At 54.3% G+C, this 56,462-nt stretch carries 52 protein-coding genes, 1 tRNA gene and 1 pseudogene (1 of these 54 running past the window's edge); 32 read left to right on the top strand and 22 right to left on the bottom strand.

All coding sequences use genetic code 11. The annotated features are described in order from the left end of the window. Positions 1–243, top strand: a 243-nt coding sequence (locus OSC10802_RS47340) for a transposase (RefSeq protein WP_232731603.1), incomplete at its 5' end; no start/stop codon positions are given. A gap of 280 nt (positions 244–523) precedes the next feature. Then, on the top strand, positions 524–703 hold the full coding sequence (locus tag OSC10802_RS0102440) for a hypothetical protein (protein ID WP_026098100.1): 180 nt from the start codon (positions 524–526) through the stop codon (positions 701–703). Here the strand turns inward: OSC10802_RS0102440 and OSC10802_RS0102445 are convergent. From OSC10802_RS0102445 to OSC10802_RS0102465, 4 genes are all read right to left on the bottom strand, one after another. Then, positions 700–1,377, bottom strand: coding sequence for a TraB/TrbI/VirB10 family type IV secretion system protein (locus tag OSC10802_RS0102445; RefSeq protein ID WP_017715197.1), 678 nt, complete (start codon positions 1,375–1,377; stop codon positions 700–702). The genes OSC10802_RS0102440 and OSC10802_RS0102445 overlap by 4 nt on opposite strands. 61 nt (positions 1,378–1,438) lie before the next feature. Next, the gene (locus OSC10802_RS48645) at positions 1,439–1,759 is read right to left on the bottom strand and encodes a hypothetical protein (protein WP_026098101.1); all 321 of its coding nucleotides are present in this window, start codon (positions 1,757–1,759) and stop codon (positions 1,439–1,441) included. Between the two features lie 1,020 nt (positions 1,760–2,779). After that, positions 2,780–3,382, bottom strand: a complete 603-nt coding sequence (locus OSC10802_RS0102460) for a cyclic nucleotide-binding domain-containing protein (protein WP_017715199.1) — start codon at positions 3,380–3,382, stop codon at positions 2,780–2,782. Positions 3,383–3,549: 167 nt separating this feature from the next. Continuing rightward, positions 3,550–5,865: an NACHT domain-containing protein gene (locus OSC10802_RS0102465; RefSeq protein WP_017715200.1), complete on the bottom strand. Its 2,316-nt coding sequence runs from the start codon at positions 5,863–5,865 to the stop codon at positions 3,550–3,552. 158 nt (positions 5,866–6,023) lie between these two features. Here OSC10802_RS0102465 and OSC10802_RS45715 point away from each other — a divergent pair, with 158 nt between their 5' ends. The 4 genes from OSC10802_RS45715 to OSC10802_RS0102485 all read left to right on the top strand — a co-directional run bounded on the left by OSC10802_RS45715 (position 6,024) and on the right by OSC10802_RS0102485 (position 7,607). Further along, positions 6,024–6,236, top strand: a complete 213-nt coding sequence (locus OSC10802_RS45715) for an HNH endonuclease (RefSeq protein WP_071593263.1) — start codon at positions 6,024–6,026, stop codon at positions 6,234–6,236. Between the two features lie 17 nt (positions 6,237–6,253). Beyond that, entirely contained in the window at positions 6,254–6,733 is a 480-nt protein-coding gene (locus tag OSC10802_RS38390) for an NYN domain-containing protein (protein WP_017715202.1), read from the top strand. Positions 6,734–7,018: 285 nt separating this feature from the next. Beyond that, entirely contained in the window at positions 7,019–7,267 is a 249-nt protein-coding gene (locus OSC10802_RS0102480) for a hypothetical protein (RefSeq protein ID WP_017715203.1), read from the top strand. Next, positions 7,260–7,607 carry a type II toxin-antitoxin system PemK/MazF family toxin gene (locus OSC10802_RS0102485; RefSeq protein ID WP_017715204.1) on the top strand — a complete coding sequence of 116 codons (348 nt, stop codon included), beginning with the start codon at positions 7,260–7,262 and terminating at the stop codon, positions 7,605–7,607. Before OSC10802_RS0102480 ends, OSC10802_RS0102485 begins: the two co-directional genes overlap by 8 nt. 386 nt (positions 7,608–7,993) lie before the next feature. Here the strand turns inward: OSC10802_RS0102485 and OSC10802_RS0102495 are convergent, their stop codons facing one another. Both OSC10802_RS0102495 and OSC10802_RS55395 read right to left on the bottom strand, forming a co-directional pair. After that, entirely contained in the window at positions 7,994–8,857 is an 864-nt protein-coding gene (locus OSC10802_RS0102495) for a hypothetical protein (protein WP_017715205.1), read from the bottom strand. Beyond that, complete coding sequence (locus tag OSC10802_RS55395; RefSeq protein WP_255349111.1) at positions 8,832–8,963, bottom strand: hypothetical protein; 132 nt, start codon at positions 8,961–8,963, stop codon at positions 8,832–8,834. Before OSC10802_RS55395 ends, OSC10802_RS0102495 begins: the two co-directional genes overlap by 26 nt. A 658-nt stretch (positions 8,964–9,621) precedes the next feature. On the opposite strand from OSC10802_RS55395, the gene sbcC reads away from it, so the two are divergent. After that, the gene (sbcC, locus tag OSC10802_RS0102500; protein WP_017715206.1) at positions 9,622–12,660 is read left to right on the top strand and encodes an exonuclease subunit SbcC; all 3,039 of its coding nucleotides are present in this window, start codon (positions 9,622–9,624) and stop codon (positions 12,658–12,660) included. Between the two features lie 338 nt (positions 12,661–12,998). On the opposite strand, the gene OSC10802_RS52525 is transcribed toward sbcC, so the two are convergent. Continuing rightward, the gene (locus tag OSC10802_RS52525; protein WP_198525048.1) at positions 12,999–13,241 is read right to left on the bottom strand and encodes a hypothetical protein; all 243 of its coding nucleotides are present in this window, start codon (positions 13,239–13,241) and stop codon (positions 12,999–13,001) included. 214 nt (positions 13,242–13,455) lie between these two features. On the opposite strand from OSC10802_RS52525, the gene OSC10802_RS43855 reads away from it, so the two are divergent. Further along, on the top strand, positions 13,456–19,854 hold the full coding sequence (locus OSC10802_RS43855; protein WP_017715208.1) for a PAS domain S-box protein: 6,399 nt from the start codon (positions 13,456–13,458) through the stop codon (positions 19,852–19,854). 1,458 nt (positions 19,855–21,312) lie between these two features. Next, positions 21,313–21,432 (top strand): HNH endonuclease, encoded by a 120-nt coding sequence (locus tag OSC10802_RS48650; RefSeq protein ID WP_155967327.1) that lies wholly within the window; start codon positions 21,313–21,315, stop codon positions 21,430–21,432. Between the two features lie 157 nt (positions 21,433–21,589). Here OSC10802_RS48650 and OSC10802_RS0102520 read toward each other — a convergent pair whose 3' ends face one another. Beyond that, complete coding sequence (locus tag OSC10802_RS0102520) at positions 21,590–22,006, bottom strand: sll0565 family protein (RefSeq protein ID WP_017715209.1); 417 nt, start codon at positions 22,004–22,006, stop codon at positions 21,590–21,592. Between the two features lie 183 nt (positions 22,007–22,189). Here OSC10802_RS0102520 and OSC10802_RS38405 point away from each other — a divergent pair, with 183 nt between their 5' ends. Further along, positions 22,190–22,507, top strand: a complete 318-nt coding sequence (locus OSC10802_RS38405; RefSeq protein WP_017715210.1) for a DUF6439 family protein — start codon at positions 22,190–22,192, stop codon at positions 22,505–22,507. Positions 22,508–22,626: 119 nt separating this feature from the next. Here OSC10802_RS38405 and OSC10802_RS0102530 read toward each other — a convergent pair whose 3' ends face one another. From OSC10802_RS0102530 to OSC10802_RS0102540, 3 genes are all read right to left on the bottom strand, one after another. After that, complete coding sequence (locus OSC10802_RS0102530; protein WP_026098105.1) at positions 22,627–23,076, bottom strand: ATP-binding protein; 450 nt, start codon at positions 23,074–23,076, stop codon at positions 22,627–22,629. 316 nt (positions 23,077–23,392) lie between these two features. Beyond that, positions 23,393–23,782 (bottom strand): hypothetical protein, encoded by a 390-nt coding sequence (locus OSC10802_RS0102535; RefSeq protein ID WP_155967329.1) that lies wholly within the window; start codon positions 23,780–23,782, stop codon positions 23,393–23,395. Positions 23,783–24,225: 443 nt separating this feature from the next. Further along, positions 24,226–25,140, bottom strand: coding sequence for a tetratricopeptide repeat protein (locus tag OSC10802_RS0102540; RefSeq protein WP_017715213.1), 915 nt, complete (start codon positions 25,138–25,140; stop codon positions 24,226–24,228). 556 nt (positions 25,141–25,696) lie between these two features. On the opposite strand from OSC10802_RS0102540, the gene OSC10802_RS0102545 reads away from it, so the two are divergent. The 4 genes from OSC10802_RS0102545 to OSC10802_RS48655 all read left to right on the top strand — a co-directional run bounded on the left by OSC10802_RS0102545 (position 25,697) and on the right by OSC10802_RS48655 (position 30,978). After that, positions 25,697–27,772, top strand: a complete 2,076-nt coding sequence (locus OSC10802_RS0102545) for an elongation factor G (RefSeq protein WP_017715214.1) — start codon at positions 25,697–25,699, stop codon at positions 27,770–27,772. Between the two features lie 346 nt (positions 27,773–28,118). Further along, on the top strand, positions 28,119–30,257 hold the full coding sequence (locus OSC10802_RS0102550) for a WD40 repeat domain-containing serine/threonine-protein kinase (protein ID WP_017715215.1): 2,139 nt from the start codon (positions 28,119–28,121) through the stop codon (positions 30,255–30,257). Between the two features lie 60 nt (positions 30,258–30,317). Then, positions 30,318–30,446, top strand: a complete 129-nt coding sequence (locus OSC10802_RS55400; RefSeq protein WP_255349112.1) for a hypothetical protein — start codon at positions 30,318–30,320, stop codon at positions 30,444–30,446. Between the two features lie 295 nt (positions 30,447–30,741). After that, complete coding sequence (locus tag OSC10802_RS48655; protein ID WP_155967331.1) at positions 30,742–30,978, top strand: hypothetical protein; 237 nt, start codon at positions 30,742–30,744, stop codon at positions 30,976–30,978. A gap of 299 nt (positions 30,979–31,277) precedes the next feature. Here OSC10802_RS48655 and bluB read toward each other — a convergent pair whose 3' ends face one another. Further along, positions 31,278–32,015: a 5,6-dimethylbenzimidazole synthase gene (gene bluB / locus OSC10802_RS0102560; protein WP_044169933.1), complete on the bottom strand. Its 738-nt coding sequence runs from the start codon at positions 32,013–32,015 to the stop codon at positions 31,278–31,280. A gap of 267 nt (positions 32,016–32,282) precedes the next feature. On the opposite strand from bluB, the gene OSC10802_RS48660 reads away from it, so the two are divergent. Beyond that, positions 32,283–32,567, top strand: a complete 285-nt coding sequence (locus tag OSC10802_RS48660; protein WP_155967333.1) for a hypothetical protein — start codon at positions 32,283–32,285, stop codon at positions 32,565–32,567. Here OSC10802_RS48660 and OSC10802_RS0102565 read toward each other — a convergent pair. After that, a tRNA-Thr gene (locus OSC10802_RS0102565) sits at positions 32,568–32,640 on the bottom strand. A 399-nt stretch (positions 32,641–33,039) separates the two neighbouring features. Between OSC10802_RS0102565 and OSC10802_RS0102570 the strand changes: the two genes are divergently transcribed. Together OSC10802_RS0102570 and OSC10802_RS38415 are read left to right on the top strand one after the other, a co-directional pair. Continuing rightward, positions 33,040–33,582, top strand: coding sequence for a carboxymuconolactone decarboxylase family protein (locus OSC10802_RS0102570; RefSeq protein ID WP_017715218.1), 543 nt, complete (start codon positions 33,040–33,042; stop codon positions 33,580–33,582). Next, the gene (locus OSC10802_RS38415) at positions 33,579–34,958 is read left to right on the top strand and encodes an adenylate/guanylate cyclase domain-containing protein (protein ID WP_155967335.1); all 1,380 of its coding nucleotides are present in this window, start codon (positions 33,579–33,581) and stop codon (positions 34,956–34,958) included. The genes OSC10802_RS0102570 and OSC10802_RS38415 overlap by 4 nt, the downstream gene beginning before the upstream one ends. 371 nt (positions 34,959–35,329) lie before the next feature. On the opposite strand, the gene OSC10802_RS43860 is transcribed toward OSC10802_RS38415, so the two are convergent. From OSC10802_RS43860 to OSC10802_RS0102590, 3 genes and pseudogenes are all read right to left on the bottom strand, one after another. Then, positions 35,330–36,787 carry a glycine zipper domain-containing protein gene (locus OSC10802_RS43860; protein ID WP_017715220.1) on the bottom strand — a complete coding sequence of 486 codons (1,458 nt, stop codon included), beginning with the start codon at positions 36,785–36,787 and terminating at the stop codon, positions 35,330–35,332. A gap of 55 nt (positions 36,788–36,842) precedes the next feature. Next, a pseudogene (locus OSC10802_RS52530) lies at positions 36,843–36,956 on the bottom strand (RNA-guided endonuclease TnpB family protein); the annotation flags it as partial. Between the two features lie 970 nt (positions 36,957–37,926). Then, the gene (locus OSC10802_RS0102590) at positions 37,927–38,448 is read right to left on the bottom strand and encodes a pentapeptide repeat-containing protein (RefSeq protein ID WP_017715223.1); all 522 of its coding nucleotides are present in this window, start codon (positions 38,446–38,448) and stop codon (positions 37,927–37,929) included. 453 nt (positions 38,449–38,901) lie between these two features. Between OSC10802_RS0102590 and OSC10802_RS0102595 the strand changes: the two genes are divergently transcribed. After that, positions 38,902–40,023, top strand: coding sequence for a sulfate ABC transporter substrate-binding protein (locus OSC10802_RS0102595; RefSeq protein ID WP_017715224.1), 1,122 nt, complete (start codon positions 38,902–38,904; stop codon positions 40,021–40,023). Between the two features lie 231 nt (positions 40,024–40,254). On the opposite strand, the gene OSC10802_RS56295 is transcribed toward OSC10802_RS0102595, so the two are convergent. Next, positions 40,255–40,491, bottom strand: coding sequence for a hypothetical protein (locus OSC10802_RS56295; RefSeq protein ID WP_071593266.1), 237 nt, complete (start codon positions 40,489–40,491; stop codon positions 40,255–40,257). 209 nt (positions 40,492–40,700) lie between these two features. Here OSC10802_RS56295 and OSC10802_RS0102605 point away from each other — a divergent pair, with 209 nt between their 5' ends. The 6 genes from OSC10802_RS0102605 to OSC10802_RS0102630 all read left to right on the top strand — a co-directional run bounded on the left by OSC10802_RS0102605 (position 40,701) and on the right by OSC10802_RS0102630 (position 45,816). Next, positions 40,701–41,819 carry a sulfate ABC transporter substrate-binding protein gene (locus OSC10802_RS0102605; RefSeq protein ID WP_017715226.1) on the top strand — a complete coding sequence of 373 codons (1,119 nt, stop codon included), beginning with the start codon at positions 40,701–40,703 and terminating at the stop codon, positions 41,817–41,819. A 155-nt stretch (positions 41,820–41,974) separates the two neighbouring features. Continuing rightward, entirely contained in the window at positions 41,975–42,832 is an 858-nt protein-coding gene (cysT, locus tag OSC10802_RS0102610) for a sulfate ABC transporter permease subunit CysT (RefSeq protein ID WP_026098106.1), read from the top strand. Next, positions 42,822–43,694, top strand: coding sequence for a sulfate ABC transporter permease subunit CysW (gene cysW / locus OSC10802_RS0102615; protein ID WP_017715228.1), 873 nt, complete (start codon positions 42,822–42,824; stop codon positions 43,692–43,694). Before cysT ends, cysW begins: the two co-directional genes overlap by 11 nt. 109 nt (positions 43,695–43,803) lie before the next feature. Further along, complete coding sequence (locus OSC10802_RS0102620) at positions 43,804–44,067, top strand: NIL domain-containing protein (protein WP_017715229.1); 264 nt, start codon at positions 43,804–43,806, stop codon at positions 44,065–44,067. A 9-nt stretch (positions 44,068–44,076) separates the two neighbouring features. After that, positions 44,077–44,421, top strand: coding sequence for an NIL domain-containing protein (locus OSC10802_RS0102625; RefSeq protein WP_017715230.1), 345 nt, complete (start codon positions 44,077–44,079; stop codon positions 44,419–44,421). Positions 44,422–44,754: 333 nt separating this feature from the next. Beyond that, on the top strand, positions 44,755–45,816 hold the full coding sequence (locus OSC10802_RS0102630; RefSeq protein WP_017715231.1) for a photosystem II reaction center subunit D1: 1,062 nt from the start codon (positions 44,755–44,757) through the stop codon (positions 45,814–45,816). Positions 45,817–45,932: 116 nt separating this feature from the next. On the opposite strand, the gene OSC10802_RS0102635 is transcribed toward OSC10802_RS0102630, so the two are convergent. Then, the gene (locus OSC10802_RS0102635) at positions 45,933–46,913 is read right to left on the bottom strand and encodes an aldo/keto reductase (protein ID WP_017715232.1); all 981 of its coding nucleotides are present in this window, start codon (positions 46,911–46,913) and stop codon (positions 45,933–45,935) included. A gap of 109 nt (positions 46,914–47,022) precedes the next feature. Continuing rightward, on the bottom strand, positions 47,023–47,865 hold the full coding sequence (locus OSC10802_RS0102640) for a hypothetical protein (protein ID WP_198525049.1): 843 nt from the start codon (positions 47,863–47,865) through the stop codon (positions 47,023–47,025). Between the two features lie 179 nt (positions 47,866–48,044). Between OSC10802_RS0102640 and OSC10802_RS45745 the strand changes: the two genes are divergently transcribed. Next, the gene (locus tag OSC10802_RS45745) at positions 48,045–48,155 is read left to right on the top strand and encodes a UPF0175 family protein (RefSeq protein ID WP_232731799.1); all 111 of its coding nucleotides are present in this window, start codon (positions 48,045–48,047) and stop codon (positions 48,153–48,155) included. An 85-nt stretch (positions 48,156–48,240) separates the two neighbouring features. Here the strand turns inward: OSC10802_RS45745 and OSC10802_RS0102650 are convergent, their stop codons facing one another. Next, entirely contained in the window at positions 48,241–48,618 is a 378-nt protein-coding gene (locus OSC10802_RS0102650; RefSeq protein WP_017715235.1) for a hypothetical protein, read from the bottom strand. Then, on the bottom strand, positions 48,590–49,177 hold the full coding sequence (locus OSC10802_RS0102655; protein WP_017715236.1) for a Panacea domain-containing protein: 588 nt from the start codon (positions 49,175–49,177) through the stop codon (positions 48,590–48,592). Before OSC10802_RS0102655 ends, OSC10802_RS0102650 begins: the two co-directional genes overlap by 29 nt. 321 nt (positions 49,178–49,498) lie before the next feature. Here OSC10802_RS0102655 and OSC10802_RS0102660 point away from each other — a divergent pair, with 321 nt between their 5' ends. The 5 genes from OSC10802_RS0102660 (at position 49,499) to ilvA (ending at position 52,390) form a co-directional block, all read left to right on the top strand. Next, positions 49,499–49,798: a hypothetical protein gene (locus OSC10802_RS0102660; protein WP_017715237.1), complete on the top strand. Its 300-nt coding sequence runs from the start codon at positions 49,499–49,501 to the stop codon at positions 49,796–49,798. 179 nt (positions 49,799–49,977) lie between these two features. After that, positions 49,978–50,157, top strand: a complete 180-nt coding sequence (locus OSC10802_RS38425) for a hypothetical protein (protein WP_017715238.1) — start codon at positions 49,978–49,980, stop codon at positions 50,155–50,157. 83 nt (positions 50,158–50,240) lie between these two features. Continuing rightward, a complete protein-coding gene (locus tag OSC10802_RS0102670; protein WP_017715239.1) occupies positions 50,241–50,477 on the top strand; it encodes a hypothetical protein in 237 nt (78 codons plus the stop codon). Between the two features lie 2 nt (positions 50,478–50,479). Further along, positions 50,480–50,713, top strand: coding sequence for a hypothetical protein (locus OSC10802_RS0102675; RefSeq protein ID WP_017715240.1), 234 nt, complete (start codon positions 50,480–50,482; stop codon positions 50,711–50,713). A gap of 165 nt (positions 50,714–50,878) precedes the next feature. Beyond that, the gene (ilvA, locus tag OSC10802_RS0102685) at positions 50,879–52,390 is read left to right on the top strand and encodes a threonine ammonia-lyase, biosynthetic (protein ID WP_026098107.1); all 1,512 of its coding nucleotides are present in this window, start codon (positions 50,879–50,881) and stop codon (positions 52,388–52,390) included. Positions 52,391–52,563: 173 nt separating this feature from the next. Here the strand turns inward: ilvA and OSC10802_RS0102690 are convergent, their stop codons facing one another. Next, a complete protein-coding gene (locus OSC10802_RS0102690) occupies positions 52,564–53,775 on the bottom strand; it encodes a DUF4336 domain-containing protein (RefSeq protein ID WP_017715242.1) in 1,212 nt (403 codons plus the stop codon). Between the two features lie 187 nt (positions 53,776–53,962). Between OSC10802_RS0102690 and OSC10802_RS0102695 the strand changes: the two genes are divergently transcribed. Together OSC10802_RS0102695 and OSC10802_RS0102700 are read left to right on the top strand one after the other, a co-directional pair. After that, entirely contained in the window at positions 53,963–54,550 is a 588-nt protein-coding gene (locus OSC10802_RS0102695; RefSeq protein WP_017715243.1) for a LemA family protein, read from the top strand. 36 nt (positions 54,551–54,586) lie between these two features. Then, a protein-coding gene (locus OSC10802_RS0102700; protein WP_017715244.1) for a M48 family metallopeptidase crosses the window boundary here: on the top strand, positions 54,587–56,462 show its 5' portion. The gene runs 59 nt beyond the window's last position; the window shows 1,876 of its 1,935 coding nt (coding positions 1–1,876); it begins with the start codon at positions 54,587–54,589; its stop codon lies off the right edge, out of view.

A 56,462-nucleotide genomic window follows, 5' to 3' on the forward strand; every position in this document is an offset into this window, starting at 1 on the left:
ATAACTTTCCCCCTAATTTTTGAAGTGTACAAGCCGAGAAAGCGCCTCCAACCAGGAAATGTTTACAAAAGTAAGCCAGAAATAGCTGTTGAATTGCTCCATCAGTGCCGAGAGATGGGATTTGAAATAGAAAGAGTGCTAGCTGACAGCTTGTATGGAGAAAGCAACAGCAGATTTATCGCCGCTTTAGAAGAGATGAATCTTCCCTATGTTGTGGCAATTAGAAGTAATTACGGAGTCTGACTTCCTCCCGAGCAAAGCGTTAGAGCCTCTCAGTGGAAAAAATTTAAGCGAGTTTTTACCGATGGCCGTCAAGAAATTAGATTCCTTAGAGAATGGGTCTTTAGCCAAAGAAGAGAGCGGCGTTACTGGGAGATATAGCCGTATGCACTTAGGTTAGAACATTAGACCTTCAGGGGGGGCGGGACGCCTGCCCTACGTCTATATCCCAGTAGGAATATGGGTTAGGACAATAGGAGCAGGAGTGGGGGGGTGCAAAAGAGGCCGAAATGTACGAACCTAAGTGCCTACTGTTATAGTGGGCCGGCCTTGGGGCGACTGGGTGCTGCGGGCACTTGCCCTGAAAAAAAATATCGGGGCACCCACAAGGGGGTGCCCCGGCGTCTGTGCCATTGCCGATTGTCTATCTGGGTTCAATTTTGGGGCGAGTGCGGCGAGTGCCGGCGCTGTGCTCCGGCACTAGCGGAGGGCCAAGGGAGAGCGCAAGGTCAGATCTAAGTCGTTTTCGGGATTGATGCTGATCAGCTCGACTTTTTTGCGACCGAACACCAGCCCGCCGATGGCACCGAGACCGGCACCGCCGAGGACTTCTTCAGTGGCAATGGCGCGATCTCCGGTGATGGCTGAAATCGCAGTGGCGGCTGCCGCACCGATGACGGCACCTTTTAACACCTGACCGGTACTGGCACCCCTGTCAACTTTTTCAGTTTTTGTTACCACCTGAGAGCGGGCGTCGAACCGCAAGCGCCGGCCATTGGGCAGCACCAGCTCTTGGGCCACAAACTGAGAGCCGTCGCTCACCGGCTGCAGCTGCCCCACGATGTCACTGCCGGCTGGGATCAAAATGGTTCCTGAGGGAGATGTGATGTTTTGGGCCACTTGCAGGGTGAGACGCATCGTTTCGTCCCGCTTAAGAAGGATTTTGTCTCCCTCTTTGTAAGTGACTGGAATCACCGTCCCAGAAGGAACGCTGAGTGTTGAATAGGTGGGGCGCGGTGCGTTCCACTGCCCGGTCTGGTAGGGCTTGCCTTTCGCCGCCGCCGGCGCTGATGCCAGCATTGGCGCACCGGCTGCGGCACTCATTGCCAGTGCCATCAGTACGGCTGTTTTAGATTGCCATTTATTGTGCTTGAACATAGATAGCTCCCTTGGGAGACGCCTGTGTTGTTGGAGCAAGTTTTGCTTAGCTCGTATTTAATTAGACATGAAAATCGCTGAAAATGTTCCCCCCGAGTTCTTGATTCCTAAGAGATCGCTTTTTAGCTTGTATTTCTAGGCAGGCCGGCTGGTTGCATTTCGGGGGAGCGCTGGTGAGTGCTGGATGTCTCGCCCCCTCTACCTCTAATCCCTGCCGGCTCACCGTCTTCCTCTCACCCCCGCTCTCTCTGACGTTTGTGGGACGGCAAGACAGCCGTCTCGCCTGTCTTTGACAGCAGGGATTTTGGCTGTGGCTGGTGCCTGCGATTCCCGCACCCGTCCCGCCTGTCCTATCAATTCCGGTGAGTTGCTCCTGATTCATTTTTCCTTCCCCCGATACAGGCCCGATTTATCGCGTCTCTCCCAAAAGATCCAGACGCGATTTATCCCGTCTCTAGAAGAGGGCTGCCTCAAGCTCTTCTTAATAAGTGTAACACAAGTCAACTCAATCTCGCATCTGCCGGTGGAATCTGCCTTTTGCTAGCCGGCAGTCGCAGGACAGGGGGCTGATAAAATTTACTCACGGGGAATGGCAGAGGACTGATATAGCAGTTCTAAATGACAGGCGCAACTGCTGGGGGCCCAGAAAACCGATTTCTTTAAGAAACCGGGTTTCTGAAATTTCCCCGAAGGTTATTGACGCGCTATATCACGTCTGTTGGAATACCTGTCATTAAGGGGAGGGGGGAGGCGCACAGCACGGATTTGAAGGCGGATGTGCCGATAAGGCGGATTCATTAATAGACCTGTGTCCCCGGAACGGCGCGGTGCCGTTTCGGGAGGGAAGGAGACAAGTGAATTATGGGCAATTATCAGGCTCTGAGATAAGACGATTCATCTCACGGTTTGTTGCCTCGATCTCGTTGTAGGGACGGGGGCACCCCAAATCGCTGTCAGACAGCTAAGGACTGCAGCAAACCCGCCCATCCCCTGCCCAGTATTGGCGGGTTTACCGGCTATATTTAAGGCAGTCGCTTCGGAACTGCGCGCACCGCCACCGATGAAAACTTGGCGTGGGCGCGGGGCAACGGTTGGGCTAAAGCCCAACTACGAACCTTTTCAAGGCAGAGCTTTCGGTGTGAGGCAACCCGCCTCTTCCCCGGCAAGTATTGGCGGGTTTACCGGCTATATTTAAGGGGCAACTTTAGGTGTGAGCTTGCCCCGCCCCTCACCCTGGCACAGCGATGGCCAGCAGACTGGATATTTTTCTCCGGCAAAAAAAGAGATTTTGGCAATAATTGTGGCTTGCTGGCATCACTGGCCGGCCCAAAGGCTGTATGGCGGATGTGCCGGCACAGCTGTCTTTTTTGATAGTTGATTGTTAATTGTGAGTTGTTAATTGTTAATTGCCCTTCAGGCGGTTGAGGATGTGGTCAAATCTGGCCGTGGCCAAAGCCATGTCATCTGGAGGCTGCCCTGCCGGTTCGCCGGTTCGGGTTTCTTGATGGAGTGGCAAGTCTCTGTCATCGCTGAACCAATTGACTGCACCGCGCAGTCGGTTGGAAAGGAATTTGGTGATCGCCCGATAAAAGCGGAGGGCAAAAAGTACATCCTGTTCAAGTTTTTCTGCCAGTAGCTGTCTGGGAATGGCCAGCACGACAGTATTTTCAATCGCTTTAACTGTAGCAGCCGGCGGGCGCTCGTCCACAAAGGACATTTCTCCCAAGACTTCGCCGCAGCCGATTTTGGATATCTCTCTACCTGCGAGAGCAGCGATAGAAACCATTAAGGTGCCATCGAGTACGATGTAAAGGGCATCGATGGGCTCTCCTTCTTGGATGAGGACGGTGCCGGCGGGGATTTCCTGGCGGGTGCCGGTGGCGAGCAACCAATCGAGATCGCGCTCGCTCAATTCGCCTAAGATAAATAGAACTTTCCTTACAGACGCATAGTCTGCAGGAAGTTCCCGGCGGTTTTGCCTAATATTTGATGAGTGTGCGTGCATAATTTCCCTCGTTGCTCGTTTGCCACACCGGCAGCTTTCGGGCCATTTCGGGCAGGCGGGCGCTGTGCCGGCGGCTGATATGACGTTCAGCACTCTTACAGTTTATCGCAGCTTAACGCCCTGAGGGCGGGCGCACCAGAGGGGTCATACCTCCCAGGGGTCAGACCCTACGGTCGTGGCCGGTGCTTTTCCGGGAGGGGCAGTAATAAGGTGTTCTCTATCTGCTGTCGCACTTCTGAAGGCACATCACAACTGTTCTTAAGGCAATCCACCAGGTACTTATTGAGGTCATAGTACAGCTCAAGCGGTTTTTTCAGAGATTTGCTGAACTCCTCATCGTGACTGATGTTCAAATCCGGAATCCTCACCGTTCTTAATTGCTCAATCCATGCTTTACCGTCAGTCTCCCACCATTGCTTAAATCCTTCTTTGTCTTTATCCGGGTCAGGGATTGGATCTTGGATTTGTTGCAGTGTTTGACTCAGCTCAGGTTCAAGGTTAAGCGCAAGGATACGGGCAAGTACAATGTCAAGGTCAACGTCAAAAGCCAAGTCAAGGACACCGGCAGCTTTTTCACGGGCAAGGGTGCGGGCGCGGGCCAAACAATAGGCATAGTTATAAAACTTATGATTTTTATTGTTTTGATTAACACTGGCGAGGACAAGACCGAGAACACGGACAATACTAAGGTAAAAAGCGCGAACAGCCACAGGTTGGTAGCGCCCCTCAACTGAACGGGATTTCTGGCTTACCCACTGGAGAACCTGCTGCAATTTCTCATGGCGTGCAGCGAACGCATCGATTTGTTCCTTTATCAGCAGCAGGGGTTCAGCTTGCCACGACATCTCACCGGCAAGCAAAAACACCTCGCGCCAGCGTCTCTCAAAAAGCAGGCATTTTAAAGTCTCTGCCTTAGCACACGCAACAAGTTCTCTGGCGGTGAAATACTCTTGAAACGTCAGGTGAGAGAAGGAATAAATTCCCATCGCTCGCTCTACCAATAACCCGTGCTGAGCCTCAATCGCTTTCAGGACATTCCTGCTCTCCTGTTGCAATTCTTCAGGGTCAGTCTTGACATCCGGTAAGGTGCGGAGATAGTCCGCGATCAGTCGCTGGATGGTGTCTTGCTCAAAAAAGTATTCGTTCCGTTCAAAGGTGATGGCTGCAAGCTGACTCAGCAGCTTGCGCTTGCGTGGCACTGTCAAATTGCGATAAACTTCATCCCGTTCAATGCCTCTGCTTTCATCCCATTTGACCAGCAGAATGTCCAGTGCTTGCTCGTACAGCTTGGAGCGTTTCGAGGGAAAATCGGCATTGGCTTGGAAAACCAAGCAAGTCAGATTTAGCAAAATAGGTGTGACTGCCAGTTCGCGGATTTGCTTGTTTTCTGGCCGTTGCAGCTTCCCCAAAAACTGAGCTGCCTTGTCTCGCCCCTCCTCTTCAGAATTATTGCCCACTGCCACAAACCACTTTTTGGCAAAGGCTTCGATTTGCTGGGAGTTAAAATCTGCCACCTCTACATCGGTGAATCCCTGAAAACCCTGTGTTTGGGCGGCAATGCGGCAAGTGATAACCAGCGTATTGTCGAAATATTTCTCAGCAAACCGGCGAACTTCTTTCAGGACTTTCTTGAGCTGAGCCTGTTCCTGTGGCACTTCATCCAAGCCATCCAGCAACATCAAGGCTTTGCCTTCCCCAAGCAAAGTTTCGACTTGTTGTGCTGAGACGCCACACACAGCCAAATCTTTGCCGATGTAGTTCGATAAGCTGAAATCGCCGGTATCACCGGCATCCTCTGCAAAATCTTTCAGCCGGATATAAACCGGCAAGCGGTCAGGCAGAAACTCGCCCTTGTTGCACTCAACAGCCAGATGTTGCAAAAAGGTGGTTTTCCCAGAACCAGGTTTGCCCAGCATCATCAGCTTGGGGTATGTGGCCACTGCCTCCAGCGCCGGCACTCGTGGCTGGCGCACCTGCCCGAGGCCAAAGCGGTAAAACTCCTCGGTATCTGGGTTTGGGACGTGCGGCAATTGAGACTTCTCCAGCGGTATGGAGCTGGTGGGCTGGTTGAGAATGTTGACATCAATATAAAGGTGATCTATCTCAACCGGCTGGGCAACGTTCAACATCCGCATTGTCCCGCACAGGGATTGGATCTTGTCGTGACAGCGCCGGCGCACCTCTGGCACCAGGGCGTCGATGCCGGTGCCGGTGTCCAGCACCTCCTCAGCCGGTGCCGGTGCAGCATCCTTGGGTAAATCGGCAATCTCCTGCCAAGGCAGTTCCAGTTTTTCGCAAATCTTGTGGAAGTTTTCCCGTTGAACAGGTTTACCGGCAAAAAATTTCTGGACTGTTGAGCGAGACATTTGCAGCTCATCTGCCAAGTGTCCTTTAGTCGGAAACCTTAGCAGAGCGCCGTTGGCGCGATTGATGCCCTCGGTCGATGCTTTCAGTGAGCGCCCTACCCCTACCTGTTTAGCCATATCACAGTTACAACTTTTTGCCTATTTTACACCCACGCTCAGAAGTCACACATAAAACGGACATAAGAAACACAGTCCAGAACCCTTACGCAGACACAGCCCTAGAGATTCTGCCCGATAGTGGAAATGGCACTTAACCTGAAACAGGAGCCGTGAATATGGCCAACATGACACCCAAGACAAAGCGCAACAAAAGGGAAAGACTCATCGCCCAGTATGGCCCCTACTGTTGCTATTGCGGCAAGCACCTCACCCGCGAACAAATGACCATCGAACATCTGCGTGCCAAGCGCGATGGCGGAACCAACGCCATCGAAAACCTGCGACTCGCCTGCTACCACTGCAACCATTCCCGCCATAACAGCATTTAGCTTCCCACTAATTCATTATGAAAACAAAACTTCACCAAGCCACTGAATGGCCAACCACGCAGCCAAAACCTCTAATCTCGATTTATTGGGATTGTGAGAACATCAAAGCCACCCCTGATCAAGCCAAGCGGCTGATGAACTTCGCTAACTCTCGCGGGTGTGCCGGCACTCAAAGGGCTTACGCCAAATGGCGTTTGGCATCCCAGAAATTTGAAAAAGTTCTCTCCGATCTCGGGTTTGACTGTATTGATGTCCCCGATAGCGCCAAAAACAGTGTCGATAAAAAATTGATGGCTGACTGTCAGAGCGAGGTTGAGAAGAACCCCTCTCTGACTGCAGTCATCCTTGTCACCGGCGATGGGGACTACATAAAGTCAGTTCGCTTTCTGCAAACCAGGGGAAAAAAAGTCATCGTTTTTGCTCAAGCCGGTGTGGCCAGTCAGAAACTGAGCGAGCGAGCCGACGAATTTCACCTCGTAGATAGTTTCTCTGGCTGATACACTATAGGAATTGTCCTCCCCTCTTCTCTGCGCCCTCTGCGTCTGCCCTAAGGGAAGCCGAGAAAGCGCGTCTGTGGCGGTTCAATTCCTATTTCCCCACCGGCATCTCAGCTGGCTATTGCAGCACAGGCTTCTTGCCTGTGCAACTCCTGCCATCTTGCCCGTGAATCTCGCGCAGAGGGCATTCCCTCGCCCCCACAAGCCGGTGTGCTTGCCAAACTTCACAGTTGAGATATAATAATAAACAAGAGGAACCGCCCCCGCGTTCCATGAGATGAACCCATGACAAAAACTGAAATATTAGAAGCACTCAAGCAGCTGACAGCCGAAGATCGTCTAGAAATCATCGAAGTCGCCTCCCGGTTGATGCGGGAAGAGATAGAACAGAAAGCCAAGCTCGAAGCTGAGGGAAAGCTAAGCTTAGCAGCAGCGGCTGATCTTATGCGCCCGTATTACGAACCTGGCAGTGAGCTAACTGCCTTAAACGACCTGAGCACGGAAAATTTTTACGAGTACGAAGATTATGCGTAGAGGTGACATCTGGCTGTACAGCCCCGACCCCACAGTTGGAGATGAAATCGCCAAAACTCCTCCGGCAGTTATCGTCAATAATGATGAAATTGGCAGTTTACGGCTAAAAATTATTGTTCCGATTACAAGCTGGAACGATGTCTTTTCAGGAGTCCCTTGGATGGTGCGGCTGGAACCCACTGCTGAGAATGGCTTAAGCAAGCTCTCAGCAGCAGATACTTTTCAAGTTCGCTCTGTCTCCCAACAGCGGCTGGTGCGACAGCTGGGACGGATTTCTGACACAGCTATGCAAGAAATCACTAGGGCGCTGGCAATTGTCCTGAACATCACCAATTTGTGATATATCGTCTCTCATATTAGTGAGGTACTGAGAAACCCGGTTTCTTTAAGAAACCGGGTTTCTGGGCCATAGTTAATCTAACTGAGAATCGCTATATAATCCCGTTGATTAATCAGAAAAAGCCGGAAAGGGAATCAGCAGCCAAGCGCTGTTGTGGCGCAAGCGGGCGGCTGACAAGCAGCAAGGATTGCGTTCCGGCACTAAAATTATTCTCCCGATGGTTGACAAAAAAGCACTTCTCTGCCTATCGGCACGGTGGGTTAAGCTGTTAGGCTTTTAACCTACTTTGCCGTTGAAAGTCGGCGGAGCCGGCAGATTGCGTTCCCACACGCTCGTGTGGGAACGAGAGAATAGCGCACTGCGCAAGGAGCGATCGCAGCAGCCGGCTACTCCTGCGGTTGCGGTGGGTTCTCCACCGCCTTCCTCGCCATTACAGAACGGAGCGATTCCTTAGCTTTACAAACCCTGTCGAACAGTTCTATCGCCCGCAGGCTGAGAATATGCTTGTGCGGCTTTTCCGGATGGGGGCGTATTTCTGACTCCCCTCCCGCCGCACAGATCAGATCCCGAATCCAGTCGATGTTTGGCTCGCTTTTCCCCTGCCGCTGCAGCTTGAAGATTTTGAGCAAACGCTTGTCCTGAGGCATCTCCTCCCACAAGAAATCTCCTATGCAGATGCCGGTACGCTTCTCTACCCCCTCAAAAATGCTGTTCAAGTAAGTAGCAGCCTGACCATCCGTCAGAGTGGGCAGTCGCTGCTCTATCCGCCGCACCAGATTCTCCGCAAAAGGCACCCCCAGCTCCTTCTCGAGCGCCTCCACCGGCGACTCATCTTGAATCAATAGCAGATTCCCCTTCATCAACGCCTCGAACACTTCTCGCAAGCTATCCGGTAACTCTGCCAGCATCGGCTCGCTTGCGGCTCGATTCACCCACACCCCCTCACCCTCAGGATTCTTGCCGAAGTCTCTTCCCGCCTTCAACCCGCGCTCGCTGAAAAAGTCGTACAGGCCTGTCAATATCTCGGGTAACGAGTCCGCCCATGTATCTTTTGGCAGCAGGCTCCCCAACACCCACAACCTGTCACCGGCAGGCAGTGTTGATGCTACCTCGAAAAAAAGCCCTGCTATCTGTCTATCTGACAGGCGCTGCCTGATTTCAGGCACTATCTTTGTCACCACTTCCCGGTTGCGAGTTTCGATCGCCTTGGCGATTAATTGCTTTTCACGGCTGTAGCCAAACCCTTTCATCCTTCCCTCTCCATATAAGCAGGCACACCTTTCGACTGTAAAGATTTTTAGCCGATTTTTCGGGGTGAACACGCACCCCACCTTCCTCTAATATAGCAGCAGTCATATTGATTAGGACATCAGTGGCCTGGGGATAAAAGGCGTAGGACAGGCGTCTCGCCTGTCCTACTGTCCTAATAAAAGGCGTAGGACAGGCGTCTCGCCTGTCCTACTGTTTTAACCCAAGTGAATACTGCTATAGCATGTTTGGCAGCTCCCCGCACAGCCCGGGGAGAAACCGGATCGCGAAAAAGCCGATGTCACCTGTGGGACGCGACGTACCGGATGGGGGAGAGGGGGAAGTGGAGAGTTCCTCTCACCCTTCCTCCACCCAAAGAGGGAGGAGCAACTCCTATCCGCTCCTTCTTCCCCCTTCCTTCTTCCTTGCGGGTCGGGTGCGTTCCCAAGGGGAACGCACCCGACTACTGCTGCGGAAATTTACAAAAACGGGACGCTCCCTACCGGCTTCCCGCGCTTGCTGCGCGGCTCCCCCACCGCCCCCTCAGGAGAATTTCATGCAATCTCGCAGCCGCCCCAATTGTAAAAAATTGTAAACACAGCCTCCTCACTGCGGTCAGACTTGCCCAGACTAGCCCACAATAGAAACTTGAAGGGATAGAGTGCAAGGGCAGTATGGAAGGCAAAACCGGCACCTCAGGCAAAACTCAAAACGCAGGCAGACAAACAGCGCTTGTTCCTTGTGAACTTCTAATTTCCACTTTCTTATGATTCCCCACCAGCTCACCTTAAAAAACTTCCTGTCATACCGCGAAGCCACTCTGGAGTTTCGCGGACTGCACACCGCTTGCATCTGCGGGCCCAACGGAGCCGGAAAATCTTCCCTGCTAGAAGCGATCGGCTGGTGTCTGTGGGGGGAGAGCCGCGCCGTCTCCGAAGACGACATCATCCATGCCGGTGCCAAAGATGCCCGGGTAGATTTTATCTTCCAAATCGGCGACCAAATCTACCGCGCGATCAGAGCCAGACAGAGAGGTCAGACCTCCTCCCTGGAATTTCAAATCGCAACGGCGACCGACGCCAACGAGTGCCCCACCGACTTTCGCCCCTTAACCGAACGCGGTCTGCGCTCAACCCAGGACAAAATCCTCCAACACCTAAAACTAGACTACGACACCTTTATCAATTCTGCCTACCTGCGTCAGGGTCGAGCCGACGAATTCATGCTCAAGCGCCCCAACGAGCGCAAAGAAATATTAGCAGAGTTGCTCAAACTCAACCACTACGACGAATTGGCAGAGCAAGCCAAAGACCGGTCGCGCCAGTTCAAAGGTCAGGTAGAACTGCTCGAGCAGAGCTTGCAGTCGGTTCAAGCCCAGCTGCACTCCAGCGAAGACCTAGGCATTCAGCTAGCCGCACTCCAAGATACCATCGCCGGCCTGCAGGGGCAACAAGATGCCGGCAGGCAAAAACTGCAGCAGCTGCAGAGCCTCCAGCACAGCCGGCAAACCTGGCTGCAGCAACTCACCTGGCACCGGCAGCAACACGACGGGCTTGCCGGTGAGTGCGATCGCATCGGGCGAGAGATCGCCGCGACCCGCTCGCGGCAGCAAGAGCTAGAAGCCCTGCTGCGCCAGGAAAGCGCCATCGCTGCCGGCTACGCCGAATTCCAGCAGCTGCAGCGCCTCGAAGACCTTCAAAATTCCAAATTTCAAACCTGGCAAGACATCCAAGAACAGCGCCAGAAACTCCAGCAGCAGCTCGCCGAGCACATCTCCTCCCTCGAGAGAAAGCTCTCCGGCGCAAAAGCCCAGCTCGAAGCCCTGCAGCAGCAAGAGCTAGAAATTCAGCAAACCCTCAAACACGCCCCCGAAGTGGAAGCCGGCATGGCGCAACTGCAACAAGCTCGCCACCGGCTCGCTTCTCTCGACGAACTGCAAACCCAAGTTGCCCCCCTGATGCAGCGGCGCAACCAGCTGTGTGCCGAAATCGACCGCGCCGGCGCGCGCCTGAGCGCCCGCCTCGAAGAGCTCTACGCCACCGCCCACCAGCTGCAACTCCAGCAGCAGCGCGGCACGCAGCTGCAGCAAGCCGCCATCGAAATTGCAACTCAAATCGAAACTTTAGACAAAAAGCGCGTCTACCAGCAGCGGGTGCGGGACAAAGGACTGGAGCGCCGCAGCTTCATGGAACGGCTGCAAGCCCACCAGCGAGACTGTGAGACTAAACTGGCGGAACTGGATCAGAAACTTCAGATGCTGCAGGTGCCCGACGCCACCTGTCCCCTGTGCGACCGGCCCCTAGACGAAGAGCACTATAACTTAGTGGTGCAAAAAAATCGCGCTGAACAGGAAGAAGTGATGAGCCAGCTGTGGGTGCTGCGCGAGCAGCTTGCCACTTCCGAGCGCGAGATTCAAGTCTTGCGGGCGGAGTACGCGCAGCTGAATCAGGAACTGGCTGGCTATGAAACCCTGCGGGAGCGGCGGGGCTCCTTGCAAGCGCAACTGGACGCCACGGAGTCAGACCGGTGCCGGCTGCAGCAAATGGCGGCGGAGAAAGATCAAATCGAGCGGTTGCTGGCGGAAGGCTCCTACTCCCCCCATTTAGTCGCGGAACTGCAGCAGCTCGACTGGCAGTTGCAGCTTCGGAGCTACGATGAGAAAGATCACGCTCTCGCCAGAGGGCAAGCCGACCGGTGGCGCTGGGCGGAAATCAAGCTGGCGGAAATCAGGACCGCCACCAAGTCCCTGGCTCGACTCAACGCCCGCAAGCCAGAGCTGCAGGGCATTATTGCTCAGCTCAGCCGCGAACTGCAGCAGCAGCAAACCGCTTCCGAATTTTCCAGGCAAATTGCCTCCCTCGACCGGCACCTCAGCGAGCTGAACTACGACCGGCGCGAGCACGACGCCCTGCGCGCGGCGCGCTCCCGGGCCCAAACCTGGCTGGCTCGCTACCAGCAACTGCTCGCCGCCCGGGAGGAATACCCCCAGCTGCAGCAGCGTGCCGGCGAGCTGGCTCAGCGGTTGCAGGCGCTCACCCTTGACCGGCAAGCCATGCTACAGCAGATTGAAAGCCTCAACCGGCAGCTGCAGCAAACCCCCGACGCGGCACAGGAGATTTCCCTGCTGGAAAAGCAGATATCGGCGCGGCGAGCTCAACTCGACAGCCAGCTCGCCAGTTTGGGCCGCCTGCAACAGCAGCAGCAGCACCTGGACGAGCTCCAGGCGCAGTTGCGACAGCAGCGGCAACAGCTGCAAGAAGCCGGCAGACAGCAGCGCATCTACCAGGAGCTGGCGGCGGCTTTCGGCAAAAATGGCATCCAGGCGCTGATGATTGAGAACGTGCTGCCCCAGCTGGAGGCGGAAACCAACCAGATTCTGTCCAGGCTGACTGGCCACCAACTGCACGTCCAGTTTTTCACCCAGCGTGCCGGCAAGAGCAAGCGGGGCTCATCGAAGGTGATTGAAACCCTGGATATCCTGATTGGCGACGCCAAGGGCACTCGCCCCTACGAAACCTTCTCCGGCGGGGAAGCGTTCCGGATTAACTTCTCCATCCGTCTCGCCCTCTCCCGCTTGCTGGCTCACCGGTCGGGCACCGCCCTGCAAATGCTGATTGTGGATGAGGGCTTTGGCAGCCAAGACGCCGAAGGCTGCGAGCGCTTGATTGCCGCTATTAATGCGATCGCCCCTGAGTTCGCTTGCATCCTCACCGTCACCCACATCTCTCAATTCAAGGAGGCTTTCCAAGCCCGCATCGAGGTGATAAAAACCCAGAACGGCTCCCAGCTCAGCTTGTCGATCTAATCTTATTTTCGCTTGAACCCACATCAAAAATGCCGGTCCTGCGGGCGGGTATCTCCCGCCCCTGCAGAGCGGCAGACAGCCTTAATGATTAGCAATTAATAGGATATAAGAAAATTTGACTTCCCTGGCCGCGCCAGCCCGCCACCACCGGCACAATCGTCAATCACCCAGAGGGAATTGAGGGGAGAACAAACCTGACAGGTGACGGAGCGCAACACCTGCGGGCATTCCCTCAGAAAAATATCCGTTGAATTAATTCATCAAAGTTTCGGAGGTGTGGGCAGAAGTTATCAGCGGTGAAAGCCGGTTATCAATGACTTCAAAATTCACAATTGATATCAGGAATTGGGCGCTGGGCAGTGGGCGGTGGGGCGATGGGGCATTGGGGATTTTGGATGCATGGATGCATGGATTTTGGATTGACTGTTTGGGTCAATGAGCCAGCGCCATGCCCCATGCCCCATGCCCCATGCGCCATGCCCCATGCCCCATGCGCCATGCCCCACGCCCCATGCCCCACGCCCCACGCCCCACGCCCCACGCCCCATGTCCCACGTCCCACGCCCAGCAAACAGTTTCATTTCTTCCTTCAATTTAATAATATAGAAATAGCAATCGCTGCCGGCGGTGACTTCGGGCTGTAAAGATAGTAATTTCCCGGAGGAACGGGCGCGGTTAATTGCTTTATAAAAGCTTTTGCGAAGTTTACAAAAACTTCATCAATGAGCAGCGGTGCGTCAGCTATAGATAAGGCAGAGCTATAAAGGGTAAACACCGGCATCGGAGTGCAAGCCAATGAGCCATACCGACGTGGTGGTGCTGACCGGCACCTATGACCTGCGCCTAGTAGCGCTTTCCATCCTGATTGCTGTGCTGGCGTCGCACACAGCCCTGGATCTGATAGCCAAGCGCCAGGAAAATCCTTCTGCCGGCGCAACGCTCTCGCGTGCGGCGGCGATGGGAACCGGCATCTGGGCGTCCCACTTCACCGGCTTGCTGGCCTTCCGCGCACCGGCACCCGTCTCCTACGACATCCTCACCGTGGCCCTCTCGGTGCTGGTGGCGGTGCTGGCATCCGCCGCTGCCCTTTTGGGAACCCCTGTAGGGGCGGGTTCGCCCGACACACTGGCCACAAAGGGGAGAGCGCCGGTAAACCCGCCCCCCTCTGCCGCCTCCGCCCCCAGCCTTCACCCCTCATCCTTCAGCTTGGGACTGGCCATTGCCGGCACCCACTACTTGGGCCTAGCCGCCATCCGGGGCGACCTAACCGGCAAGTGCAACCTGCTGCTGGTGCTGCTTTCCTTCGGACTCGCCATTGGCCTGTCCAGTGTGGCCTTGTGGGGGGCCGGTGCTAGTGAAAATTCCCCTCTCGACCCCTTGAATGAGTCAGACAAAAGGCAAAACGCCTCACCCAAATCCTTAATATCAGGTTTACAAAACTCAAAACTCAGCAGCGTCCTGTTCCTGGCAGCCGCAATCAGCGGACTGATCTACACCGGCATGACAGCAGTCGCTTGGAGCTACAGCCACGGTGAGGGGACAACCTTCTCCTTTATCTTAGAAACCTCTTGGCCGGTGAGCTACGACTCCCTCTGGCCACTGAGCTTCGCCGTCACCCTGCTCGTCCTGGGACTGACCGCGCTCACCTCCCCCTTCCAAACCCCAGCACAGCCCCCACGAGCCGGTGCGGAAGGCAAAACGGAAAACGCGGACAAAGCCGCCCCCCCAGCAGGGGCCGGTTCAGCCAGCAATAATAGCCACAAAACGGAGATCGCCGACCGACCCGCCCCCGCCCTCTCCGGTGCGGAAAACTTACCGCTCCTCAACCCCCACCCCTCACCCCCTGCCGAACCGACCGAACTGCTGGCTGAAAGTGAGAGACGCCTAGCGTTCTTCAACCAAGTCCTGGCGGAACTGGCACTGCGGGCGAGCGAGAGCCGAAACCTGCAGGTGCTGCTGCGCGACATCACAGAAACAGCCGCCCGCACCCTGGAAGTGCAGCGTGCCAGCGTGTGGTTGCTGAGCGATTTCCTCTCCTCACTGTCGCGCCGGCTGCCCTCTGAGGAGGATTATTCCTGGGGGGAAACGGCCAAAAAACGCCAAAGTTTTGCAGAGGAAACTGCCGCGTCAAACGGACAGCCCAACAATCTAAAATCTAAAATCCAAAATCTAAAATTGCTCTGCCTCGACCTGTACGAGCTCGGTGCCGGTCGCCACTCACAAGGCCGGATTCTGGCAGCAGCGGACTGTCCCGCTTATTTCCAGGCGCTGGCCAAAGAGCGGATTGTCGCTGCCGGTGACGTCCGCTCCGATCCCAGAACCCGCGAGCTCTCCGGGTCCCATCTCACCCCCTTTGGCATTACCTCGGCGCTGGATGCCGCTGTGCTCAGATGTGGCGTCTTTGTCGGCGTCATCTGCTTGCACCACGAAGGCAGCCCCCGCCGGTGGGCCCTCGAAGAGCAGTGCTTTGCCTCCTGTCTCGCCGATTTCCTGGCCCTGTCGGTGGAAGCGTGCGACCGCGCTAATACAGAGGCGTCTCTGACAGACGCCTACAGCGAGTTGGAAATCCGGGTTCGGGAGCTTTCCGCCCAGCTGGAAGCTGTGCAGACGACAGATGTAGAACGCCCAGTCGCGTCTCTACAACCTGAAATTGCACAGCGCCTGCCGGCGGAAGTTGCCCTTCAGCTGGCACAATTTTCTGCAGACACCAGCGCAGAAGCCATCTTCTGGATCGGTGAGGGTGGCCGGTTCCTTTATGTCAACGACGCCGCTCTCAGGTTGCTCGGCTGTCAGCGGGATGAACTTCTGGCCATGAGCGTCTCTGACCTCGACCGGACGCTAGACGCTGCTATTCGGGAGAGAGCTGGTTTCTCTGCGGCACCGGCAGGGGAGGGGCTGGCTTCCTTTACCCTGGAATCCCTGCTGTGCCGCAGGCTGTCTGCCCCTTCCCCTGGGGGGGGAGGGGGCGATGGCCACCTTGTGCCGGTGGAGCTGACCGTTAACTATATGGAGTTCAACGCCTCTACTTACGCTTGTGTTTTTGCCCGCGACACCGGCATTGGCCCGGGCCACGCACAGACGGCACAAGTCCCGCAAGCGCCAGAGATCGGGGAGCCGGCAGCACCGACGCCCCCACTCGCCGAGATTTTTGAACAGGGGCCGATCCCTATGGCCATCACCGGCTCCGATGGCCGGTTCGTGAGAGTGAGCTATGCGCTCTGCCAGATGCTGGGCTATACCGAAGCTGAGCTGAGCCAGCTCACCCTCACTCAACTTGCCGGCCCAGAAGACCCCGACGGCACCCAACTCGCCGCACAGCTTTTTCGGGGTGAAATTTCAAATTATACCACAAATAGCCGGTATGTCAAGAAAAACGGAGAAATTCTCTGGGTGACAGTAACTGCTTCCCTGATTCGGGATGGGGAAGGTCGCCCCCTCTGGAGTTGGGTGACATTTGCCGAGATCGCTTTCCCGCTGCCGGTGCAGCCGGAGGCAGCCAAATCGGAAGCCCTGTTTCGCACACTGGCAGAAACCAGTGCGGCTGCGATTTTTATCTGTGGCGAAAAGGGGCAATTCCTCTACGTCAATCCCGCCACGGAAGCGATCGCCGGCCCGACGGCAGAAGAGTTGCAAAAAATGCAATTGCGCGATATAATCCATCCTGACTTCCGCCACCGGGTGGAACGGGTTGGCCCTTCTGCGCCGTGCCGGTGGGAAGTCCAGCTGCTGGGGAAAACTTTGACGTTTTTTGGGGGTGAGGAGCGCTGGGTTGACTTGACAGCGAGCGCTATTGAATTTGAAGGGCAGCCGGCAGTGCTGTTCATCGCCGCTGAGATCGGGGAGCGGGTGCGGGTTCTGGCGCAGTTGCGGGAATCGGAGGAGCGCTACCGCCGCACGGTCGAAGACCAAACTGAACTGATTTGCCGTTTTCTGCCCGACGGCACCCTGACATACGCCAACGACGCTTTCTACCGGCATTTCGACAGCCAGCCGGCTTTTCTTGTCGGTCACTGCTTCATGCCGGCGATTCCCGAAGAAGACCGGGAGATGGTGGCCAAGAACTTCCGAGCGCTGAGCCCGGAGGTGCCTGCCGTGACTTGCGAACACCGGATCGCGATAGGCAATGGGAAAGTCCGCTGGCTCCAGTGGACAGACCGGGGGATTTTTGATGCCGGTGGGCGGCTCGTGGAAGTCCAAGCCGTCGGGCGCGACATCACGGAAGAGAAACTGCATGTCATGTCTCTGCAAGAAGAGGTGCTGCATCTAACCGAGCTGCTGGAATCCTTGCAGCAGAACCAAGAGCGGCTGGACAGCATTCTGGGGTCGCTGCAAGATGTGGTCTGGTCGGTTGGGGCAGAACACTGGGAGCTGCTTTACATGAATTCGGCTGCGCAGCAAGTGTATGGCCGGCCAGTATCACAATTCCTGGGAAACCGCAACCTCTGGCTGGAAGTGGTGCACCCGGAAGACCGGGAGCGAGTGGCGCAGCTGACTTCTACGATGCTGAAAGCCGGCAGCGCTGATATGGAATACAGGATATTGCGCCCGTCTGGGGAGGTGCGCTGGCTGCGCTACCGGGCTCGCGTGGTCAGAGAAGCCGGTAGCAGCAAAGCGATTCGCATCGATGGGATTTCCAGCGACATTACCGAGCGCAAGCTGGCGGAAGAGGAGCGCCAGAAGCTGGCACTGCTGGTGGAGCATAGCAGCAACTTTATTGGCATGATTTCACTGGTGGGGAAAGTGCTGTTTCTCAATCAAGCCGGACGCAGCCTGGTGGGGATTGACCGTGCCGGCGACCTGCTTTCCATAAACATTCGCGACTGCTGCACGCCGGAAACTTGGAAGCTGCTGCGAGACACAGCTTTGCCGGCAGCCCGAGAGACTGGCCACTGGCTGGGAGATGGCCAGTTGCGTCACTTCAAGACCGGCTCAACCATCGATGTGCAGATGAATATTTTTCTCGTCCGCCACCCCCAAAGCGGCGAACCCCTCTGCATCGGCACTGTGGTGCGCGACATCACCGAGCGCAAGCGCTACGAGGCGGCGCTGGTGGAAGCGCGGGAAGTGGCGCTCGCGACCTCGCGGATCAAATCGCAATTTCTGGCGAATATGAGCCACGAAATTCGCACGCCGATGAATGGGGTGCTGGGGATGGCGGGATTGCTGGCGAAAACCGAACTGACTGCGGAACAGCGGGATTTTGTGGAGACGATTCAGGCTAGCGGTCAGAATTTGCTGCGGGTGATTAATGATATTCTCGACTTTTCTAAGCTGGAAGCCGGTGTGATGCAGCTGGAAAATATCGAGTTCGATTTGAGCAGTTGCTTGGAAGATGTGGTGGATTTGCTGGCTACGCCGGCAGATGCGAAAGGGATAGAGCTGATGGGATGGATTGACTCGGATGTGCCGAGAAAATGCACCGGCGACCCGGTTCGCCTGCGCCAGATTTTGATGAATCTGACCGGGAACGCTATTAAATTTACCGCTTTGGGGGAGGTGGTTGTTCAGGCGTCTTTGCAATCGGAAACGCCGACGGAGGCGACGATTTTTTTCCGGGTGACGGATACGGGAATTGGCATTTCAGAGGAGGATTTGCACAAGCTGTTCCAGTCGTTCTCTCAGGTTGACGCTTCCACGACTCGCCAGTACGGGGGCACCGGCTTGGGGCTGGCGATCAGCAAGCAGCTGGTGGAGCTGATGGGCGGGGAAATTGGCCTGGAAAGTAAGGTGGGTCAGGGTTCTACGTTCTGGTTTACGGTTCGCTTGGGCAAACCGGCGTCGCGCCCGAATTCGGAGGGTGAACTATCCCGCACTGAGCTAGCCGGTGTGACACTTTTGGTGGTAGATGATAGTGCTACGAATCGCTTCTCGGTGGCGTATATGGCTTCCAGTTGGGGGATGCGCGTCCGCGAGGCGTCTAGCGGACTGGAAGCGCTCAAGGCTCTCAGGGGGGCTGTGGCGGCCCGACAGCCGTTTGATATCGCTATGGTGGACATGCAAATGCCCCAGATGGACGGCGAAAAGCTCTGCAAGTCGATTTTGCTCGATCCAACGCTGGCGCGGACGAGGCTGGTGGTGATGACTTCTCTGAGCCAGCGGGATATCGCGGAGCGCATCCGCAAGGCGGGTTTTGGGGATTATTTGATTAAGCCGGTGAAGGAGTCGCGGCTGTTTGATATTTTGGTAACGGCGCTGGCTAGACCGGCAAGGAATGAGATTGGGGGCAGAAATTTTCAAAATTCTCAAATGCCCAAATCTCGCCCCCCGATTACCAGCCCTTCCAGTTCTAAACCGCAACCTCCCACCACTCTGCCCCCCCAAGTTAGTGTGAAGCGCCGGAATTTGAAAATTCTGGTGGTGGAGGATAATGCGATTAATCAAAAGGTGGTGATCAACCAGCTGAAGCAGTTGGGCTATCTGGCAGATTGTGCCGGCAACGGTCAGGAAGCGCTTGACATTTTGCAGAAAAAAGAGTATGATATTGTGCTGATGGATTGCCAGATGCCGGTGCTGGATGGCTACGGGGCGACGGAGGTTTTGCGCAAGCGGGAAGGCGCGGACCGGCACACGGTGGTGATTGCTATGACGGCGAATGCCATGAAGGGCGATCGGGAAAGGTGTCTGGCGGCGGGAATGGATGACTATCTCAGCAAGCCGGTGGATATGACGGCTTTGGGAGTGGCTCTGGATCGCTGGGAAAAGAGCCTGTCGAGCCGGCAGGAGGAGCGCTCTCAGGCAAAAGAGCCGGTGGAGCCGGCTGGGGTTAGCTCCCAGACTCCACCTGAGAGCGAGAGTAGCTCAAGTAGCTCATCTGGGATGCCGGCAAGCAGCAAGTCTTCTGTTCCCGACATAGCTGTGGGAGAGCTCATGGATATGAAGCGCCTGAATGGTGTTTCTGGCGGGGATGTGGAGTTTCAGCGGGAGCTTTTGGAAGCTTTTGTGGCGGATGCGGCAGCTAAGCTGGCTGCGATAAAGCAAGCGCTGCATTCCAATGATTTCCAGACGGTTGTGTCGCAAGCGCACCAGCTGAAAGGTGCGAGTTCCAATGTGGGGGTGCCCTCTATGCAGGCAGCTGCTAAGACGCTGGAAATGCAGGCGCGGGAGCAAAATTTGCAGGGGGCGGATGAGCTGGTGGCTAGTTTGGAAAATACGCTGAAACTGGTTGAGGCTTTTATGGCTAGTCAGGTGCAATAGCTGTGTGGGGCATTGGGCATCTTGCCACAGGGGAAGAACCCGGCACCCCAACCTATGCCCCTTATCCCCAGAGGGGGCTCCAGGGCAAACGCATCTAATTTGTAGCAATCATACAGAAGGGGTCTTTTTTGATTTGAATTCCGACACGGCTGTTATAGCAGTATGCACTTAGGTTAGGACATTAACCCTTCAGGGGGGGCGGGACGCCTGCCCTACGTCTATATAGCAGTAAGCATTTAGGAAACCTACATTCCGGCCTCCCTTGCTCCAGCGCTCCCGAAGCTTCTATTGTTCTAACCAATATGACTGCTGCTATAAATAGATACTTGCTCTAGCAGTAGCCACTTAGATTAGGACATTAACCCTTCAGGGGGGGCGGGACGCCTGCCCTACGTCTATATCCCAGCAGTAATATGGTTTAGAACAATAGGAGCAGGAGTGCGGGGGTGCAAAAAAGGCCGAAATGTACGAACCTAAGTGCATACTGCTAGAGCTAATATCCAGTAGGATTTTAGCTCTTTAATTTCAACAATTATTGCTTATTTAAAATAAAAATATCGCCAGAAACTAGCCCGCTAGCTTAAAGTCTGCAGGGCAAACGCATCTAATTTTTATAAATCCTACAAAACGGGTCTTTTTGACTTGAATTACAGCACGGCTGTTAGAGAGATATAGCAGCAGATCATATTGGTTAAGACATTAATGACATGGCTTATGGGGCTCATGCGCATCTGGCTCAAGTATCGGCACCGGGAATTCCCGCACAGATACCTCTCGTAATTATATCTATCAATTTATACTCTTTCTTTCGGTCTACCCTTGGATCTGTGACATCTACAAAAAAGTCGGAAATAGTAAGTTTAGGCTTTATTTTCATGAGACTTCGGCTCGTGGGCCCAAAAACTATCTCGCGCTTCGTAGCTGCTCCGTAGGAGCAATCTGTCTCAGATCATGATAGCACAAAAGCACGAAATTTTTTCGCCTTCTCCCTCTTTTACCATACCTCGACTGTTTTGTCAAGTCATCGGCGAGCTTTGTCCGTGGCAGAGAGATTGGACTTTTGTCAAAAAAATTTAGATGCGTTTGCCCTGGGAGCACCCCCATCGAACGCCGAAGGGAGAAGCGTCACCAGACGACCCCTCCTTGAGAGAATACTGGGATAAACGCCACCAGAAGACTGGCAAGAGCTACTGGGAGAAAAACTCCCGCAATTATAACATCGCTCAAAACCAAAACTGGAAATGTCCAATTTGTGGCGAACCACTGTTCAACGGAGAGGAAATCGAAACCCATCACATAGTATAGCAGTAGGCACTTAGGGAAAGGACTTGGGGTTTAACATGATGTAGGGGCGGGAACACCGACAACCTTTGCCACACAGCTACAACACCGATAAACCCGCCCCTAACCTCTGATATAGCAGCAGATCATATTGGGCCATAGCGTGTCCTAACCAATATGACTGCGGCTCTACCTGTAGCCGAAGGCGGACGGCACGACACCGACAGCCTTCAGCACCTGCACAAAGCGTGCCACAAGCAGATACACTCCAAATCCAAGCGGAATCGCTCGAAGTAAGGCTTGAGCCGGATGAGCGCGAAAGACTCACGTCCGGTTCTTAGGGGAGGGGCGGGGGTGCAATCCCCAAACGTTACCCGACAATGGATAGCCGCCTGCGGGGAAGGTGGGGCCCCCTCTGGGGATAAGGGGGATAGGTTGGGGGGTGGGGTTCCCCTTAACCGGCACAGGATTTCAGTATCCACCCGATGCAGATGCCGATCCCCGCAAAGCGAACAGCCTGCCAAAAGGGCTCTTTGAAGCTGCCCCAGTTGACAAGACTGCTTTCCAGGTTAAATTCTATCGATTCGAGCTCTTGCTGCAGGAGCCGCAGCTCTTCTCGAAGTTGCGGGGATCGCGTCTGGCGCAGTTCTTTTTTCACTTGCTCTTGCCGCTGCTGCAGTTCGGGAAGCAGGTGCCGGTCGCGCTGAATTTGGGCGTAGCGCTCTTTGAGCTGTTCCAGGGATCGCTCCACTCCTGCAAGCGATCGCTCCAAGTCGTCTCCCGCACCAGCGGTTGATTGCCGGTCGGGATTTTTTCGGCCTGACTGGCCGGTGCTGCCATCGCCAGGGGGCGGTTCTGAAGACGAGTTCATATTACCAGTTTGGATTATAATTATATCTTGTTACGTTGATGAACCGCATTGACCTCTGGGCGAAGGCGATTCCCAACATCCAACACTCCATGCCCCCATTGCCTGCTGCCCCCATGCCCCCATTGCCCGCTGCCCCCATCGCCCACTGCCCAATGCCCTATCTCCAATCCCTGATGTAAATGTATGCCTAATCCCACGCCAAGTCACGCCACCTGCACCGCCGGCGCTGAGAGCCAAAGCACCCGCAGCTTGCAAGAATTCAGCACCTTGGAATTAGCGCAAGCCCTGGCAGAGCGGCTAGCCATCACCGAAAAAGATTGGCACCGGCTAAAGTCTAACCGGCTCTCGAGAGCCGGCGAGCAAGCAACTGCTGCTCTGGTTTTTCTCCTGAAAGAAAACCCAGAGGAAGCGCTCCCCAGACTCCAGCAAGCCGCTGGCTGGCTAGATCGCTCAGTCTCCGCGCCGCCCTGTCCGACTCACGGGCACGGACGGGATCGCTAAAGACCTTATTGTAATTGGCTGTTGGTTCCTCCCGTCGCTTCCCCCGAAAAGCGGGGAAACGGCAGGGGGATCGCCAATCTAAAATCTAAAATCTAAAATCTAAAATCTGTTCGGGCTGTTTAGCAAAGAAGGGGTAGCCTCGAACGACTGCCGACATTTTTGCTGATTCTTAGCTCTGTGCCCTGTTTGTCCCAGTGCACTTGATCGAAAATTTGATAGAGGATAAATAGCCCGCGCCCGCACTCTCCATCATCGCAGGGCAGCTGCTCGCTGTAGTCAGAGTCGCAGCTGAGCGGAGGGGTAAAGCCGTCACCCTGATCTGTGATCGCCCACCAGTATTCGTCGCCGATCGCAGAGAAACGAACGACTACAGTTTTGCTGGGATCGAGCTTGTTTCCGTGCTTAGCAGCGTTCACTAGCGCTTCTTGGAGTCCTAGCCGGAGTTCTGCCCGCCACTGCGGCGGAATCTCTGCTAGCAGCAGATCCAGAATCGGGCACAGGTAAAGAGTAGAGGCAAAGCTAATAGTGCCCAAGGTACGTTCCTGGGGACGAAGAGATATGGCAATCACTGGAAAAAACCCCGCAGCTTTAACGTGGATAGACTTAAGTTTGCTGTGCAATGCCCCTGAAGATAGTTGAGTGGACACGTTGCACTCTTGCCTTGAGTCAGTCAACAACTCGTTGCGCTCACCAGGGATCGCAATCTCTGTTTCGATAGTTATAATTCACATCCACAAATGTCTGGCCGGTGAGGCTGTCTGTTCCTGGCATAGAGCTGGCTGCTGCTGGAAAGGTCAAGCCTTGGCAAGCACCGCCCCTCGGAGTTGTTAGCTGAGTTCAACGCACGAGCTTCCCTTGCGCTCTCATCAGTAGGCTGGCTTTAGATCAGGGCACTTTCAGCCGCCAGATCAACCAGTCAGCTTTCCCGGAGGGCTCGCCCACCCTACCCGCAACACCTTGAGGGAAATCGGGGGTGCCGGCGCTGTGCGACGCCGAGTGCCGGTCAAAACAATTGCCGGTTTCCAGATGCCGCAAAGCCGCCCGCCAAAGAAACAGCTGCAGGGCTTTTCTTTCGGGAGTGATATCGAAAGGCACTGGTGCCGAAAGCTCGCACAAATGCTCTGCCCTGACTGCCCGATCGCGGCTGTCTGGGCTTTTCGGGCTGGGAACACCGGCTTCCCTGCGGGAACCCGCCCTACTCCTGGGTAAAGTTTTGCGCCAAAAGGCGTCAGTTACTCGATATGCCGGTTTCATACTCAACAGCAGTGGCTTCAAGCTGGCCTCGCACTTAAAGGTGTCATACTCTTGACAAACTAGCCCTTGATGGGGTATAATTTTTTAACTTTGGGCGAACGAAGTAAGGGTTGATTGACAAGCCCCCCGTCTGCCCTCAGGCGTGCGGCGGTAGATAGGTAACAGCATGGCTGTGACGTAAATCACTAACTGCCTACCTCTTTCATTGTACAGAAATGCTCTGAAAAATCTAGATGCCAAGTTCCTAAACTTGCCAAAAATCTGTAGCCGGAAGTAAAAAATCAGAATATCCGTTTTATTGGTCTTTATTCTAGTTACGGGGTTGAGCCGCGCCACAGATTGCCCCACGCACAAACAGCTCAATTAATGCCTGTTTATACATGATGCCGGCACATCCGCCCGCTGCTGAGGCCGGCAAGTTTATGCAAAGTAATTAATCGGATTTTATATAACGAGCCGGCGCGTCACTCTGGTGGGGCGCTGGGATTTGCAGCGCCTTGCAGGAGCCGGTCGGCACTGGCAGCCCACTGGGAGTTGCCCTGAGCGGTGTAGAGGTCTTTAGCATATTTCAGGACTTGTTGCGCCTCACTGAAGCGACCTTGACGCAAAAACACGATCCCAGCGCCGTAGTAGGCGTTGGCGTAGTTGGGATTCGCCTCCGAGGCGCGGCGGAAGGATTTGAGAGCGTCTTCGAGCTTGCCCTCTGTCAAAAGGATGGAACCCAGATTGTAGTGGGCTTCCGGGTAATTCGGGGTGATTTGGATCGCTTTGCGGAAGGCGTCTTTGGCTCTGTCGAGTTTGCCCAGCTGCAGGTAGGCGAGCCCCAGATGGTATGCCGGCTCTGGCGCTTTGGGGCTGTACTCCATCGCCCGCTTGTAGGAGGCGATCGCTTCCTCTAGCGATCCCCGCAGCGCCAGCACCAAACCGAGGTTGTAATGAGCCAATCCCATCTGGGGATCGAGTTCTGTCGCCCGCTGCAAGTAATCCGCCGCCTGCGCTAAGTTATTCCCCTCCAGCAGCGCCGCCCCCAGATTCGCATAAGCCAGGGCGAAGCGGGGATCGGCTTGCGTCGCCCGGTAAAACGCATCTGCAGCCGCTTGCAATTGCCCCTGCTGGCGCAGCGCCAGCCCCAGGTTGTAGTGGGCCGGTGCCAGCCCCGGATCGAGCCCGGCGGCTTGGCGGAAAGCTTCTGTCGCCTCCGCTAATTTCCCCCGCACCACCAGCTGCAGCCCCTGAGCCACCAAATCCTCTGCGGTCGGGCCACTTGACTGCCCCATTGCCGGCTGCCCCCCGCCGCACAGCAGCGCCACCGCCAGCGCCACCCCAGGCAGCCGGCGCTTGAGTCCCTTCCCCCGCCAGTGTTTCAGTTGCAATTCCATCCTCCCTCCTCTCACCCGCCCCAGGCGCTCTTACGCTGTATTAATTTTTTTAACTCTTATTTGGAGAAATGTTAACAGTGCCGGCCCCTTCCCCAGGGCGGGACCGCCAGCCAGCCCCCCCGCTCTGGCGCGTTACCCCGGCAGTTTTTCCCACCCCCTCTCTCAAGTTCCTTACAAAAGTTAGCAATTCTTAGCAGTAATTTATTAAGCTTAATCTAACATAAAAAAAAGGTTAAAATAAACTGCAATTTTGGTTTCAGTGACGCAAGAATGAGGTAATCTCAAAAACATAGAGCAATAGTAGAGCTCCCAACAGTAAATTTGTCTAAAGCTCGCGTGCGGAGCGGGGATCGAGGAGCGGGTTGCTTGACACCCGACAGGTGCCGCCCCACACCCAGCCCCCAACCGAACCGCCAGCCAGGACAGTTTACCGGCACGCGCCCATATCTAAAGCCGATGTAATTTTCAGGCTGGTTGATATCAGAAAATTGTAGCGGAAACCGCTAGGCGCTGATTATATCAAACCTCTTGAACTGTATGGATTTTCGGGGGAACTATGACCCAAAAAGTAGTGTCGGGCCTGCGTAACGTCGCACTTGTTGGCCCGTATTTAAGCGGTAAAACCACCTTACTGGAAAGCTTGCTGTCCGTCACCGGCGCGATTTCTCGCAAAGGCAGCATCAAAGACGGCAACACCGTAGGAGACAGTTCAGCTGAGGCTCGGGATCGGAAAATGAGCGTGGAGGTTTCCACCGCCAGCACCGAGTACGGCGACCTTCGCTTCACATTTGTGGACTGCCCAGGCTCGGTAGAATTCGCTCAAGAAACCTACAGCGCCATCCTGGGCGTGGATGCGGCAGTTGTCGTCTGCGAGCCAGACAGCGCCCGCGCCCTCACCCTGGCTCCCCTATTCAAATTCCTCGACGACTGGGAAATCCCGCACCTCGTCTTCATCAACAAAATGGAGCGGCTGTGCACGGACGAGACGCGCTGCGGGACTAACTTTATGGAGGTGCTGCACGCCCTCAAGTCCGTGTCGGCCCGGCCCATCCTCCCGCAGCAGTTCCCGATTGGCAAAGGCGAACAGCTGGTTGGCTTTATCGACCTGATAACCGAACAGGCGTATCACTACCATCCGGGCGCACCGGCAGATCCCGTGCCGGTGCCAGAATCGCTCAAAGAGCAGGAACACGCGGCGCGGGCGCAAATGCTCGAAGAGCTGGCCAACTTTGACGACCACCTGCTCGAAGAGCTGCTTGAGGAAATTAATCCGCCCGAAGAAGAGATTGTCGAAGACCTGAAAAAGGATTTGGGGGCGGACTTGGTGGTGCCGGTGTTTATGGGCGTCGCCGAGCAAGATTACGGCGTGCGCCCCCTGCTGGACGCCCTGGTGCGGGAAGCGCCGGCACCGGAGAGCACGGCCAAGCGGCGGGGCATTGTCCTCCACGCTCAAGAGGCTCTCGCCCAAGTGCTGAAGACCTATTACACCCCAGAAGGCGGCAAACTCTCGCTGGTGCGGGTCTGGCAGGGCCAGGTGACGGACGGCATGGTGCTCAACGGCGTGCGGGCTGGCGGCGTGTACCGGCTGACCGGCCAGCAAAAGCAGGGCGTGCAGGCAGCCGGTGCCGGTGAAATTGTGGCCCTGGGTCGCATGGAAGGGATTAAAACCGGCGACACCCTGACAGCGAGCCAAGCGTCGAAAGAATTGCCCGAAGCAGAGCAAATCGCGCCGGTGTTCGCGCTGGCGATTACCCCAGAAAAGCGCAACGATGAAGTGAAAATCACCGGCGCTCTGGCCAAACTGATGGAAGAAGACCCCGCCCTGGCGTGGGAGCAGCACGGCGACACCCACGAAATCATCCTCTGGGGTCAGGGCGAGATTCACCTGAAGGTGGCCCTCGACCGGCTGCGCCGCAAGTACAACCTGCCGATGGTGACACACTTGCCCCAAGTGCCCTACAAAGAAACCATCCGCAAGCCGGCGACTTCGGTACACGGGCGCTACAAGCACCAAAGCGGCGGGCACGGGCAGTTTGGGGATGTCTATCTGGACATCACGCCCCAAGCTCGCGGCGAAGGCTTTAACTTCAGTGAGAAAATTGTCGGTGGCGTAGTGCCCCGACAGTACATCCCCGGCGTAGAAATGGGCGTGCGGGAGTATCTGGATCGCGGCCCGCTGGGATTCCCGGTAGTGGACGTGGCGGTGACGCTGACGAACGGATCTTACCACACGGTAGACAGTTCGGAACAGGCGTTCAAACAGGCGGCGCGTCTGGCGATGCAGGAAGGGATGGCCAAGTGCGAGCCGGCACTGCTGGAACCGATTGCCTCCGTGGAGATTTGTGCGCCCAGCGACTTTACCTCGAAGATGATGCAGCTGATTAGCGGGCGTCGCGGCCAAATTCTCGGCTATGAGGGGATGGCTGAGTGGAAGGGCTGGGACAAAGTTTCCGCCTATTTGCCGCAAGCGGAGATGCAGGACTTAATTGTGGAGTTGCGCTCGCTGACGCTGGGGGTGGGGTACTTCAATTGGAAGTTCGACCATTTGCAAGAAGTGCCGGAACCGCAGGCGAAGCGGGTGATCGCCACCACCGGTGCCGGTGGCAATGGGGGGAATAGCGGCAAACACTGATAGAACTACCGGCGATTGAAATCGCCGCTACACAAACGAAACCCGCCTGCGCGGGTTTCAGCTGTAGCTGTAGGGTGCGTTCCGCCTGAACGCACCTCTTATTTGTGTGCGGTTTGTAGTTGGGCTAAAGCCCCACTGTTTGTAGTTGGGCTTTAGCCCAAAGTTCGTAGTTGGGCTTTAGCCCAAAAGTTCGTAGTTGGGCTTTAGCCCCACCGGCAGTGCCGGCATTATAGCACTAGCTACATTGGTTAGGACATTAGACATTCAGGGCAGGCGAGACGCCTGCCCTACGCCTATACCACTCATCACTTACCATAGAAAGCAACATCTGCCCTTAGGTGTAATTATGCACTGCTGCCTGAACCCCGACTGCCAGAATCCGCACAATCCCGACGGGACAAAATTCTGCCAGAATTGCCGCACGCCACTGGTGCTGCTGAGAATTCGCTATCGCCCCATCCAGCTGCTTTCCAATGAGGGGGGGTTTGGCAGAACCTATCTCGCAGAAGATATAGATAAACTCAATGAGCGCTGCGTCATCAAGCAGCTAGCGCCGAAAACGCAAGGCACCGCCGCCCTGCGGAAGGCAACGGAGTTATTTGAGCAAGAGGCACGGCGGCTGCAACAGCTGGGAGAACACCCGCAGATACCTACATTATACGCTTATTTTGAGCAAGACGGTCACCTGTATCTCGTGCAGCAGTTTATTGAGGGGGAGACTTTGGGGAAGAAGTTGCAGCAGGGGTTGTGGGGGGAGAGTCAGGTGCGAAATTTGTTGCTGGAACTGCTGCCGGTGTTGCAGTTTATCCACGAGCGCGATATCATTCACCGAGATATCAAGCCGCCGAATATTATCTGCCGCACCGCGCCCCCGAACCAGACGCCTCTTTACCCTCAAGGGAAAGGGGGGCAAAGTCAATTCGTGCTGATTGATTTCGGGGCATCGAAGCAGTTAGCGGCAACCCTCTCGGTGAGGGGAACGCAAATTGGCACGCTGGGATATGCGCCGTTTGAGCAAATGGATGTCGGTGAGGCGTATCCGGCGAGCGATTTATTTAGTTTGGGCGTGACTTGCTTTCAGTTGCTCACTCAAGCTAACCCCTATGCCCTGTTTCTGAATAAGGGCTATGAGTGGGTGGGGACTTGGCGGCAGCATTTGCGGCAATCTGTGAGTCTGGAATTGCAGGGGGTTCTGGATAAGCTGTTGCAAAAAGAGCGACTGCAGCGCTATCAATCAGCTGCTGAGGTGCTGAGGGATTTGCAGCGCAAACCGCAACTGACACCGCCGCCACTGCCGCCGCGACAGCCAAAATGGACGTCACCGCCGCCACCGCCATCGCCGCCTAAGGTAGTTTCTCAACCGACTGTAAATCTCCGGGGGGCAGCCGGTGCCTTTACGTTAAATTTAATAGGGCTGATTTCCAGAGTTTCTCAGCTGAATAAAAATCCCTGGATGGCAGCCGGTGCTATCCTGCTGTCGGAATTGGCAGGAACTCAAATCTATGGGCTATTTCGCTATCAAATCTTTCCGTCAAATCCAATTGATCTGATTTCCAGCCCATTCTTTTTAAAGAACACCCTCACTGGGCATACCAGCTGGGTTGCTTCTGTCGCCATCAGCCCCGATGGCAAGACTTTAGTCAGTAGCAGTGGTGACAATCTCATCAAGCGTATCAGTGGTGACAATACCATCAAGATTTGGAATCTGGACACCGGCACCCTGCAAAAAACCCTCACCGGGCATACCGACTGGGTTTTTTCTGTCGCCATCAGCCCCGATGGCAAGACTTTAGTCAGTAGCAGTCGTGACAATACCATCAAGATTTGGAATCTGGAAACCGGCACCCTGCAAAAAACCCTCACCGGGCATACCGACTGGGTTAATTCTGTCGCCATCAGCCCCGATGGCAAGACGTTAGTCAGTGGCAGTAATGACAATACCATCAAGATTTGGAATCCCGACACCGGCACGCTGCAAAATACCCTCACCGGGCATACCGACGATGTTAATTCTGTCGCCATCAGCCCCGATGGCAAGACGTTAGTCAGTGGCAGTAGTGACAGTACCATCAAGATTTGGAATCCCGACACCGGCACCCTGCAAAATACCCTCACCGGGCATACCGACGGGGTTCAATCTGTCGCCATCAGCCCCGATGGCAAGACTTTAGTCAGTGGCAGTGGTGACAATACCATCAAAATTTGGAATCTCGACACCGGCACGCTGCAAAATACCCTCACCGGGCATACCGACTTGGTTCGTTCTGTCGCCATCAGCCCCGATGGCAAGACTTTAGTCAGTGGCAGTTGGGACAATACCATCAAGATTTGGAATCCCGACACCGGCACCCTGCAAAATACCCTCACCGGGCATACCTACATGGATTTAACCTCCGGGGTTCTTTCTGTCGCCATCAGCCCCGATGGCAAAACTTTAGTCAGTGGCAGTGGTGACAAAACCATCAAGATTTGGCGGATGCCGTAGAGTGCGTTGGTTATTGTGGGGTGCGGGTGTGGCGGGGCGGGTTTATTTATATCCGGGGTTGTGTGGCAGAGATTTCGGCAGAATCCGCCCCTGCATTGTAATTGTGGGATGGCGTTGTGGGGTGCCGGTGTGGGGTGCCGGTGGGGGGTGCCGGTGGGGGGTGCCGGTGGGGGTTTATTTACATTATAAACGCGCCTTTTTGCTAGGTCCCGGGCGATTGGAAATCGCGGCTATACAAACAAAGCCCGCCTTCGCGGGCTAAGAGAAGAGCGAGACTCTCAAAATCTGCGCGGTTTTTTTCTTCGTTTTCCTCGTTTCCAGGCATATCCTGGCAACACCGGTTTGTTGGTATTGCCGATTTGTCTCCTACAAGTTAGCAATATTTCGCTTTCTGGAGGCGGAGAATCCCCCCTTAATTCGCCCGCAATATCTTTCCCCTCGCCGGCATATATTCCCCCCGCAATAAACCCGTCCCGTAGGGGATTTGAATTGTGGGGTGCCGGGGGTGCCGGTGCGGGTTTATTTATATCCGGGGTTGTGTATATGCCGGTGGGGGGTGCCGGTGTGGGGTGCCGGTGTGGGGTGCCGGTGTGGGGTGCCGGTGTGGGTTTATTTATATGCCGGTGGGGTAGGGGCGGGTTTATTTATATCCGGGGTTGTCTATATGCCGGTGGGGTGCCGGTGGGGGTTTATTTACATTATAAATGCGCCTTTTTGCTAGGTCCCGGGCGATTGGAAAGAAGCTGTTGGCGAATCGATGGGGGGTTTTACCCCACCCCCAACCCCTCCCCGTTAACGGGGAGGGGAGCTTTCGAGAGAACCTTTCGTCGCCCCCTTTCCTCGTCTTTCCTCGAAAAAAACCGCGCTTTGGAGTGAGAATCTTGCTCTACTCTTAGCCCGCGTAGGCGGGCTTCGTCTGTATAGCCGCGATTTCAATCGCCAGGATCTAAGCTACAAACGAAACACCGGCACCCCACCGGCACCCGAAAAACCGGCACGCCACCGGCACCCCACACCCCCTCAGGAAGCGCTTTCGAGATCCTCCCCGTCTGTCAGAGAATTCAGCAACTCTGCGGCGCGCTGATCATCCGCCGCACCGTAGCGCTCAAAATGTATAAAATTCGCCAGACTAGCCGGTTTTTCCCAGCCTTGTAGTGACAATTCCGATTGGGAATCGAACCGCGACACGTAACCCAAACACAAATACCCAACCAGTACCATCTCTGCTGGAATCCCCAGCAACTCCCGCAATTCCTCTGGCTGAAAAATGCTCATCCAGCAGACTCCTACGCCCTCGGCGCGAGCCGCCAGCCACAGGTTTTCGATAGCGCAAACGGTAGAATAGACAGCTGTTTCAGGCATTGTCTGTCGCCCCAAACCGTGTCCGCGCTTGCTGTTACTGTCGCAAATCACGCACAGGTTTACCGGCGCGTCCAGGATGCCGGAGAGCTTCAAAGTGCTGTATAATACTTTTTGCTCGTCCTGGTAAATTGACGATGCGGCTTCGTTCGCCCGCTTGAATATCTCGTATACGCCTTGACGCACACCGGCATCCCGAATTAGGATGAACCGCCACGGCTGCATCAGCCCCACCGAAGGCGCGTGATGGGCGGCGTCGAGCAGGCGAGCCAGTACCTCATCCTCAATGGGAGCCGGCGTAAAAGTGGAGCGGATATCCCGCCGCTCGTAAATCGCCCGGTAGACGCCAAGGCGCTCTGACTCCCCGAACCGATGGATATTTTGGTTGAATTTGGTCATCTCAGCTTCTACCTTTGCACCATCCGGCAACCACCGCAAGCGACCCCATCCTAACACAGGGCAGCCCCAGAGCCCTTCTTATACCAATTTTGGATTTTGGACGCCCGGATTTTGGATTGAAACAGGCGGCAGTCAAGCCTTTTCATGGGGGCGAGCGACGGTGAAGCTGTTTTACAATTTCCGATTAAATGATTTTCAAAAATATCCGAGTTTAGACCGGTTTTGTATATATGCTTTCAACCGGATATTCTCAAAAATCTTCCCGAAATGCCCCCCAGACGCCCATCGTCGAGAAGCGACCAGAATATTGGTGTTGCCGGTCAACTGGGCAATGCAGCGGGTAGGGGTGGGGAGTATATCACCATTGCTGCCTCCTGTCAAGACAAGCGTGCCGGTGCCGCCGTTGAGGGTGTCGGTGCCGGTGCTGCCGGTGCCACTGTAGAGCCGGCTCTGTGGGAGGGAAGTTTGGCTTGCGGGGGGTGCCGGCGGGAAAGCCGTTGCGGGGGGTGCCGGTGGAGGGGTCCATCCCGCGTGGCCACACTCCTGTTTTAAAGCTGGTGACAGGATTTGAACCTGCGACAGGCTGATTACAAATCAGCTACTCTACCAACTGAGTTACACCAGCGACTTTATCAACATAGCACACTCTCGCTCATTTGCGCAACCCTGTCTCAAAATTTTACCTTTCCCCGCCCGCCGGCATCCCTGGGGCATACCGCCGGCTGCTGGAACCTGCGCCAATCCCTAGCGTTCCCCCTACTGCCGGCTTTACATGGTGAGCGAGATTGCAAACCGCTGAAACACCGGCATCAAACCTGACTGCGAGCCGGCAAGAGTGCCACTGCAGCTTATCTTACCCTTGAGCCAGCCCACTGGACAACTGGATGCCTGAAATGGTAATAATTATTTATTGAGCGGTGAGGGGTGAATCCCCCCAAACAGCCTTCCGTCTGGCCACAGGGTAGGGCCACCCGGCACTCGGCACTTGCATTCAGAATCAGCGTTAGTATAAAAAGAGGCCGCAATGGCGCATTTTCCCATTTTAGAATACGACGAACTGACCGATTCAAAAGCCAGAGAAGTCTATGACGAAATCCGGGCAGAACTGGGGTTTGGCATCGTCCCCAATTTGTTCAAATCGATGGCAACCAACCCGGAATTTATGGAAAACAGCTGGAATAAATTCCGCTCTACTGTCCTGCAAGGAGATGTGCCCCGCACCCTCAAAGAGATGATTGGCGTTGCCATTTCCCAAGCCAACAATAGCCAGTACGCCCTGCAAGTTCACCTGCACGGGCTGTCAGCCTTGGGAATCAGTGAGGAAGTTTTGCGCACTCTCGTCTCAGACTTTGCCAACTGCCCGCTTCCGGAGCGCGAAAAAGCCGCAATCACCTTTGGCTTGCAAGCCGCCACCCATCCTCAAAAGTTGACGGCTGAAGATTATCAGCAGCTGCGAGACTTGGGGCTGGATGATGCCGAAATATTTGAAATAATTGCCACTGCAAACTTGTTCACACAAGTCAACCAGTATACGGATGCGATTGCCCTGGAGATAGACGCCCTATGACACCCAACTCCCCCTCAATGAAAGGTAGGGAGCTGCAATCACAGGATCGGGAAGAACTCTTGCAAACAACCAGGCACCTGCTCGCAGAAGTCCAGGCGCTGTCTAGCCGCATTGCCGCCGTCAATGAAATTGCCACGGCGATCAATCGGTCCCTAAATCTGGATGAGATTTTGCGGATTGTGGGCAAACAAGCGAAATGGCTGCTGGACTTCGAGCACCTGAGCGTGTATATCTGTCACAGGGGTTCTTGCCGCTTTGTGAGGCTTTTTGGCCCGCCGGTTGAGTTCGATGACAGCCAGCTGGCTCCCACCAATCCCATAGGTTGCGCCATGAAAACGAAGCAACCCCAGCTAATTCGCGAGCGTGTTGCGCAAAGCCCGGAGACAGGCAGTACAATAGGTCTGGACGCCTACACCTCCCTAATTGCCATCCCCCTGGAAAGTGAGCGCCAGGTGATAGGCACAATCAACTTTGCCACGAAAAAAGCCGGTGCCTACACTCACGAAGATGTCCGCATTGGCTACTTGCTGGCGCTGCAATTATCCGCTGCTATCCGCAACGCCGAGCGCTTTGAAGAGTTGAACCGGCTGTATGCCGAACTCGAAGAATCAAAGCAAAAGTCTGACAAACTGCTTTTGAATATACTTCCCCTAGAGATTGCCGATGAGCTAAAACAAGAGGGGAAAGTAAAACCTGTCTATTATGAAAGTGCCTCGGTTTTATTTACCGACTTCAAGGGCTTCACCCAGCTCGCTGAACAGATGACGCCAGAGGAACTCGTTGGCGAACTGGATTATTGCTTCAGTTACTTCGACAGGGTGATCGACAAATACAATTTAGAAAAATTGAAGACAATTGGGGACAGTTACATGTGTGCCGGTGGGATTCCCACGCCAAATCGCACTCACGCAATTGATGCCGTGCTGGCTGCTCTGGAAATTCAAACATTCATGTACCTGCGGAAAGCGCAGAAGCTTAAAAATAACCAGCCCTACTGGGATATCCGCATCGGGATTCACTCAGGGCCTTTACTCGCGGGGGTGATTGGCCGAAATAAGTTTGCTTACGATGTCTGGGGAGACACGGTTAACACCGCCTCCCGAATGGAATCCTCCGGCATCCCTGGAAGAGTCAACATTTCCCGCTACACTTTTGAGCTGACCGGCGATTTATTTAAGGTTGACTATCGGGGGAAAATCCAAGCGAAAAACAAGGGCGAGATTGACATGTATTTGGTTGAGGGTCTTAAAGAGGGTCTTTCGACAGATCCGGTGGGGCTGTTGCCCAATGATGAATTTATGAAATTTTATTTGGACATCAATTGCGGCTCGAATATAACAGCACCGTTTTGCTACTGGACATTGGCCCCATGCTGAGGAAGAGGGTGTTTATAGCGGTTCTCAGTTAGATGAACTATGGCCCAGAAACCCGGTTTCTTTAAGAAACCGGGTTTCTCACCACCTCACTAATATGAGAACCGCTATATAACAAAAAAGTGAGGGCAGCCACTGGCACCTTCACCTGTTCTCTAAGCTGTTGCGCATTTAATTTGGCGCATTTAATTTGCGCTACCTATCCCCTCGTTCCCAGGCTCCACCTGGGAACGCTGTTCTGGAGGCTCAGCCTCCTTTTCCCAACAAGCAGCATTATTAGCGTAATAGCTTAACAGGAAAGTGAGGGCAGCCAGTGGCTCCTTCACTTTTTGTTTAGAACACTCTTTTAGGCAAACAAGGCAGCTTGAACCAGCTTAGTAGAGCCTTCTGACTGTAACGGTGCTCTCCTCGTCTTCAGTGTCAAGGTCTAGGAATCGGTCTTCGTCTTTAACTGTTGAGATTTGAGTATCAGCAGGGATATTGCGGTCGAAAACCCGTTCTTCTCTGTCCTCACTCACCGGCACAGGAGCCATGTGAGTTTGCACCGGCCTTGTAATGCCGGTATTGCCAGTCACCGGCGGCGGCTGTGGAATCCGGCGCTCTTCATGCAGTCGGGCGCTCTCAGTCACAGGTGGCGAGACAGTCGGAGTGTATTCAGTGCGAGACTCGCCAATGCCGGTGACAGAGGGCTGGGTGCGCTCGGATGCCGGTTTGAAAGTCTCCCCTACCGTAGGAGACGGCTGGATGCGCTCGGATGCCGGTTTGAAAGTCTCCCCTAGCACAGGATAGGGCGGGATGCGCTCGAATGCCGGTGGGGCTGACTCCTGTGTGCCTTTAACAGATGTCTTGACATTTTCAGCGGCACCCTTGACGGATTCTCCCGCACCTTTAACAGATGTCTTGACATCTTCAACCGCACCCAGGACGGATTCCCCTGCAGCTCTTACAGATGGCTTGACATCTTCAACAGCATTCCTGACGGATTCCCCGACCTCTTTTACAGCCGGTTTGACATCCTCAACTGCATCTTTTACTGAGTCCGCTACCCGCACTACAGAGGGTTTGACATCCTCAACGGCATCTTTTACAGAGTCCGCTACCCGCACAACAGAGGGCTTGATATCCTCAAGAGTGTTTTGTACAGAATCCGCTACCCTTTCGACAGAAGGCTTGACATCCTCAAGAGCAGTTTTTACCGAGTCCGCTACCTTTTCGACAGAAGGCTTGACATCCTCAAGAGCAGTTTTTACTGACTCCGCCACACCCTCTACAGAGGGCTTGACACTCTGAGCGGCTTCCTTGAGAGACTCCGCCGCACTCACGACAGAGGGCTTGACTTCCTCAACAGTGGTTTTGACTGACTCCGCCACACCTTCTACAGAGGGCTTGACGGCTTCTACGACCCCTTGTACAGTCTGATTAACACTCTCAGCAGCTTCGTTGCCGGTGATGCCGCCGGCGACTGCGCCGGCCACAGCACCAATCACCGCTCCCGGTCTGCCACCGACTAAACTGCCAATCGCGGCTCCAGCTACGCCGCCAACAGCAGCACCAATGCGTGTGGCGACTGGATGGCCGCCCGGCGGACCTGTCTGGGCAGTTTCCTGCAGCTCAGCGGAAGGCGGCTGGCTCTGACTGTGAGCCGCCATTTCTTCGCGTCGCTGAGCTTCAGTTTCACCCCCTATGGGAGGCGTATTTTCGTTCTGCCGGTCGCCCGGTTCCTGGTTCTCACTGTTAATCATGGTTTCCTCGGTTAAATGAGCGTCAGCTTTACCCGACACGGGTTGAGTGTGTTCCCCACGCCCTGCAGAAGTCTGCGTTTTCTCGGTCATAACAATCTTTTCCTCCCTCGCTACTATTTAGGGCTTCTGTAAGCTGCTGATACATTTACGCGACATTATTCCGGGCATTCCCGGACAATGTGACGATAGCACTATCACCAATGAAAGTGATAGAGGCGGTATCCCGCAAAGCTTTCAGGAAAATCCCGAAAGCACTATTTCAGGAACGTTTCAGGTCGGTGTTTTGGCACCTACTTAAACCCAGAGCGCTTTCACGCTCAGCGCCGATGACAGCTGCTTTAAGCTCAATTTCCTGTTTCGCTTGGCAACCGTGTCGGAAGTCTCAAAGGCGGATAAGAAATCAAGCACTATTTTCAACTCGATCGGTCGGCACGGTTCGCTAACGCTATTTTTTCGCGACTGACCTATCTCATTATACCGTGTCCTACTGCTTTGCGTCAAGAATCCAGGATTAAATCCTGCTCTCTCAAGTTTCTCGCACAGAGATTGATGAGATTGGTTGCAGGCGCGAGTTCCCGAATACCGCTCCCTCGGTTGGGTTGCGCCGGCGCTCAGCAGGAGGGAAGTGGAAGAACTGAAAGCACTCCCCCACCGCCTGCAGACAATTCTCTTTTGCAGCATCCGCACTTCAGCGGCATAACGCCCGTCAGGTTCAGGCTGTTATCTACAGTCAACATAACAGCCACAAGCTTCAACCGGCACCGCTCCTGAGAGAGAGATTGCTAAACACGCCGTCAGTCTAGGGTTGTAAATCTCTGGGTTAGGCTCTAGGAGGCATTGACAAAAAAATGAAAATGTGTTTAACCGCCGGCATTCCTGTTAGTGCGTGTGCCAGAAAATAGCCGGTCTGGGAGCAGCACCGGCATTCCCGCTGTATGCTTTCAAATCCAAACGAGCCGGTGTGAGTTCCCATCCTAGCAGCGCATTTATTAAAGAATGAAATCTCAAGAGATGGCCGGCTAAACAGCCAATAAAAAACCCCGGTCTTTTGAGGGAGCCGGGGCGGGAAATTAGGAGAAACCCTGAGGGATATAAACTCCGCTTGCATCGAGATTGTAAAAATATTGTAGAGACGCGATAAAGAGCGTCTCTACCGGGCTTCCGGACAGGATCTGAGCGGTCCTGAAACACCGGCGCTCGCCCGCCGCAATCAGGGGGATAGCATCAAGCTACGGATTGGGCTGACTCGCAGTTTGGCTGTCGCTGGCCAGTCCAGCAGCACCTTGCAATTGAGCGCTCTGGAGCCTAGCACCCTTGAGGTTGGCACCATTCAAGCGGGCATTAAAAAGGTTGGTATCAGACAGGTCGGTATAGCTCAGGTCAGCACCTTTGAGGTCAGCATCTCTGAGATCTGCGCCACTCAAATCAGCCGTCTTCAGGTTGGCACCTTGGAGGTTGGCACCTTGGAGGTTTGCTCCTCTGAGGTCGGCGCGTTGCAGGTTGGCACCGGCTAGCTGCGAACCATTCAAGTCTGCAGAAAAGAGATTGCTCTCATTGAGATGGGCGTGACTGAGATTGGAACCCCTGAGGTTCCCACCCCCCAGCATGGCCCCCGTCAAATTTGCGCCCGCCAGGCTGCACCCCTGACACTGTTTGGTTTCCAGCAATCGTTTGACGTGCGCCCCCTCCGCCCCACAGCCGGTGTAAAGAGCTATCAGCAGTCCGCTGCTCACTAAGATTCGCCGTTTCATATTTTTTTCCTTTCAGCTGTCCCACTCACCGGGGTTCCTGGTGGCAAGTGACCCACCCATAAAATTTATTATCTGTCAATTAAGGTATCACCCCACACTCCTCATTCACTCACCCTGTTCAACCCCCAATCAGGAGATAGGGCGTTAGGGGTTAAGCTTTGGCGATTTCGGGTGAGAGTGAGGGGTGAGAGGTCAGGGATGGGGGTGAGGGGTATTGGGCATAGGGGCCCTGGGCATTGGGGATTGGGGATTGGGGATTGGGGATTGGGCAAAAGCTGAAAATCTTCCCCATGCGCCATGCCCCATGCGCCATGCCCCATGCCCCATGCCCCATGCCCCATTCCCCGGCTCCCTTGATGTGGGGATTGCATTTTTGCCGGTTTGCCTGTATAATGTGTAAACTGAAATAACGGTATCCCGACCGAAGAACCGGGGTTTAGAGAGGGAGGTTGAATGAGTCCGTGGCAACGCATCGGGGATTGGTGCCGGCAGCAGTCCAGCAACAGGGTGAAACTCAGTCCAGTGAAAAGGTTTGTGTCCCTCTTCTTGATAGGGGTGACGTTAAGTGTGGCGGTGGCGTCGTGCACCGGCAATTCTACCAGCAGCGGCGGCGGTGAGGCGCAAGGCGGCAGCGCGCAAGGCGGTGACGTGCAGCTGACCTTGGTGTCCTACGCCGTCACCCGCGCCGCCTACGAAAAAATCATCCCGCAGTTTGCGCAAGAGTGGAAGCAGAAGCACAACCAGAACGTGACCTTCAATCAAAGCTATGGCGGATCTGGCTCCCAAGCCCGCGCCGTGGTTGATGGGTTGGAAGCCGATGTCGTGGCGCTCGCCCTCGCCCTGGACACCAAGAAGGTTGAGAAAGCTGGGCTGATTCAGCCCGGGTGGGAGAGTGAAGCGCCCAATAACGCCATCGTGCACAAATCCGTGGCGGCGATTGTCACCCGCGACGGCAATCCCAAAGGCATCAAAAGCTGGGAAGACCTGGCCAAAGATGGGGTGAGCACGATTACCGCCAACCCCAAAACCTCTGGAGGTGCCCGGTGGAATTTCCTGGTTTTGTGGGGTGCGGTAACAAAAACCGGCGGTGATGACGCCAAAGCTGAGGAATTCACCGCCAAAGTCTACAAAAACGTGCCGGTGCTGCCCAGAGATGCCCGTGAAGCCAGCGATGTCTTTTTCAAGCAAGGTCAGGGGGATGCCTTAATCAACTACGAAAACGAAGTGATTCTGGCTAAAGCTAACGGTCTTAACCTCCCTTACGTCGTGCCCGATGTCAACATCTCCATCGACAGTCCTGTCGCCGTCGTCGATACAAATGTAGACAAACACAAAACGCGCGAAGTGGCAGAAGCCTTTGTTCAGTTTCTTTACACCCCTGCCGCCCAGCGCGAGTTCGCCAAAGTGGGATTCCGTCCTATTGACCCGGCTCTTGAGGGAGAATTTGCCAGCCAGTATCCCAAGATTAAAACCCTGTTCACGGCTCAAGATTTGGGAGGGTGGGATGAAATTCAGAAGAAGTTCTTCGATGACGGTGCGGTTTTTGATAAAATTCAGGCTAACCTGAAGAAATAACCGCGCCTTGCACTGGGGAGGATCTGCTTCCCAACTCTCATTCCCGGGCGTGCGGACTTAAGCGGCAAGCGCACAAGGGTGCCGGGGAACGAGAAAAAGGTAAAAGAACGAAGCTCACCTTGCTTCTTTTCCCCAGTACCCAATCAAGACTTGGCTGCCTAAAAATAGTAGAAAATACCCCGGCTTCTTAAGGAAACCGGGGTTTTAAATTAGGAATTTAGGGTTTAGGGGTTAGGGGTTAGGGGTTAGAGAAAAGTTGATAATTAACCCAATGTCTGATGCCCAATGCCCCGCCCCGCCCGGCACTGCCCGAACACCCACTGCCCACCGGCGAGGTGCCCGCCGCAGGGGGACAGCATCAAGCTGCTGATTGGGCTGACTCGCAGTCTGGCTGTCCCTGGCCAGTCCCACAGCACCTTGCAATTGAGCGCTCTGGAGCCTAGCGCCCTTGAGGTTGGCACCATTCAAGTGGGCGTTACAGAGGTTGGTGTCAGACAGGTCGGTATAGCTCAGGTCCCTGGGGCCATGCGCCTGGGGCCATGCCCCATGCCCGCCGCTGCCCCATTGTCAGGCTTTCTTGATGTAGGGATTGCATTTCTGCCGGTTTGCCTGTATAGTGTGTGAACTTAAACACCGGTATATCGACCAAAAAACCGGAGTATAGAGAGGAAGGTTGAATGAGTCAGTGGCAAAGCATCTGGGATTGGTGCCGGCAGCAGTCCAGCAACAGGGTGAGATTCAGTCCAGTGAAAAAGTTTGTGTCCCTCTTCTTGATGGGGGCTACCTTAAGTGTGGCGGTGGTGCTGTGCGCCGGGAATTCCGCCACCGGCAGCGGCGACGCCCCAGCTGCGATCGCGCAAGGGGGTAACGTACAGCTGACCTTGGTTTCCTACGCCGTCACCCGCGCCGCCTACGAAAAAATCATCCCGCAGTTCGTCAAAGAGTGGAAACAGAAGCACAACCAGAACGTGACCTTCAATCAAAGCTATGGCGGATCTGGCTCCCAAGCCCGCGCCGTGGTTGATGGGCTGGAAGCCGATGTCGTGGCGCTAGCCCTCGCCCTGGACACCAAGAAGATAGAGAAAGCTGGGCTGATTCAGCCCGGGTGGGAGAGCGAAGCGCCCAATAACGCCATCGTGCACAAATCCGTGGCGGCGATCGCCATCCGCGACGGCAATCCCAAAGGTATCAAAACCTGGTCTGACCTGGCCAAAAATGGGGTGAGCACAATTACCGCTAACCCCAAAACCTCTGGGGGTGCCCGGTGGAATTTCCTGGTTTTGTGGGGTGCGGTAACAAAAACCGGCGGCGATGACGCCAAAGCGCAGGAATTCACCAGCAAAGTCTACAAAAACGTGCCGGTGCTGCCCAAAGATGCCCGTGAAGCCAGCGACGTCTTTTTCAAGCAAGGTCAGGGGGATGCCTTGATCAACTACGAAAACGAAATGATTCTGGCTAAGCAGAACGGCCAGAACCTGCCCTATATCCTGCCTGATGTCAACATCTCTATCGACAGTCCTGTCGCCGTCGTCGATAAGAATGTAGACAAACACAAAACGCGCCAAGTGGCAGAAGCCTTTGTTAAGTTTCTTTACACCCCTGCCGCCCAGCGCGAGTTTGCCAAAGTGGGATTCCGTCCGGTTGACCCCGGTGTTGAGGGAGAATTTGCCGGCGTGTATCCCAAGATTAAAACCCTGTTCACGGCTCAAGATTTGGGGGGGTGGGATGCGATTCAGAAGAAATTCTTCGATGACGGCGCGATTTTTGATAAAATTCAGGCTAGCCTGAAGAGATAACCTCAGTTACGATAGGGAGGCTATGCCTCCCAGCTCTCATTCCCGGGCCTGCGGACTTAGGCGGCAAGCGCGTAGCCTGGGAACGAGAAAAAGGTAAAAGCAGGAAGCTCACCTTCTTTCTTTTCCCAGTCCCCAGTCCTTAGTCTGTAGTCTGTATGACTGTATCTGCTCGAGAACCATCCCATCCGATTGGGCAAAACCCTGTGGGCCAGCTGACCAAGCTGTCTTGGCCTTGGCGCATCACCCTGGGGTATCTCACCCTGATGCTATTTCTGCCGGTGGCGGCGCTTTTGCTAAAAGCGAGCACGGAAAATCCGCTTAACTTCTGGAAGATCGCGACCGATCCGGTGGCAGTGGCCACCTATGATGTTACCTTCGTGACAGCGCTGGTGGCGGCGCTGGTGAATGGAGTCTTTGGCACTTTAATTGCTTGGGTTTTAGTCCGGTACGATTTCCCTTTCAAGCGCTTAATTGATGCGGCGATTGATTTGCCCTTTGCCCTGCCCACCTCGGTTGCCGGTTTGACCCTGGCAACAGTTTACAGCGATAACGGCTGGATTGGTTCGCTGCTTGCGCCCCTGGGAATTAAGGTGGCATTTACCCGCCTGGGGGTGGGGGTGGCAATGATTTTTATCTCCTTGCCTTTCATCGTGCGCACATTGCAGCCGGTGTTGCAGGAAATGGAAAAGGACGTTGAGGAAGCCGCTTGGTCGCTGGGCGCTTCCCAGTGGCAAACCTTCTGGCGCGTTGTCCTGCCTCCCTTAATCCCAGCTATTTTGACCGGCGTCTCTCTGGGCTTTTCCCGCGCGGTGGGCGAATACGGTTCAATTGTAATTGTGGCGGCTAATATTCCGTTTAAAGATTTAATCGCCTCGGTGCTGATTATCCAAAGGCTGGAGCAGTACGATTATTCGGGAGCGACGGTTATCGGCAGCGTTTTGCTCGCTATCTCTCTGCTGATGCTGTTGGCAATTAACTTCTTGCAAGCTTGGAGGCGTCGCTATGAATCCTGAGGTTGGAGATTTGAACAGTAAGGTCCCACCGGCAGCCGGCTCGACTCAAAAGGATCGCCCGTGGGTGAAACCCACGTTGATTGCTGTGGCGGTCGGCTATTTATCGCTAGTGATGTTCATTCCAGCGCTCAATGTCTTCGTGCAAGCGTTTAAGGAAGGTGTCGGGCCGTTTTTCCAAAACCTGACAGAACCGGCGTTTATCCATGCCGTAAAGCTGACCGTCATAATCGCCCTGATTGTGGTGCCGGTGAATACAGTTTTTGGGCTGTGCGCCGCTTGGGTGATTGCGCGGAATCAATTTCGGGGGCGGGCTTTGCTGATTAGCATTTTAGACGTGCCCTTTGCGGTGTCGCCGGTGGTGGCGGGGCTGATGATTGTCCTGCTTTACGGGCGGAATGGCTGGTTTGGGCCACTGCTAGAAGCCGCCAACATTAAAATTGTGTTCGCCATGCCGGCAATGGTGCTGGCAAGTGCGTTTATCACCCTGCCTTTCGTCGCCCGCGAAGTGATTCCGGTTTTGGAAGAAGCCGGTGTGGATCAGGAGGAAGTCGCCCGGACTCTGGGCGCGAATGACTGGCAAATCTTCTGGCGCGTCACTCTGCCGAATATCCGCTGGGGGCTGCTGTATGGCGTGATTTTGACCAATGCGCGGGTGATGGGGGAGTTTGGCGCTGTGTCGGTGGTATCTGGGAATATTGCTAACCAAACGCAAACCCTGCCTCTGTTTGTGGAGGAAGCTTACAAGCAGTACCAGACGCAATCGGCTTTTTCTGCTGCAGTCCTGCTGGCTTTTCTCGCAGTTGTCACGCTCGTCTTGAAGGAAATTCTAGAGCGCAAAACCAAAATTAAGGAGGTTGAATAGCGCTAGGAAAGGACAGGCGAGACGCCTGTCCTACGCCAGGACAGGCGAGCCGTCTGTCCTGGGCGACGGCTAAAGGTTACTAAAGCGTTTTTCAGTAAAGGAGGAAAATATGACAATTTCTGCTGCAGGGGAAAATCAGATAACTCGCATCCGCATTCGGATTCCGCCAAAATATCATCAGGAGCCGGTAATCTCTCGCCTCGTCTCTGAGTACGGCTTGACCGTCAATATTGCGGCAGCCTTACTTGGCCAAAATGCCAGAGAGGACGGCTGGTTTGACTTGCAACTTCAAGGCCCGAGCGCTCAAATCCGCAGCGCTTTAATTTACTTGAATGATTTAGATTTGGAAGTTTTTGATGAGTTAAATAAGTAGGAGACTAAGATGATTGCTCAGGATAAACCAGATTCTGAATACACGCTCATTCATCCTGCCGGTGAGACAGCAGATGTCCCAGGAGAGGACAAAAGGCCGACTCAAATCCGCATCCGGATTCAGATCCCTCAAAAATATCATGAGGAGCCGGTAATTTCCCGCCTGATTTCTGAGTTCGGCTTGAGCGTGAATGTCAATGGTGCTCTGCTGGCCGGCAACGCTCCCAGTGATGGCTGGTTTGATTTGGAACTCCGGGGAGCGAACAGCCAAATCCAGCGGGCTCTGGTTTACTTGGATGAAATAGGTGTGGGAATCTGGAGCAAATCCACCGATCCGGATGAGGAGAATTGGTGAGTGGCTGTTGCCGGTGCCTATTGGGCATTGGGCATAGTCTCGTTCCCAGGCTCCGCCTGGGAACGCTGGACACAGGAGGCAGAGCCTCCCCCCTCTGGCAAGATCCCGCGCACGCGCCGCACGCTCGCACGAGTGGCCATTCCCTGCCGGTGCGGGGAACGAGAAGTCCTGAGGGGATGAGAGCGACAACTGATAAGAAAAACTTATCACTGTCATAAGTAAATTTTTTCTTAAACCCCCTTTACAAACCTTAATAAGGCGTGTAATCTAGTAATCAAGGTAGAGAAAACGCTACCGACAACCTTGAAAAATAAATAACGGACTCATAAATCAATGACCACCACCTTACAGCGTCGCGAAAGCGCCAATGTTTGGGAACGGTTCTGCAGCTGGATCACCAGCACCGAAAACCGCATCTATGTCGGTTGGTTCGGTGTTCTGATGATCCCCACCCTGCTCACCGCCACCATCTGCTACATCATCGCCTTCGTTGCAGCTCCCCCAGTGGACATCGACGGCATCCGCGAACCTGTTGCAGGTTCTCTGCTCTATGGCAACAACATTATCAGCGGTGCTGTTGTCCCGAGCTCCAATGCTATCGGTCTGCACTTCTACCCGATTTGGGAAGCGGCTTCTCTCGATGAGTGGCTGTACAACGGTGGTCCGTACCAGCTGGTGATTTTCCACTTCCTCATTGGCGTTTTCTGCTACATGGGTCGTGAGTGGGAACTCAGCTACCGCTTGGGTATGCGTCCTTGGATCTGTGTTGCTTACAGCGCTCCTGTTGCTGCTGCAACTGCAGTGTTCTTGATCTACCCGATCGGTCAAGGTTCTTTCTCGGATGGTATGCCTCTGGGTATCAGCGGAACCTTCAACTTCATGTTGGTGTTCCAAGCTGAGCACAACATCCTGATGCACCCCTTCCACATGCTGGGTGTTGCCGGCGTGTTCGGCGGTTCTCTCTTCAGCGCCATGCACGGTTCTCTCGTGACCAGCTCTCTGGTTCGTGAAACCACCGAAACCGAGTCTCAAAACTACGGTTACAAGTTCGGTCAAGAAGAAGAAACCTACAACATCGTTGCAGCCCACGGCTACTTCGGTCGTTTGATCTTCCAATACGCTTCTTTCAACAACAGCCGTTCTCTGCACTTCTTCTTGGGTGCTTGGCCGGTTATCGGTATCTGGTTTACCTCTCTGGGTATCTCCACGATGGCCTTCAACCTGAACGGTTTCAACTTCAACCAGTCCGTGATTGACAGCCAAGGTCGCGTTATCAACACCTGGGCTGATGTGATCAACCGCGCCAACCTGGGTATGGAAGTTATGCACGAGCGCAACGCTCACAACTTCCCGCTCGACTTGGCTAGCGTTGAAGCTCCCGCTATCAAGGGCTAATTGCTAGTTGCTAGATAAAAAAAGCGCTCTCCGTTCCGGGGGGCGCTTTTTTGTTTTTAAGAAATTTTAACCGCCCCCGTTCCGGTTACGCCAAGGAAGAGGAGGAAAGGGATGGTTCACTGAGTTTGGAAGATGTTTTGAACCATTTTTTTGCCGGCACCGGCTGCTGCTTTATCGAGTTCGGCTATCTCGCCGGTGTCTAATTGCCAGCCCAACGCACCGATGTTTTCCTGTGCTTGCTGTAGGGTTTTCGCTCCTGGGATGGGGATGGTTCCCTTGCAGACGCACCAGTTGAGGGCAACTTGTGACATTGTTTTGTTTCTGGATTCGGCAATTTCTCGCAAACAGGACAGCAGCGGGCGGATTTTTGGCAGGATCTGTCTGAACAGCAGACCTCGAATGCCTTTGGGAAAAGGGCCTTTTTCTGAGTATTTTCCTGTCAGCAGTCCCAGGACAAGTGGGCTGTAGGCAATGAGTTTGATTCCCAGTTCGTCACAGAGGTCTTTGAGTCCGAGTTCAGTGACGGGATAGGTGGAGAGGAGGGAATATTGAACTTGCAGGGTGGCAATGGGAACGCCTCGGGCGGCAAATTTTTGATGGGCGAGTTTGAGCCGTTTTGGGCCGAAGTTGGAGAGGCCGACTCCTTTGACTAATCCTTGTGCGTAAAGATCGGCAAGACCGTCTAAAAGGGGGGATTCTTGCCAGGGTGCGTAGTTGGCTGTTGACCAGTGCATCTGCACCAAATCTACGTTTTTTCCCAGGCGACCTGCTGATGCTTTGCAAGCGGATACCATTGACTGGCGGGTCAATCTCCAGGGATAAGCGGCAAGTTTAGTGGCGATGCAGATATTGTCTCTGTTTGTGCCGAGATATTCTCTGGAAAAGCGTCCGAGAAGCTGTTCGCTGCGCCCATTGAGTTTGCCGGTTCCGTAGGAATCGCCGGTGTCAAATAAGGTGACGCCGGTGCTGGCGCAGAGGTTAAAGACGGCTTGCAGCTGGTCGTCCATGCTTTGGTCGTATCCCCAGAGGAGCCGGTTGCCCCAGGCCCATGTCCCGCATCCCATCGCCGGGAGGGAGAGTTTTTGGCGAGTTTGCATGTTGGCGTTTTGTAGGTGTGTTTAACCCAATCTACGACAATAGGCGCTCGACTTGAAAACTGCGCTGACTCGCCGAAAGCGCAGCTGTGGGCCGGCTGTAGTGCTTCTGTCAGTTTTTTCCCTGAATTCGGGAGGCTATATCTTCTAACTGCAAGCGGATTTCACTGGAGCGCAGCTTGGCTGCCTCAGCGACAAGCCGGTGGGCGAGAGACTGCCAGACATTGTGCCTCAAATTGTGGTAGGTCAGCCCCAGCAGCCACTGTTCGCCATATTCAGGTAAGGTATATGCTTCCTGGCGTTCAAATGCCTCTTCAGCGATCGTCCAGTCCGCAAGGCGTCCCAATTTTTGTTCGCTAAATTTTGGCTGACCGAGGAGTGTCGCAAGGATAAGCAGAGCGAGCGCGAAAAACGGGCGTTCTTCGCCAGGGTTGAGTTGTTCGACTCTCCAGGCGAGAAAGCTTGCTGCTGCCTGTTGCAGATCGCGACCGAGAACCAGTGCGCTGGCAAGCAGTTGAGCAATGGTAGTATTTTCGCTGTCAAAGTAGTCGGCGTTTGCAGGATCGGCTGCCGCTCGCAGGAGAGCGGCGCAAGCGAACGCCCTCATGATGTGCCCTCGAGTTCCAGTGCTTCCCGGCTTCCAGTTTGGATCGTCTGGTTCTGACCAGCGGATGAGTTCAAGAACTTCTTTTGGCTCCCATTTCATGGGGGCGGGAATTTGGCCGGTGTCGCGAATGCGGGACAGCTCTAGCAGGTGAGCGTCAGCGTCCATTCCGTAATCGGCTTCCGCGATTTCTCGCAGCATTGAGCCGTCTGTCTGCTTGCGGATTACGTCAAGCAGTGCGTTGGGTGAAGGGGCGAATGAGGTGAGGAGGTTGGTGGGAATGTTGGGCATTGCCGGTGTGTGTGAAGCCGTCGAGAGGGAATTTAGATGCCGGTTGAGATTAAACGGCACGCTGCCGGCTGGGGCGCATCTGTGCTAGACCGGCAATAGCAGTATAACAATGCGCGGGCTGTGGCGATCGGGGTAGCGACTGCTGGGCGACCGGCTGCATCCTTTTTGACTGTTATTCCTGCCGGCTGGATGCCGGTGGGCGGTTGGGGGTATAATTGGATTGGCAGTCGTGGGATACCTTGCTTTTTCAAAAGGAGAAACTCACGCTGGCTCAAGCGAGCCGGTTTCCCGGCATGAATCGCATTGCGTTCCAGCATCTGCTAGCGAGCCGGCAAATCCCAGTTCCCTAGGGTGTAGAAGATTTTGAACAAGATATTAAAACTCTGCGTGAGATGGGCAGATTGTGATTAGTGCAAGCGATACTTCGCCTGAGAGCTAAGCCTCTAAAATCTCCTTGATGACGCGAGCCATATCTTGATCAGCTGGGCGTTTTGCAAATTGTTCGTGGCTATAAATCCAAACAAGCCGGATTGCGGAGGCAGTCATATTAACCATATACATCAGTCTGATTTGTCCTGAAGCTCCTTTTGAAACCTTGAACGCTAGCTTGTGAAATGTCCAGCCTTCAGGTAATTGAATATTTCTGGGTAAAGGTTCAGTCCGAGAATTTATAGGGTACGGCTCTTCAGTCAAATGTTCCAAGATTTCTGTCACCCGCTCAACAAAACTATCTCCATGAGCTTTGGCAAGCTTTTTAAAAGAGCGTTTGAAATTATCGGAGGGTTCAATCGAGAAGGGATTTGAGCCAGTCACGCACTTCTCCTTTGCTAATGTGAGTTGAGGATTGCAAAGTACAAGCCTCCTTCAAGGTTTCGGACATCGCCTGTTCATACGCTGGATTGTCACGCTCTATCTGCTCAAGTTTCTGATGGCCTAATGCTTTCATATCCTCTCTGACAATCGGCTCGGTTGAGCTGGCTTGAGGTGGCAGCCCTTTGCGAGCTTTCCTCCAAGGAAACTCCAAGTGGGTCATGTCACTAAGAAGATAGGCATGGTAGCCACCAAAGTATTCCCAAATTTCTTCAAGAAGCTCTTGTTTGTCCTTAGGTATCTCTGACAAAAACTCTTTACTAGGGATAGGTAACTGCTTCGCCTCAAATTCACTGTAAAACCTGTAAGCAGGAGGACATACCGGCCCATATCGCCAGGCTTGAATTTCTTCGTCAAACAAAGGCTCATCGTACAAAGCTAAATGGAGGCTTTGTGCGTAATACAGAAGCTTTTGAACCTTCATATTTGTCATTTCAGCTTCCATCCCATTCTCAGAAGCTTTCACAATGAAGTAGCGAGCTACCGTGAGACAGTCAATCATAGTTTAGATCCGCCAACAGGAGTGGACTACCCGCACTAACAAATCTTAAGGCAAATCAACAAGTTCTCATACTATTATAATCCAAATCTGCACGTTTAGTCCGCACAGTAACCCTAAACAGGTTATGGACAGATGGCATATAGCCTTTAGGCAAGAACAAGGACGCCAGTACAATACAATTCTACTCCAACCGGCATTTGTTTGCCGGCTGACCCCACGCGCACAACCGGCCACAACGCGCAATTGCCGCGTTCACCGGCAGCCCCGCCCTCGGAGTCGCCCGGACGTGCCGGCAGACTCTCAACCCAATCTATTCTTATTATGCCGGCAACCGCGCCGCAAGTCAAGGTGGATGAAATCGAATTTTTCCTTCAATCTGCGGGGGACTTGCAACAAGATGGCGCAACCGGCCACAAGGTGCAATTGCCCCGTCCGCCGGCCACCCCGCCCTGGGAGTCGCCCAGGCGTGCCGGCAGGCTCACAACCCGCTTCATTTTTATTATGCCGGCAACCGCGCCCCAAGTTAAGGTGGGGGAGAGAAGTACGTTTCTAATCTGGAGATTCCCGTCTTCCACTGGCCCGTTCCAGAAAAGTTTGCCAAAAAGTTCAAGAAAGTTTTGAACGCCAATAAAAATCCAAGCAACTGCTATAATCTGCTAAAATAGGATATAACAGTTGAGCCATACAGATGAAGCCCCCGCAACTGCTGAAGCCCCCGCAACTGCCAAGATGAACCGGCAATGTAGAGACAAGAGCATGTCGCGTCTCTGTGGCTGTAAGTTTGAACAAGGTATAAGACCATGACTGCTAGAGATCGACTGATTCAAGAGATTGCGCAAGCTCCTGATTTCCTAGTTGAGGAGCTTTTAGATTTCCTGCTGTTTGCCAAAGCCCGCAGAAGTCAGCCGGCACTTTCAGAAACGCCCAAAGAACCTCGCCCCGTTGGGTGCCGGCGAGTTTACAGTACCTCCCGACTTTAACGCTCCCTTACCAGAAGATATTCTTCGCGACTTGGCCGGCTAGCGATGAATTGAGAACTTGGAGTAGTGGAGGTTAAGCTTACTTGAAATTTGAAATTATCGGGGACATCGATCGTATTGAAACCATTGCGATTGGCAGTTCCATTCGTGAAGTCGAACGCTTGCGGAAAACCTATGGGTTGGGACGCTGGCGGAAACTTAAAGGCACTGCTACCATTCGCTTAGACGACGGAACCGTTTTTGAAGCGGAGTTACACTGGTACGAAGCACACGGCATCGGGAAGAAAGAAATAAAAGTTAAACGCATTCTCTCGGAGTAGTTATGCAATCAGCCAACGCAGCCCCTCAATTTGTCATTTGCATTAGCAACAGAGATTACCCAGCTTCATTAGAAGTGCGAAAAATTTATCGCGCTGTTCCCGATCCTAATGCGGCCAAACATCAAATGATTCGTGTGATTGACGAATCCAATGAAGATTATCTTTACCCACTCAGCTATTTTGTGCCTATTGAGTTGCCAAAAGCGGCTGAAGAAGCTTTCTCTATCGCCGGTTAAAAGCGCGTTTATAAAGGAATTGCTAAGCGTGGGCCAGAAACCGGGTTTCTTCAAGAAACCCGGTTTCTTGTGATTTCACCGGCAGTTCAGGCAACACCGGCATAGCGGTGACACCAATCGTGTATTATTGTAACGCATCCGGCATTTACCCACCCCCTCACACCCATGTACTGCGACTACCTGGTACAAATACTCACCGCCCGCGTGTACGACGTTGCCCAAGAGACGCCGCTGGAGTGCGCCCCGAACCTGTCGGCGCGTCTGAATAACAAACTCCTGCTCAAGCGGGAGGACATGCAGTCTGTCTTTTCCTTCAAGCTGCGCGGGGCTTACAATAAAATGGCGCAACTGCCCCCGGATATGCTGGCGCAGGGCGTGATTGCGGCATCCGCCGGCAACCACGCCCAAGGCGTCGCCCTCGGTGCCTCCCGGCTGGGAACCCGCGCTATTATCGTTATGCCGGTCACTACGCCCCAAGTCAAAATCAATGCAGTTAAAGCGCGCGGGGGCGAAGTTGTATTGCGCGGCGATACCTACGACGACGCCTACGCCTACGCCCGCCAGCTAGAAGCAGAAAAAGGCTTGACTTTTATTCACCCCTTTGATGACCCGGATGTGATTGCCGGTCAGGGTACAATCGGGATGGAAATTCTGCGGCAATATCAGAAACCCATTGACGCTATTTTTGTTGCTATTGGCGGGGGCGGACTGATTTCTGGGATTGCGGCGTATGTGAAACGCTTGCGCCCGGAAATTAAGATTATTGGCGTTGAGCCGGTGGATGCCGATGCCATGCATCAATCCCTGAAAGCCGGTCATCGGGTGCGCTTGTCTCAGGTGGGTTTGTTTGCCGATGGGGTTGCCGTGCGGGAAGTGGGGGAAGAAACTTTCCGCCTCTGCCAGGAATATGTTGATGATATCATTTTAGTAGATACCGACGACACCTGTGCGGCGATTAAAGATGTGTTTGAGGATACGCGCTCCATTCTCGAACCGGCAGGTGCGCTGGCGGTTGCCGGTGCCAAAGCTTATGTCGAACGCGAGCAAATTCAGGGACAAACCTTAGTTGCCGTCGCCTGCGGGGCTAATATGAACTTTGACCGGCTTCGCTTTGTGGCAGAGCGCGCCGAGTTTGGCGAACGCCGCGAAGCCATCTTTGCCGTCACCATTCCCGAAGAGCGGGGGAGTCTGCGCAAGTTCTGCGAGTGTATTGGCAAGCGCAATCTCACCGAGTTTAACTATCGGATTGCCGACGAAAAAGAAGCGCATATCTTTGTGGGCGTGCAAATTCAAAACCGCGCCGACGCCGCAAATATGGTGGCAACCTTTGAAGCGAATGGTTTGAAAACCCTTGACTTAACCGATGACGAACTGACAAAATTGCACCTGCGGCACATGGTGGGCGGGCGTTCGCCCCTCGCCCACAATGAATTGCTCTACCGTTTCGAGTTTCCCGAACGTCCTGGCGCACTGATGAAATTCGTCACTTCCATGAGTCCCGATTGGAATATCAGCGTCTTCCACTACCGCAACAATGGCTCGGACTACGGGCGAATTGTTGTGGGGATGCAAGTTCCCCCGCACGAGATGGAAGAGTGGCAGGCATTTCTGGACACCCTCGGCTATCGCTACTGGGATGAAAGCCAGAATCCTGCCTACAAGCTGTTTTTGGGGTAGGAGAATAGGCGGAGTCCAATCCTGATTACAATCAATAATGATCCACATTCTTCTCTTCAGCCCGCGAAGGCGGGCTTTGTTTGTATAGCCGCGATTTATAATCGCCTGGAAACTAGCGCTCTCGCCGGGTAAAAGGGCTAAAGCCCTACTACAAACCAAAGCTATCGCCTGCGCTACACCTTATCCAACGCCGGCGGCACAATGCCAAGTCCGCTCAAACCGGCATCCAGTTCCCTCAGCACTTTAAAATCCACTTCCGGCAAAGGATATGTGTTACTGTAAAACACACCGGCACTCCCCGCCGGAAAGCGCTCCAAAAAACAAAATGCTTGGCGAAACTGCTGGGGCGTTGCAGACACCGGCGAGTCTAAATGGCAGGGAACAATCCGCTGGAAATCCCAACTCGCCACCTTATCCGCCCACTCGATAGTTTCCTTCGGCGCTCGGTTGAGAATCAGACTCTGGAGCACCGGCGCGACAAACAAACGCCCATCCCCGCGCAGCGCCTCAAACGATCGCTTCCAGTCCGAATTCCACTTAAAAGGAAACAGCCCGAAATAACCTTTCTTCGACCGATCTGGCGCTTTCAGCGCATCCCAAAACACCTCACTCCATTTAAACACCTCTAGCGCACTCGGCTGAAAATACATCGCAAACAGACAAATGCGCTGCCATCCCTTGCGCCGGTTTGCCTGCGTGTCTTCCAGAATATCAGATGCCCTGTCCTTAGCATGAAACAGCAACGGATACGGATCTAGCTGAACGATTGCCGGCGGCTCTTCCGGGATGGAAACCACCGAATCCGTCACCAGCAGCGTGCGCGATCGCTTGTCAAAAAAAGCTGCTTCCGCAAACCGTCCCGGACCGAGTTCAATTGGCCCTAATATCGCATAATTGAACTGGCCGGCAAAAGGCGCTTTGCTGCTGTCTTCTGGAAGTACCTGCGTGCGTTTTGCCGGCAAACCCAGCCAGCTCAGTGGCAGATTTAGCGGGAAACTCCACTGTGAGGGAGCCACAAACACCTGCGCCTGGGGAAATCTTCTGGCAAAAGGCCCAACAAAAACTTTGTGTTCTAAACCGGAGATAGTTGGCAGGATGATATACTTAACGTCGCCGTGTTTCGCCACCAACTCTTGGACAAGGCGCAGGCACTCACGAGTCGGCGCAACCGGCGCATAGATCAGCAATCCCCCTCCCTCAAGCTTAACGACAGTCATGCGAATCGGCACGACAACATAGAAGATGCCCTGCATCTGGTCAAACGTCCAAACTGCGTCCTGAACCACTTCTTGGCGGATGGTTCGCCGGCTTCCATAAGGGTACAGTGGCATGGCTGGCCAGAAGGCCCATGAAAAGTCCCTTGGATCGATCGTCTGTCCCTGCATTTCCTGCGCGTTCCTCCCGGTTTGTTTTGTTCTGCTGGTAGTGTATCAGAAGGTGGGATTTTATGAACCGCCGCCGTGAAGAAGCGCCAAGAACTTAACAAATGTTAACTTGGCAGGCAGCCAGGATATGCTATAGTAAGACAAATTCACTCTTTCTGCCAACGAGCAAAATTAAGGATTTAGCCCTATGGGAGCTTTAATTTTTCTGGTCATGCTGGTGCTGATTGTCGGGTTCATCGTTGCCGACGCTTACAACAAGCTTGTCACCTTGCGCAATCGCTACAAGAACGCTTACAGCCAAATCGATGTTCAGCTCCAGCGCCGGTACGATTTAATTCCCAACCTGGTGGAAACCGCCAAAGGTTACATGAAGCACGAGCGCGAAACCTTGGAAGCAGTTATCGCGGCGCGGAATGCCGCCATGACAGCCAGCACGCAAGCCGCCCAAAATCCCGGCGATCCGCAAGCAATGCAGCAGCTGCAGAATTCAGAAGCCGCCCTCACAGGAGCTTTGAGCCGGCTTTTAGTCCTGTCTGAGGCTTATCCCGACCTGAAAGCAGACCGCACAATGACTCAGTTAATGGAAGAATTAACCTCTACAGAAAACAAGGTGGCATTTGCCCGCCAAGCGTTTAACGATGCGGTGACGCTCTACAACACCAAGCGAGAAGTGTTCCCCAGCAATTTAATTGCCGGTTCCTTCAACTTCAGTGCGGCTGAGTTACTGGAAGAAGCTGCGCCTGAAGTGAAAAAGGCTCCTCGGGTTTCCTTCTAAATAGTGAAATAGTGCTGCCCGCTCCCTCACCCGCGTATGAACTTTTTTGAATACCAAGATCGAGCTCGCCAAAACACCCAAAAGCTTATCGGGCTTTTTATCCTGTCCGTCTGCTGCATCACGATCGCAGTTTACGGTGCGGCGCTGGTATCTTTTGGGTTACTTTCCAAGGGGAAAACGCCAGCTGTTCTGTGGCAACCCCAGTTCTTCCTGCTCGTAGCCATCCCGACGCTTTTGACAATCGCTGGCGGAACTTGTTACAAAGTGTTAAAATTAAGGCAAGGGGGTTCAGCGATTGCTGAGGATCTCGGAGGGCGACGGCTGCTTCCCGATCCGATCAATCCCGATGAGCGACAGCTGTTGAATGTGGTTGAGGAAATGGCAATCGCCTCCGGGATATCCGTGCCGGCAGTTTACGTTATGGACAGAGAGCGCGGCATTAATGCTTTTGCTGCCGGTTATACGCCCAATGATGCCGTGATTGGCGTTACTCGCGGCACCCTCGAACAGCTCAGCCGCGATGAACTTCAGGGCGTAATCGGTCATGAATTCAGCCACATTCTCAATGGCGACATGCGGCTGAACCTGCGGCTTGTCGGATATTTGCACGGGATTTTACTGATTTACTTGACTGGGCGGATTATTTGCGATTGGAATCGCGGCTTTGACTCCCGCGATAAAAACAATGGGGTTATATTGTTCGGATTCGCCCTGGTTGTTATTGGGCTGGTGGGAGCGTTTTTCGCTCGTCTGATTAAAAGCGCCGTTTCCCGCCAGCGGGAGTTTCTTGCAGATGCGGCTGCTGTGCAGTTCACCCGCAATCCAGCCGGCATTGCCGGCGCACTCCGCAAAATTGCCAATCACTCCGATCGTTCTTTGCTTCAGTCTCCCTATGCGGAGGAAAATAGCCACCTGTTTTTTGGCAATGCTTTGAAAGCAGACTTTCTCGGCGAACTTACCGCAACCCATCCTCCTTTAGAGCAGCGCATTCGTCGCCTGGAATCTTTCCGGGGGGAATCTGCGCAACCGGCACCCATTTCAACCTCTGGCAATCGCCAGTCGGCTGAGAGTCAAGACTCGCTGGCGCTGGGATTTGCCGGCGCAAACACCTCCCCGTCAGCAGCGCCAGCGAAAGTTCAAGCCAATGCCAAACAAATAGTAGCACAGGTTGGAACTGTTGCGCCAGAACATTTTGCCTACGCGCAAGCATTGCTGGCAAAATTGCCCGAAACAATTCAATCTGCCGTGCGAGAGCGCCACAGTGCTATTGCCATAGTCTACAGTCTGGCGCTCGACAGTGAAAATCCCCAACTTCGCGAGCTGCAGATTACCTGGTTGCGCCAGGTAGAGCCGGTGGAAGTCGTGGAAAGCGCTCTCGCATTCAGCCAAGAAATTGCTCAACTCGACCCGAGAATGCGGCTCCCTTTGCTAGAGCTGACTGTTCCCGCACTGCGCCAGAGTTCCCCAGCTGAGTGCCAGAAACTTTTCAAGTGCGTGACGGGTTTAGCTAAAGCGAAAAAACAGCGCTCTATCACAGAGTTTGTCTTGTATCTCGTCTTGTGGCACCGGCTGCAGCCTTGCCTCAATCCAAACGTTGAAAATAAGATTCAGTATACCGCATTAAAGCAAGTTTGGCCTGACTGCCTGATTCTGATATCCGCTCTGGCGCGAGTTGGGGAAACGAAGCCGGCGGCAATTGCTTTTGCCTTTCGCTCAGGACTTGGCAGATTGCCAGGTGCCGGTCAGCAAACGCTACCAGAAACGCCGCCAGCTTTTAAGTTGGGCGAGCTGCACGAGAGCCTGCAACGCTTAGGTTTGGCTTCTCCAAAACTGAAGCAATCTGTTGTTGATGCCTGCGCTCATACGGTATTGTTGGATAATGTTGTTACGGTACAGGAGGCGGATTTGCTCC

Source organism: Kamptonema formosum PCC 10802, assembly GCF_000332335.1.
Classification (GTDB): domain Bacteria; phylum Cyanobacteriota; class Cyanobacteriia; order Cyanobacteriales; family Oscillatoriaceae; genus Oscillatoria.

Excerpts from the sequence above, each read along its gene's own strand:
- OSC10802_RS0102445 (WP_017715197.1), bottom strand. The coding sequence starts at position 1,377 with ATGTTCAAGCACAATAAATGGCAATCTAAAACAGCCGTACTGATGGCA.
- OSC10802_RS48645 (WP_026098101.1), bottom strand. The coding sequence starts at position 1,759 with ATGAATCAGGAGCAACTCACCGGAATTGATAGGACAGGCGGGACGGGT.
- OSC10802_RS0102460 (WP_017715199.1), bottom strand. The coding sequence starts at position 3,382 with ATGCACGCACACTCATCAAATATTAGGCAAAACCGCCGGGAACTTCCT.
- OSC10802_RS0102465 (WP_017715200.1), bottom strand. The coding sequence starts at position 5,865 with ATGGCTAAACAGGTAGGGGTAGGGCGCTCACTGAAAGCATCGACCGAG.
- OSC10802_RS45715 (WP_071593263.1), top strand. The coding sequence starts at position 6,024 with ATGGCCAACATGACACCCAAGACAAAGCGCAACAAAAGGGAAAGACTC.
- OSC10802_RS38390 (WP_017715202.1), top strand. The coding sequence starts at position 6,254 with ATGAAAACAAAACTTCACCAAGCCACTGAATGGCCAACCACGCAGCCA.
- OSC10802_RS0102480 (WP_017715203.1), top strand. The coding sequence starts at position 7,019 with ATGACAAAAACTGAAATATTAGAAGCACTCAAGCAGCTGACAGCCGAA.
- OSC10802_RS0102485 (WP_017715204.1), top strand. The coding sequence starts at position 7,260 with ATGCGTAGAGGTGACATCTGGCTGTACAGCCCCGACCCCACAGTTGGA.
- OSC10802_RS0102495 (WP_017715205.1), bottom strand. The coding sequence starts at position 8,857 with ATGAAAGGGTTTGGCTACAGCCGTGAAAAGCAATTAATCGCCAAGGCG.
- OSC10802_RS55395 (WP_255349111.1), bottom strand. The coding sequence starts at position 8,963 with ATGACTGCTGCTATATTAGAGGAAGGTGGGGTGCGTGTTCACCCCGAA.
- sbcC (WP_017715206.1), top strand. The coding sequence starts at position 9,622 with ATGATTCCCCACCAGCTCACCTTAAAAAACTTCCTGTCATACCGCGAA.
- OSC10802_RS52525 (WP_198525048.1), bottom strand. The coding sequence starts at position 13,241 with ATGAAACTGTTTGCTGGGCGTGGGACGTGGGACATGGGGCGTGGGGCG.
- OSC10802_RS43855 (WP_017715208.1), top strand. The coding sequence starts at position 13,456 with ATGAGCCATACCGACGTGGTGGTGCTGACCGGCACCTATGACCTGCGC.
- OSC10802_RS48650 (WP_155967327.1), top strand. The coding sequence starts at position 21,313 with ATGACTGCGGCTCTACCTGTAGCCGAAGGCGGACGGCACGACACCGAC.
- OSC10802_RS0102520 (WP_017715209.1), bottom strand. The coding sequence starts at position 22,006 with ATGAACTCGTCTTCAGAACCGCCCCCTGGCGATGGCAGCACCGGCCAG.
- OSC10802_RS38405 (WP_017715210.1), top strand. The coding sequence starts at position 22,190 with ATGCCTAATCCCACGCCAAGTCACGCCACCTGCACCGCCGGCGCTGAG.
- OSC10802_RS0102540 (WP_017715213.1), bottom strand. The coding sequence starts at position 25,140 with ATGGAATTGCAACTGAAACACTGGCGGGGGAAGGGACTCAAGCGCCGG.
- OSC10802_RS0102545 (WP_017715214.1), top strand. The coding sequence starts at position 25,697 with ATGACCCAAAAAGTAGTGTCGGGCCTGCGTAACGTCGCACTTGTTGGC.
- OSC10802_RS0102550 (WP_017715215.1), top strand. The coding sequence starts at position 28,119 with ATGCACTGCTGCCTGAACCCCGACTGCCAGAATCCGCACAATCCCGAC.
- bluB (WP_044169933.1), bottom strand. The coding sequence starts at position 32,015 with ATGACCAAATTCAACCAAAATATCCATCGGTTCGGGGAGTCAGAGCGC.
- OSC10802_RS48660 (WP_155967333.1), top strand. The coding sequence starts at position 32,283 with ATGCCCCCCAGACGCCCATCGTCGAGAAGCGACCAGAATATTGGTGTT.
- OSC10802_RS0102570 (WP_017715218.1), top strand. The coding sequence starts at position 33,040 with ATGGCGCATTTTCCCATTTTAGAATACGACGAACTGACCGATTCAAAA.
- OSC10802_RS38415 (WP_155967335.1), top strand. The coding sequence starts at position 33,579 with ATGACACCCAACTCCCCCTCAATGAAAGGTAGGGAGCTGCAATCACAG.
- OSC10802_RS43860 (WP_017715220.1), bottom strand. The coding sequence starts at position 36,787 with ATGACCGAGAAAACGCAGACTTCTGCAGGGCGTGGGGAACACACTCAA.
- OSC10802_RS0102590 (WP_017715223.1), bottom strand. The coding sequence starts at position 38,448 with ATGAAACGGCGAATCTTAGTGAGCAGCGGACTGCTGATAGCTCTTTAC.
- OSC10802_RS0102595 (WP_017715224.1), top strand. The coding sequence starts at position 38,902 with ATGAGTCCGTGGCAACGCATCGGGGATTGGTGCCGGCAGCAGTCCAGC.
- OSC10802_RS0102605 (WP_017715226.1), top strand. The coding sequence starts at position 40,701 with ATGAGTCAGTGGCAAAGCATCTGGGATTGGTGCCGGCAGCAGTCCAGC.
- cysT (WP_026098106.1), top strand. The coding sequence starts at position 41,975 with ATGACTGTATCTGCTCGAGAACCATCCCATCCGATTGGGCAAAACCCT.
- cysW (WP_017715228.1), top strand. The coding sequence starts at position 42,822 with ATGAATCCTGAGGTTGGAGATTTGAACAGTAAGGTCCCACCGGCAGCC.
- OSC10802_RS0102620 (WP_017715229.1), top strand. The coding sequence starts at position 43,804 with ATGACAATTTCTGCTGCAGGGGAAAATCAGATAACTCGCATCCGCATT.
- OSC10802_RS0102625 (WP_017715230.1), top strand. The coding sequence starts at position 44,077 with ATGATTGCTCAGGATAAACCAGATTCTGAATACACGCTCATTCATCCT.
- OSC10802_RS0102630 (WP_017715231.1), top strand. The coding sequence starts at position 44,755 with ATGACCACCACCTTACAGCGTCGCGAAAGCGCCAATGTTTGGGAACGG.
- OSC10802_RS0102635 (WP_017715232.1), bottom strand. The coding sequence starts at position 46,913 with ATGCAAACTCGCCAAAAACTCTCCCTCCCGGCGATGGGATGCGGGACA.
- OSC10802_RS0102655 (WP_017715236.1), bottom strand. The coding sequence starts at position 49,177 with ATGATTGACTGTCTCACGGTAGCTCGCTACTTCATTGTGAAAGCTTCT.
- OSC10802_RS0102660 (WP_017715237.1), top strand. The coding sequence starts at position 49,499 with ATGCCGGCAACCGCGCCGCAAGTCAAGGTGGATGAAATCGAATTTTTC.
- OSC10802_RS38425 (WP_017715238.1), top strand. The coding sequence starts at position 49,978 with ATGACTGCTAGAGATCGACTGATTCAAGAGATTGCGCAAGCTCCTGAT.
- OSC10802_RS0102675 (WP_017715240.1), top strand. The coding sequence starts at position 50,480 with ATGCAATCAGCCAACGCAGCCCCTCAATTTGTCATTTGCATTAGCAAC.
- ilvA (WP_026098107.1), top strand. The coding sequence starts at position 50,879 with ATGTACTGCGACTACCTGGTACAAATACTCACCGCCCGCGTGTACGAC.
- OSC10802_RS0102690 (WP_017715242.1), bottom strand. The coding sequence starts at position 53,775 with ATGCAGGGACAGACGATCGATCCAAGGGACTTTTCATGGGCCTTCTGG.
- OSC10802_RS0102695 (WP_017715243.1), top strand. The coding sequence starts at position 53,963 with ATGGGAGCTTTAATTTTTCTGGTCATGCTGGTGCTGATTGTCGGGTTC.